Origin of the sequence: Bifidobacterium gallicum DSM 20093 = LMG 11596, assembly GCF_000741205.1 — a bacterium.
Taxonomy (GTDB): Bacteria; Actinomycetota; Actinomycetes; order Actinomycetales; family Bifidobacteriaceae; genus Bifidobacterium; species Bifidobacterium gallicum.
In genome coordinates this window covers 57672-115342 of the sequence record NZ_JGYW01000011.1, presented here as the reverse complement: position 1 = coordinate 115342, position 57671 = coordinate 57672, and the positions used below count along the sequence as shown (strand labels likewise).

39 protein-coding genes, 2 tRNA genes and 1 pseudogene (2 of these 42 cut by a window edge) are annotated in these 57671 nt (G+C 58.7%); 29 read left to right on the top strand and 13 right to left on the bottom strand.

Annotation, left to right across the window (positions count from 1 at the left end; genetic code table 11):
* Together BGLCM_RS07795 and BGLCM_RS07790 are read left to right on the top strand one after the other, a co-directional pair.
* Nucleotides 1-844 carry the 3' portion of an MFS transporter gene (locus BGLCM_RS07795; protein WP_006293882.1) on the top strand. The gene continues 473 nt to the left of window position 1, outside the view, so 844 of the gene's 1317 nt are visible here — the last part of the coding sequence; the start codon falls outside the window, past its left edge; its stop codon occupies nt 842-844.
* Nucleotides 845-881: 37 nt separating this feature from the next.
* Complete coding sequence (locus BGLCM_RS07790) at nt 882-2186, top strand: MFS transporter (protein WP_160268328.1); 1305 nt, start codon at nt 882-884, stop codon at nt 2184-2186.
* 384 nt (nt 2187-2570) lie between these two features.
* Here the strand turns inward: BGLCM_RS07790 and BGLCM_RS07780 are convergent, their stop codons facing one another.
* Nucleotides 2571-3593, bottom strand: coding sequence for a GNAT family N-acetyltransferase (locus BGLCM_RS07780; RefSeq protein WP_148401574.1), 1023 nt, complete (start codon nt 3591-3593; stop codon nt 2571-2573).
* Between the two features lie 168 nt (nt 3594-3761).
* Here BGLCM_RS07780 and BGLCM_RS07775 point away from each other — a divergent pair, with 168 nt between their 5' ends.
* A complete protein-coding gene (locus BGLCM_RS07775; RefSeq protein WP_044085291.1) occupies nt 3762-8696 on the top strand; it encodes a DEAD/DEAH box helicase in 4935 nt (1644 codons plus the stop codon).
* A gap of 84 nt (nt 8697-8780) precedes the next feature.
* Here the strand turns inward: BGLCM_RS07775 and BGLCM_RS07770 are convergent, their stop codons facing one another.
* The gene (locus tag BGLCM_RS07770) at nt 8781-11582 is read right to left on the bottom strand and encodes a DNA gyrase/topoisomerase IV subunit A (protein ID WP_006293891.1); all 2802 of its coding nucleotides are present in this window, start codon (nt 11580-11582) and stop codon (nt 8781-8783) included.
* A gap of 423 nt (nt 11583-12005) precedes the next feature.
* On the opposite strand from BGLCM_RS07770, the gene BGLCM_RS07765 reads away from it, so the two are divergent.
* The 3 genes from BGLCM_RS07765 to BGLCM_RS07755 all read left to right on the top strand — a co-directional run bounded on the left by BGLCM_RS07765 (nt 12006) and on the right by BGLCM_RS07755 (nt 16511).
* The gene (locus BGLCM_RS07765) at nt 12006-13754 is read left to right on the top strand and encodes an ATP-binding cassette domain-containing protein (RefSeq protein ID WP_006293893.1); all 1749 of its coding nucleotides are present in this window, start codon (nt 12006-12008) and stop codon (nt 13752-13754) included.
* Between the two features lie 71 nt (nt 13755-13825).
* Complete coding sequence (locus BGLCM_RS07760) at nt 13826-15133, top strand: ABC transporter permease (RefSeq protein ID WP_006293894.1); 1308 nt, start codon at nt 13826-13828, stop codon at nt 15131-15133.
* A 73-nt stretch (nt 15134-15206) separates the two neighbouring features.
* Nucleotides 15207-16511 carry an alkaline phosphatase family protein gene (locus tag BGLCM_RS07755; protein WP_044085290.1) on the top strand — a complete coding sequence of 435 codons (1305 nt, stop codon included), beginning with the start codon at nt 15207-15209 and terminating at the stop codon, nt 16509-16511.
* A 48-nt stretch (nt 16512-16559) separates the two neighbouring features.
* Here the strand turns inward: BGLCM_RS07755 and sepH are convergent, their stop codons facing one another.
* Nucleotides 16560-17801, bottom strand: a complete 1242-nt coding sequence (gene sepH / locus BGLCM_RS07750; protein WP_006293896.1) for a septation protein SepH — start codon at nt 17799-17801, stop codon at nt 16560-16562.
* Nucleotides 17802-17952: 151 nt separating this feature from the next.
* Here sepH and BGLCM_RS07745 point away from each other — a divergent pair, with 151 nt between their 5' ends.
* The 3 genes from BGLCM_RS07745 (at nt 17953) to BGLCM_RS07735 (ending at nt 21196) form a co-directional block, all read left to right on the top strand.
* The gene (locus tag BGLCM_RS07745; RefSeq protein WP_044085289.1) at nt 17953-18246 is read left to right on the top strand and encodes a DUF4193 domain-containing protein; all 294 of its coding nucleotides are present in this window, start codon (nt 17953-17955) and stop codon (nt 18244-18246) included.
* Nucleotides 18246-18722 (top strand): dUTP diphosphatase, encoded by a 477-nt coding sequence (gene dut / locus BGLCM_RS07740; protein WP_006293898.1) that lies wholly within the window; start codon nt 18246-18248, stop codon nt 18720-18722. Before BGLCM_RS07745 ends, dut begins: the two co-directional genes overlap by 1 nt.
* Before the next feature lie 128 nt (nt 18723-18850).
* Nucleotides 18851-21196, top strand: a complete 2346-nt coding sequence (locus tag BGLCM_RS07735) for a RelA/SpoT family protein (protein ID WP_044085288.1) — start codon at nt 18851-18853, stop codon at nt 21194-21196.
* A gap of 140 nt (nt 21197-21336) precedes the next feature.
* On the opposite strand, the gene BGLCM_RS07730 is transcribed toward BGLCM_RS07735, so the two are convergent.
* Both BGLCM_RS07730 and BGLCM_RS07725 read right to left on the bottom strand, forming a co-directional pair.
* Nucleotides 21337-21873 (bottom strand): peptidylprolyl isomerase, encoded by a 537-nt coding sequence (locus BGLCM_RS07730; protein WP_044085287.1) that lies wholly within the window; start codon nt 21871-21873, stop codon nt 21337-21339.
* Between the two features lie 116 nt (nt 21874-21989).
* On the bottom strand, nt 21990-22805 hold the full coding sequence (locus BGLCM_RS07725) for a Cof-type HAD-IIB family hydrolase (protein WP_052295079.1): 816 nt from the start codon (nt 22803-22805) through the stop codon (nt 21990-21992).
* 649 nt (nt 22806-23454) lie between these two features.
* Between BGLCM_RS07725 and BGLCM_RS07715 the strand changes: the two genes are divergently transcribed.
* The 18 genes and pseudogenes from BGLCM_RS07715 to BGLCM_RS07630 all read left to right on the top strand — a co-directional run bounded on the left by BGLCM_RS07715 (nt 23455) and on the right by BGLCM_RS07630 (nt 44347).
* A complete protein-coding gene (locus BGLCM_RS07715) occupies nt 23455-24450 on the top strand; it encodes a MetQ/NlpA family ABC transporter substrate-binding protein (RefSeq protein ID WP_044085329.1) in 996 nt (331 codons plus the stop codon).
* Nucleotides 24451-24617: 167 nt separating this feature from the next.
* Nucleotides 24618-25871, top strand: a complete 1254-nt coding sequence (locus tag BGLCM_RS07710) for a methionine ABC transporter ATP-binding protein (protein WP_006293906.1) — start codon at nt 24618-24620, stop codon at nt 25869-25871.
* Nucleotides 25871-26581, top strand: coding sequence for a methionine ABC transporter permease (locus BGLCM_RS07705; RefSeq protein WP_006293908.1), 711 nt, complete (start codon nt 25871-25873; stop codon nt 26579-26581). Before BGLCM_RS07710 ends, BGLCM_RS07705 begins: the two co-directional genes overlap by 1 nt.
* 101 nt (nt 26582-26682) lie before the next feature.
* Entirely contained in the window at nt 26683-27834 is a 1152-nt protein-coding gene (locus BGLCM_RS07700) for a M20 metallopeptidase family protein (protein WP_006293909.1), read from the top strand.
* A gap of 115 nt (nt 27835-27949) precedes the next feature.
* Nucleotides 27950-29647 carry an NAD+ synthase gene (locus BGLCM_RS07695; RefSeq protein ID WP_006293910.1) on the top strand — a complete coding sequence of 566 codons (1698 nt, stop codon included), beginning with the start codon at nt 27950-27952 and terminating at the stop codon, nt 29645-29647.
* Nucleotides 29648-29886: 239 nt separating this feature from the next.
* Complete coding sequence (locus BGLCM_RS07690; protein ID WP_044085285.1) at nt 29887-30096, top strand: hypothetical protein; 210 nt, start codon at nt 29887-29889, stop codon at nt 30094-30096.
* A 270-nt stretch (nt 30097-30366) separates the two neighbouring features.
* A complete protein-coding gene (pflB, locus tag BGLCM_RS07685; protein ID WP_006293912.1) occupies nt 30367-32742 on the top strand; it encodes a formate C-acetyltransferase in 2376 nt (791 codons plus the stop codon).
* A 189-nt stretch (nt 32743-32931) separates the two neighbouring features.
* The gene (gene pflA / locus BGLCM_RS07680; RefSeq protein WP_044085283.1) at nt 32932-33813 is read left to right on the top strand and encodes a pyruvate formate-lyase-activating protein; all 882 of its coding nucleotides are present in this window, start codon (nt 32932-32934) and stop codon (nt 33811-33813) included.
* A 213-nt stretch (nt 33814-34026) separates the two neighbouring features.
* Nucleotides 34027-35332, top strand: a pseudogene (locus tag BGLCM_RS07675) (HRDC domain-containing protein).
* Between the two features lie 48 nt (nt 35333-35380).
* Nucleotides 35381-36754, top strand: a complete 1374-nt coding sequence (gene tig, locus BGLCM_RS07670; protein WP_006293916.1) for a trigger factor — start codon at nt 35381-35383, stop codon at nt 36752-36754.
* Nucleotides 36755-36946: 192 nt separating this feature from the next.
* On the top strand, nt 36947-38500 hold the full coding sequence (locus BGLCM_RS07665) for a chloride channel protein (RefSeq protein WP_081450348.1): 1554 nt from the start codon (nt 36947-36949) through the stop codon (nt 38498-38500).
* A gap of 115 nt (nt 38501-38615) precedes the next feature.
* Nucleotides 38616-39236, top strand: a complete 621-nt coding sequence (locus BGLCM_RS07660) for an ATP-dependent Clp protease proteolytic subunit (RefSeq protein WP_148401573.1) — start codon at nt 38616-38618, stop codon at nt 39234-39236.
* Nucleotides 39237-39238: 2 nt separating this feature from the next.
* The gene (locus tag BGLCM_RS07655; protein ID WP_006293919.1) at nt 39239-39943 is read left to right on the top strand and encodes an ATP-dependent Clp protease proteolytic subunit; all 705 of its coding nucleotides are present in this window, start codon (nt 39239-39241) and stop codon (nt 39941-39943) included.
* Between the two features lie 211 nt (nt 39944-40154).
* A complete protein-coding gene (gene clpX, locus BGLCM_RS07650; protein WP_006293922.1) occupies nt 40155-41588 on the top strand; it encodes an ATP-dependent Clp protease ATP-binding subunit ClpX in 1434 nt (477 codons plus the stop codon).
* 86 nt (nt 41589-41674) lie between these two features.
* Nucleotides 41675-41748, top strand: a tRNA-Arg gene (locus BGLCM_RS07645).
* A 54-nt stretch (nt 41749-41802) separates the two neighbouring features.
* A tRNA-Arg gene (locus BGLCM_RS07640) sits at nt 41803-41876 on the top strand.
* Nucleotides 41877-42081: 205 nt separating this feature from the next.
* Nucleotides 42082-43494, top strand: coding sequence for a Na+/H+ antiporter NhaA (gene nhaA / locus BGLCM_RS07635; RefSeq protein WP_006293924.1), 1413 nt, complete (start codon nt 42082-42084; stop codon nt 43492-43494).
* Nucleotides 43454-44347 carry an LOG family protein gene (locus tag BGLCM_RS07630; protein ID WP_420796161.1) on the top strand — a complete coding sequence of 298 codons (894 nt, stop codon included), beginning with the start codon at nt 43454-43456 and terminating at the stop codon, nt 44345-44347. The genes nhaA and BGLCM_RS07630 overlap by 41 nt, the downstream gene beginning before the upstream one ends.
* 134 nt (nt 44348-44481) lie before the next feature.
* Here the strand turns inward: BGLCM_RS07630 and BGLCM_RS07625 are convergent, their stop codons facing one another.
* The 7 genes from BGLCM_RS07625 to BGLCM_RS07595 form a co-directional block, all read right to left on the bottom strand.
* Nucleotides 44482-45153, bottom strand: a complete 672-nt coding sequence (locus tag BGLCM_RS07625; RefSeq protein WP_006293926.1) for an O-methyltransferase — start codon at nt 45151-45153, stop codon at nt 44482-44484.
* A 323-nt stretch (nt 45154-45476) separates the two neighbouring features.
* Nucleotides 45477-46520 carry a succinate dehydrogenase/fumarate reductase iron-sulfur subunit gene (locus tag BGLCM_RS07620; RefSeq protein ID WP_006293928.1) on the bottom strand — a complete coding sequence of 348 codons (1044 nt, stop codon included), beginning with the start codon at nt 46518-46520 and terminating at the stop codon, nt 45477-45479.
* A gap of 159 nt (nt 46521-46679) precedes the next feature.
* Nucleotides 46680-48614, bottom strand: coding sequence for an FAD-binding protein (locus BGLCM_RS07615; RefSeq protein ID WP_006293929.1), 1935 nt, complete (start codon nt 48612-48614; stop codon nt 46680-46682).
* Nucleotides 48615-48744: 130 nt separating this feature from the next.
* Nucleotides 48745-50190 (bottom strand): DNA-processing protein DprA, encoded by a 1446-nt coding sequence (locus BGLCM_RS07610; protein ID WP_006293930.1) that lies wholly within the window; start codon nt 50188-50190, stop codon nt 48745-48747.
* A gap of 3 nt (nt 50191-50193) precedes the next feature.
* Entirely contained in the window at nt 50194-51723 is a 1530-nt protein-coding gene (locus BGLCM_RS07605) for a YifB family Mg chelatase-like AAA ATPase (protein ID WP_044085282.1), read from the bottom strand.
* A 13-nt stretch (nt 51724-51736) separates the two neighbouring features.
* Nucleotides 51737-52228 (bottom strand): YraN family protein, encoded by a 492-nt coding sequence (locus tag BGLCM_RS07600; RefSeq protein ID WP_238548656.1) that lies wholly within the window; start codon nt 52226-52228, stop codon nt 51737-51739.
* 220 nt (nt 52229-52448) lie between these two features.
* Entirely contained in the window at nt 52449-53318 is an 870-nt protein-coding gene (locus BGLCM_RS07595; RefSeq protein ID WP_006293934.1) for a pyridoxamine kinase, read from the bottom strand.
* A gap of 455 nt (nt 53319-53773) precedes the next feature.
* On the opposite strand from BGLCM_RS07595, the gene BGLCM_RS07590 reads away from it, so the two are divergent.
* Together BGLCM_RS07590 and BGLCM_RS07585 are read left to right on the top strand one after the other, a co-directional pair.
* Nucleotides 53774-54514 (top strand): ABC transporter ATP-binding protein, encoded by a 741-nt coding sequence (locus BGLCM_RS07590; RefSeq protein ID WP_420796162.1) that lies wholly within the window; start codon nt 53774-53776, stop codon nt 54512-54514.
* 48 nt (nt 54515-54562) lie between these two features.
* A complete protein-coding gene (locus tag BGLCM_RS07585) occupies nt 54563-57268 on the top strand; it encodes an ABC transporter permease (RefSeq protein ID WP_006293937.1) in 2706 nt (901 codons plus the stop codon).
* Between the two features lie 160 nt (nt 57269-57428).
* Here BGLCM_RS07585 and BGLCM_RS07580 read toward each other — a convergent pair whose 3' ends face one another.
* Nucleotides 57429-57671 carry the end of a response regulator gene (locus BGLCM_RS07580; protein WP_044085317.1) on the bottom strand. It continues 555 nt past the right edge of the window, so 243 of the gene's 798 nt are visible here — the last part of the coding sequence; its start codon lies off the right edge, out of view — the gene reads right to left on this strand; its stop codon occupies nt 57429-57431.

The following is a 57671-nucleotide window of genomic DNA, read 5'->3' as shown; positions in this document are numbered from 1 at the left end:
CCGTTGGATCGGTTTCATCCAGTTCGCAATCGCCGCGCTTCTGCTCGTCAGTCTGCCGTTGTGGGCTGCTGTACGGCGTCACCAACGCAAACAGGACGCGGCACGTCTGGCGCAAGTGGCCAACGCTACTGATGCCGTGTCTGACGCTGTGGAACCTGGTGTTGGCGCAACACCCGGCACAGCATCCTCATCATCCTCAGCATCCGGATCCGCAACGCCAGACGCACAGCCGGACGCCGCCACACCCTTGGGCCTGCGTGCGGCCTTCCGCATCACCGGCGTGCCGGAAATCCTGTGTATGTTTTTCTGCTATTGCTCTCTGGAGCAAACCTGTATGCTCTGGTCGGCCACCTACCTCAACCAGGGCAAAGGCTTGGATGCCGCGTTCGCCGCAGGCATGGCCAGCCTGTTTTTCATTGGTATGACAGCCGGCCGGTTCTTGAGCGGTTTCATCGCGATGCGTTTCAACGATCCCACGATGATCCGGGCCGGACAAGTGCTGATTGTCGTTGGCATTGTGCTGCTCTTACTGCCGATTGACGCGCAGTGGTGTGCGCTTGCCGCATTCATTGTGTTGGGTTTGGGGTGCGCGCCGATTTATCCAAGCGTGATCCATTCGACGCCCGTATATTTTGGCGTGCGCAATTCGCAAGCCATTGTGGGCATGCAAATGGCGTTCGCTTACACGGGTTCCATGCTGTGTCCGGCATTGTTCGGTTTGCTCGCGCAATATGTGAGCGTACTGTTGCTGCCGTGGTATCTCGTGCTGTTCCTTGTGATGATGGTCATTATGCACCGCCGGTTGCGTCGCTTGCATCCTGATGCGTTTGCGCGTTCGCTCTGAGAGCCACGCGGCAGGCTGCACTCGGTACGATAACTCTATGATCACTTCCTCCCAACCGTCGCGTCCGCGGGATGCGCGCATGCATCGCCGGCTTGTGGCGCTCATCGCGTTTTCGTTTGTCGCGCTCGGCTTGCCGATGGCGTTGTTGGGCGCGTCCTGGCCGGCCATGGGTGCCGGGTTGCATGACGGGTTGGCTTGGGTTGGCGGCATCGCCATGACAATCTGCGCGGGTTCCTTGGCTGCGTCGTTATGCTCGCCTTGGTTGCGTCACCGGTTTGGCATCGGACGCGTCGTCGTGTGCGGGGTGCTGTTGTCGGCGTTGGCGTGCGTGGGATTCGCGTGCGCGCGTTCGTTCGTATGGCTGGTGCTGTTCGCCGTGCCCTACGGCTGGGCGGCTGGCATGTTGACGGCTTGTTTGAACGCTTACATCGCGCCGCGTTATGCGGCCCGGTTTGTCAGCTGGTTTCATGCGCTCAAGTCGGCGGGAGCTATGGTCGGGCACACGGTGTTGGGTGTCGTCATTGCGATGGGGGCAGGTTGGCGCGCCGCGTATGGTGATGTAGGTCTCGTATTGGCTGTCTGTGCGCTGCCATGCTGTGCTGTGGGATTGTGGCGTTATGGCCGTCCGGTTGCGCAACTGCCCGCTCAACTGGCCGAACACAATCCGCAGCTTGACTTGCGTGCCGACGTGCATGGATGGTCGCGTTGGGTGGCCGCTTGCCGTTTGCCCAAGGTGGTATTTCTGTGCATCATGGTCGTGGCATACACGACCGTGCAACAGACCACGATGCTGTGGGCGTCCAGCTACATGGTGCATGCCGAAGGCATGAGTGTGACCGGCTCCGGCTGGTATGCGAGCTTGTTCTTTGTCGGGTTGACGATCGGATTGCTCGTTGCGGGTCTTGTGGCCCCACGCGTGGCCGGCCCGCTGCGCATCCGGATCGGGGAGTGCTTGCTGATTGCAGCCATCATCTGGATGCTGCTGCCCATACATGGACAGGCCAAATCGGTGTTGGTGCCGATGCTGCTCGGAGTCGGCGTGGCACCCATCAACCCGGCTGTCATCTCAATGACGCCGCACTGGTACGGTGCACACAGCACACGCACGGTCATCGGCTTGGAAACGGCCATGGTCACGCTCGGCACGTTTGCCACACCGGCCTTGTTTGGCGTCGTCGCCAACGTCACCTCGATGCATGCGTTACCGTGGTATCTGCTGATCTTCACGCTGCTGGCCATCGCCGCCGGCGAAGCGATGATGGCCCGTCACCGCCTCGACCAGGACCTTCCTCAACAAACCAGTCCCGAGCAGAATACCGCTAGTGGCTCGGTACGGCAGTAGCCTGTTGGTTTGACTGGGTCTAGCTTAGTCTGACTTGGCAGCATGCCCGCCATCGCGACGGCCCATGGGTTTACGCTGTTGGTTTGGCTTGGTCTGGCTTGGCAGCATGCGTATTGCGTTTGTACCACCGTGGTACAAACGCAGCACATTGTTGGCTGTTGGCGGCGTATTTGTATCGCGAACGTACCACGGTGGTACAGCGGCGATACGGATTTTGGCCCAAAATGCATGCGTTTGTACCACCGTGGTACAGACGCGTGCAAAACGAGGCGAAATCCGTAGCGTCAACGTACCATCGTGGTACAAACGCGACACATCCAGCCTCCATCTGTACCGCGAACGTTCCACCGTGGTACAACAACACATGTGTTGGTATCCCCGAGGTCACTGTGATGGTGGATGTTCCAGCATGGTTTCCATGCCGTAGCCTGTGTCGGGACCCGACATGACAGCAAACCCGAGTGAACTATAAAACGGTTCCGTCCCCGGCGCCGACCGCAGATCCACGCATGTTTTCCAGGTATCGCGCATGGTGCTGATAATGAAATTCTTGGAAAAACGGTAGAGCAACGTACCAATCAGTTGTCCTTGGTAGGCCGGATTAACTATGCATTCTTTCATGAACCAGTGCATGCCATAGTCGCCAAGCCAATTCATCGTTGCCACAGCATTGCCGTTATGTCTGACGACAAATGACTTGGTACTATGCCGTAATGCGCTTTCCATCTGCTCAGGTGCAGGTAGGCTCCAGGCCACGGATGTGAACAATGAGGCAAATTCCTGTACACTCATATCCTGACTGACGCTATACCAATCCAGTCCGAGGAAAGGCAGCATCGCCAGTTCACGGCGTTTACGTTCCTTGAGACAGGCGATATAGCCGTCGTAGCCTTGAAGGTTGTGGTGTTTGCCATATGCTTGCCCAACATGGTAGTCGATTACGGCGTTGAGCCAACCGTCACCGCGTTCATCAAGCACGCGGTCAATCGTCGTTCGCACATCAGGCTCATCAATATAGACGATAATGGGATTTAACGGCTTGATGATATCGGCCATACCCGCAATATAGGTTTGGGACGCATCGGCATCCATATCGAATCGCATCATGGTTTCGCACATGGGATTTTGTAGCAAGACGCAGTTGAATACGTAGATTGTATCCGCGTCGGCTTGGTCTACAAATGCGCGCCACTTGGTATATATGGCTGTGCGTTCCGCTTCAAAATCAGGAAAATCATAATCGGCGTAATCAGCAGGATGATTCGCATCCCCTTCGTCGACGCACACTACAGTCTTCCCTTTGCGACGTAATTCATCCGCAATCATCTGCGCTGTTGTACTTTTGCCGCTGCCTGGCAGTCCTTCAACAATAATCAAATGTGAATGCACTATTCCTCCGTATTGCATCTCATATGGTTGGTGCGTATGGCAATTGATTCTGGGCATGCCTCATCGCAAGCCCACGGTGGGGGGATGTCCACTGACGGAGAAATCACATTTCCATAGGTCAACATGGTAACAGATGCAGGGACAGCCAGTCTCGAATAGGAGCGGCGAAAGGCTAGAATCGAACATATGAGCGAATTGATGCAGGGGTTTACGCAGCAAACGCAGCGATGGTTCGAACAAACGTTCGGCAAGCCTACGGATGTGCAACGTCAAGCATGGCCGTTGATTCGCTCAGGCGCTGATACGCTCGTCATTGCGCCTACGGGTTCAGGCAAAACGTTGGCCGCGTTCCTGGCTGCGTTGGACACGATCATGTGTGAGCGCGCCCGCAGTGTGTCTGGCGCTGTGCAACCGCGGATTGATCACGTCGACCTGGTTGAAGATGCGCCACAAACCGCAAAACCAGCACGAAGCAAACAACGTGCGAAGACCAAGGGTGTGCGCGTGCTCTACATCTCGCCATTGAAGGCGTTGGGCGTGGATGTGGCCAAAAACCTTGATTTGCCATTACGCGGTATCAGTGATGAATACGCGGCTGAAGGCTTGGAAGTACCTGAGGTGCGTGTGGCCATGCGCAGTGGCGACACGGATGCCAAGGCACGTGCGGCCATCACGCGCCGACCTCCCGACATTTTGGTCACGACACCCGAATCGTTGTATCTGATGCTGACCTCAAAAGCGCGTGAGATCCTACGCCATGTGGACACGGTCATCATTGATGAAGTGCATGCCGTGGCCGGCACGAAACGCGGTTCACATCTGGCGTTGAGCTTGGAACGGCTCGACGCGTTGCTGGAGCATCCCGCACAGCGTATTGGGTTGTCCGCCACCGTGCACCCCATGGAGGAAACAGCCGCATTCCTTGGCGGCTCACGCCCTGTGCAAATTGTCAACGCAGCGGGTGCGCCCAGTGTGGATTTGCGTGTGGTCGATGTGTCTGAACGGGCCGTGACTCGCCGGACGAATCTGATTGCAAGCGAAGGTGAACCCGGCATTGCTCCAACAACCGGCGACGCATCAAGACGCAACTCAGCATTGCATACGCCCACCACATCCATCAGTGGTGTCACGCCAGCCATGCAACGATTGGCAGCCCGCAAAGCCGAGACCGCCGCCGATTCACCAAGTGCGCAAGCATTGCAAGCCGCTCAACGGTTCACAGCCCATGCCGCGATGCCGGCACCCCACCACGGCCTCCCAATGGATGCTTCTGCCACCACGCAGAAGACCTTTTCGATTTGGCCGCAAGTGCAGCGCAGCGTGCTCGACATGATCCTTGAACATCGCACGACACTCGTGTTTGTCAACTCGCGTGGCGTGGCGGAACGCTTGACCGCACAAATCAACGATTTGTATGCGCAGCGCGTCAACGCTGGACGCGGTGACGCCATCGACACGGCCTGGGGCCAGCATGGAGACGGCCCTGATGAACCGATGCATCGACGATCCTCGTATGGATCGACGTCGATGCTCGTGTCATCACCTGAACCTGAAGCGACCTTAGCGATGGCCCACCATGGTTCTGTGTCCAAAGACCGGCGCAAACAGATTGAAGACGATCTCAAGCGTGGCAAGCTGCGCTGCGTCATCGCCACAAGCAGCCTTGAACTCGGTATTGACATGGGGTCGGTCGACCTCGTGATTCAAATCGCGCCACCATTGTCGATTAGTTCGGGATTGCAACGTGTGGGCCGTGCCGACCATACGGTCGGCGGCACATCGCACGCCGTGTTTTATCCATTGACCAGACAGGAAATCGTGGCCACAGGCACAGCCGTGGAACACATGCGGTCTGGTTCGCTTGAACCGACGATGATGGTGCGCAACGCGCTCGATGTGTTGGCCCAGCAGACGGTGGCGGCCGCCAGCGTGGAACCCGTGTCGGTGGATACGTGGTACGCGCTCGTACGTAAGGCGGCGCCATATGCGGGGCTGGGACGCGATGTGTTTGAAACAGTAATCAAACTGTTGACAGGAGCCTACAACAGTGAGGAATTCTCAGCGTTCCGGCCGCCGCTGATGCTCGATGAAGACAGTGGCATGATCAGTGCGCGGCCCGGAGCGCAACGACTGGCCGTGACGAGCGGCGGCACGATTCCCGACCGCGGACTCTACACGGTCGTATTGCCCGAAGCCCAAGCCGGCAAAGGGCCCAAACGCGTCGGTGAACTCGACGAAGAAATGGTCTATGAAACGCGGGTCGGCGACATCATCACGCTCGGCACAAGCACCTGGCAAGTGCAGGAAATCACGAACGACCGCGTCGTCGTGATCCCAGCTCCGGGACGCAGCGCGCGGCTGCCGTTCTGGCACGGCGATCAAGCGGGACGTTCCTATACGTTCGGACTGGCCCAAGCCCAATGGATGCACGACATGAACGCAGGATTCCTCGCAGCCACAAACAATGGCACGGCAACGGAACCTACGTTCAATGACGAGACACTCGAACGACTACACAACGACGGCTTCGACGACAACGCGATCAACGATCTTGCGGGATTCCTGGCCGACCAGCGTGCCGCGACCACAGTGATCCCTGACGCGACACGCATCGTAGTGGAACGCACACGCAGTGAGGAAGGCGACTGGACCGTGCTCATCCACTCGCAACTCGGACGGCGCGTGCACGAACCGTGGGCGCTCGCGATCAACGCGCGCTTGCAGCAACGCTACGGCTTCTCCGGACAGATTTTCGCAGCGGACGACGGCATTGTGATCCGCCTGCCGGACGGGGACGGCACCATCGACGTGATTGGCTCGATACGGTTCGACGTGGACGATTTGAACCGTATTGTGACCGAACAGGTGGGCGGCAGTGTGCTGTTCGCGAGCCGGTTCCGTGAAGTGGCGGCGCGCTCGCTGTTCATGCCGCGCATGAACCCGGGCAAACGCGTGCCGTTATGGCAGCAGCGGCTGCGCGCCTCGCAACTGCTGGCCGCGGCACGACCAATCAAGGATTTTCCATTGATCATGGAAACCACGCGCGAATGTTTGCAGGACGTGTACGATTTGCCTGCGTTGCGTGAGGTGATGGGCCGCATTGGCGCCGGGCAAATCATGATTGATGAAGTGACGACGGATTATCCCTCGCCGATGGCCGAAAACCTGATGTTCGGATTCGTCGGATCAGTCATGTACGAGGGGGACACGCCACTGGCTGAACGTAACACGCAGCTGCTGTCGATGGACCCGGCCATGCTCGAGCAACTGCTGGGTGAAGCCGATTACGCGAGCGTGCTCGACAGCGAATCGATTGACGAAACAGCGCGTGCGCTGGAAGGGCGCACATTCTGGAACGCGTTGGATGAGCAAGACATCACAGGTCGCGTGAGCCGCTACGCGAAAACGCATGCGCCGTTCACGGCCGCGCAGATGATAGCCGACCTGAACATTGACGCTGAAGCCGCTGTGCGCGCGTTGGATGCGCTGAAAGAACGCGGGGAAGTGCTGCAGGGACGGTTTGACGCGCGCATGAGCGAGGACGTGGAGCAGTGGGTGCACCAAAGTGTGTTCCGCATGATCCGATCGCGCTCGTTGCGCAGGGCGCGTGCGGCGATACGGCCCGTCAGCGCGGCTGATTATCAACGATTCCTGCTGGACCTGCAAGGAGTGGGGCCTGTGGGCGGCCAACGGCATGACGACACGGAGGGCGTGCTGCGTGTGCTTGAGCAATGCGAGGGTGTGGAATTGCCGTTGCATGTGTGGGAAGGCTCAGTGTTGCCGGCGCGCGTGCGCAATTACACGCACGCGATGCTCGATGCGCTCGTGCTGGAAGGCACTGTGGTCTGGGTCATGGGGGAGCGCGGCGTGCGTTGGTATCCTGCGGATTCCGTGCAACTCGCCTCATGGGCGGCCAGAGTGCATGAACAAGCTGAGCAGGCCGGCTCTGCGGATACGGATGCGGACTTGAGTAGTGCTCTGGACAGCGTTGTAGCCGGTGAATCGAACGGTGAATGGAACGGTGACGGGGAAACCGAAGTGCAAGCGTGGCTCGCCGATGACACCTGCCGGAGTCTGTGCCGTGCGATTCTTGCCGTGCTTGCGCAGGGAGGCGCCTATGGCGCGTCGCAACTGGCTGATTTGGTCAACGAGCGGTGGATGGATGTGTGTGAGCCGCTGGTTGATGATGGTACGGGTGAACTTGTGATGCCGGCATGGACGATGGAACGATTTGAACAGTCCCTGTGGCGGCTCGTGCGCCAAGGCTTGGTGACGAACAGTGCACTCGAAGCCGTGCGCGCCCATGAAACCGCGGATGCTGGTACGTCCAGCGCAGGTGGTGCGGCGGCAGGGCGTTCCAAGGCTGCTGCGCGTTCAGCACATTCCGTGCGGTCGATGCGTTCTGTGCGTTCGATACGCCATAGGTTGCCTGCCCGCATGCCACAGACAAAGACCTTGGCGGGATTGTGGCGGCTCGTCACGGGAGATCAGGAATTGGCTGCCGAGGTTAGTGCGGAACAGCGCACCATCGACTTGGTGGAAATGCTGCTTGACCGCTATGGGCTCATCGCTCCGGCATTGGTCGACATGGCGGGTGTGCCTGGCGGGTTTTCGTCACTGTACCCTGTACTCACGCGTATGGAGGAGCGTGGATTGTTGGTGCGTGGCATGTTTGTTGAGGGATTTGGCGCAGCCCAATTCGCGGTGCGTGACACGGTGGATGTGCTGCGTGGCATCAGCGCCACTACGCATGCCCATGCGGTGGTGTTGAACGCGATTGATCCGGCCGTGCTGTATGGGGCGGCCGTGCCATGGCCCGCTCTGCCGGATGATGCGGGCAAACCATTGCGCAAAGACGGTTCCTTGGTCGTGTTGCGCGATGGCGTGCCAATCGTGTTTGCAGCGTTGCGTGGCAAACGTTTGATGGCGTTTAGCACCGTCGAATCATTGCTTGAATCGGCATGTGCCGAATTGGCATATCAATGCCATCAAACATTGGGGGCGCCCGTGACGTTTACCGTCTGCAACGCCCAGCCGATTCGTGTGGGACAACCAATATTCCATGCGTTGCGTGCCGCAGGGTTCACACCTACGCCACAAGGCATGAAATTGTATCGATAGATTCCGGCAACATCGCAGCGGCGGTGCACTGCGCGTGCTCGCGTTCGCAGTGCACCGCCGCCTCTCAGCCTTCCGTGGATGCGCTCAGCCTACCAAGGCGAGCGGAGCGTCAAGCGCAGTGCCGCTGCCGTCACGCTTGAGATTGGGTTCAGGCAACGTCACGGGCGCGCCGCTCGCTGTTGCGGCCAGCAGCGGGTACTGGCCCACGTAAGCGAACACGAGCGTGTTCTGGCCTTTCAAGAACCGTTGCGAGCGCACACCACCCGTGGCACGGCCTTTGGTGGGGTAGAGCGACAATGGCGTGATTTTGGCGCTACCATTCTCGGTGCCGGCCAATGCGTCCGCGTCGCCAGCCACCGTGAGCACAACAGCTCCTGTGGCATGGAAGACGGTATCGATGCCATCAGCGGGCTGACTAGTGCCATCTTCCACCGGTTCTTCAGGAATCCATGGAAGTTCTTGCGGCTCGACCACGCTGAACGCAATCGCTTCACAGCCTTCGGCCAGGCGGATGCCGGCCATGCCTCCCGAATTGCGGCCTTGTGGGCGCACATGCTTGGCATCGAACGTGAGCAACGAGGAATCGGAGGAGACGAACACGAGACGGCTGCCATCAGGCGCATCGCGCGCGGCCAGCACTTCATCACCGTCTTTGAGGTCAATGACGCTCCACGAGTCCATCGTCGTGGGCGCTTCACGGTTCCACCGTTTGACCAGGCCGCGGCGCGTGCCCAACGCCAAAGGTGCCAATTGGGCGGGTGTCGTGGGGGCATCAGCAGTGGCGCTGGTATCGCCACTGTCAGCCGCGTTGTCCGTGTCGTTGGTGTTGACGGAACGGGCGGTGGTATTGGCATTGCCCATCGGCACAGCGGCAATCACGCGTTCCCCGTCAATGGGGTCCGTGTGTTGCGTGGCGCCGATCAGTTCTTCGGCATGGATGCCGCCCGTGAGGTCCACATTCGTCACGCCGTCAACCGTAGCGAGTGCCAAGCTGGGCAATTCCACAGCGTGGGCCAGCACGAGACGCCCGGCGGAGGTAATCAGCGCATAGTCGCTGCGCGTCGTGGTGGCAAATGCGCAACGCACCATGTCGTGGGCTGTTCGTGGCATATCGCTGCGTCGCCCTTCTAGCACCGACAACGCTTGCACAGGCACACGCGCAATGAGCCCCGAGGCTGACAATGCGATGACGCAGGGTTCATCCTCGATTTGCAACGCTTGCACCATATTGGCCGCATCGTTGCCTTTGGCTTTGCTGGCTTCATGCACTTCCTGCGCTGTGGCCTGCAATGTTTGCGCTTTGCGGGCCGCACTCAACGCTGAAGCGGACAGCGTGTCGTCACCATGGGCTGATACGGGATGCAACGTGCCATCGTCGGCCGTGTCAAGTAACACGGTGCGACGTGGTGTGTTGTAGGCAGCTACGGCTTCGTCCATTTCACGCACGACCACCTCGTCCAACGCTTGGGCCGAGGCGAGGATGCCTTCCAACTCGGCGATGCTGCGACGCAAATCATCACGTTCGGTTTCCAGTTCGATGCGGCTCATTTTGGTCAGTCGGCGCAGACGCAGATCAAGGATGTATTGCGCCTGGATGTCGTCAAGGTCGAACACTTGCATGAGGCGCGACTTGGCGGTGTCTGCATCCTGTGACGTGCGGATGACTTCGATTACTTCATCAATGTCGATCAACGCCATGAGCAGGCCATCGACCAGATGCAGCCGTTCCAACGCTTTGGCACGACGGTATTCGCTGCGGCGGCGGATCACGTTGCGACGGTGGTCGATCCAGACATCGAGCATGGCGCGAAGGCCCAGCGTGTGCGGACGTCCGTCGACGAGCGCCACATTGTTGATGGTGAAATTCTCTTGCAATGGCGTGTGCTTGAGCAGTTGCACAAGCACGGCGTCGGGATCGTATCCTGTTTTGATTTCAATGACGATTCGTGTGCCGTTATGACGGTCGGTCAAATCGATGGCGCCCGAAATGCCTTCGAGCTTATGGTTCTTCACGCCTTCGGAAATGCGCTCCAACACGCGTTCGGGACCGACCATATAGGGCAGTTCAGTGACGACAATCGCTTTTTTGCGGGCCGTCACGTTTTCCATGTGTGTGGTTGCGCGCGTGGTCACCGTGCCACGGCCATCACGGTAGGCGTCGCGGATGCCGTCACGGCCGATGATGATGCCGCCACCGGGCCAATCGGGACCTGGCACATATTCCATGAGCGTGTCCAATGACGCATCGGGATGTTTCATCACATATTTGGCGGCGGCCACCACTTCGCCGAGATTGTGTGTGGCCATGTTCGTGGCCATGCCCACGGCGATGCCTGAAGCGCCATTGACGAGCAGGTTCGGAATGGCTGCTGGCAGCACGGTGGGTTCTTTGAGTTTGTTGTCGTAATTCGGCGTGAAATCCACGGTGTCTTCGTCAATGTTCGCGTTCATGCCGAGCGCGGCCGGAGCCAAACGCGCCTCGGTGTATCGCGAGGCGGCGGGGCCGTCATCGAGCGAGCCGAAGTTGCCATGACCATCCACCAACGGCAGGCGCATCGCGAACGGCTGGGCCAAGCGCACCATGGCCTCATAAATCGCTGAATCGCCATGCGGATGCAGTTTGCCCATGACTTCACCGACCACACGGGCCGACTTCATATAAGGGCGGTTGGGCAGCAAATGCATTTGGCCCATTTGGTACACAATGCGCCGTTGCACGGGCTTCATGCCATCGCGCGCATCGGGCAACGCGCGCGCATAAATCACCGAATACGCATACTCCAGAAACGACGTGCTCATTTCCTCATTGAGCGGCGTTTCAACAATATGTTCCTTGACTGTGCGCGGATCGTATGCGGCTGGCGATGACTTGCGACGCGAAACCATGGATGCTTTTCCTCCTGCCATATGAACCATGCCATTCTAGCAACTGCGCTTCCAAGCCCGTTTCCTTGAGATGAATGGCATTGTTGAGCACACGATGGGATAGATTGTGCACAGAGAAGATTCCCGGCATGCCGGCATCCTGAAGGGATATGTATGCCGTTGACCGGGTTCGGGACCATGTGACTGCGCAACGAGAGGACTCCTATGGTTGCTGTGCCGCCTAATTCCATGCCGCCTCAAGGCCGTCCATCAAGGCCGACAGCTCCAATACAACGGTCTGCCGGCGTGCAATCATCGAACAGTCCCGTGCCAGCAAGGAATGGTGCAGCTGGAGCAGTCCCTCAACCAGCATCTCACAGTTCAAGGCCTGCCGGCTCTTCCGCAGCGCCCGCAGCAGCCGCTCCAGCGCCTTCAACACCCGTGATGGAAGGCACGCAAACCTATGTGCCCACCGTCCATGTGGGTCCACAAACATTGGTCGTGGTCGAAAACCGTCATGCCAGCATCTATCCGCTCGGCACGCGGCCATCATGGACGTTTGGACGCATCAACGACCACAGCCATCCTGATATCGCCGTCGAATCGGCGATTGTCAGCCGTGAACATGGACGGTTCTTCACACAGGGCGGCCAATGGTTCTATCAAGTGGCATCCACAACGAATCCCACGTTCATCAACGGTCGTCGACTGGCCGGCAATGCGCCACCATGCCAATTGCACAATGGCGACATTATCCGCGTGGATTACTCGATTGAAACGCCGGATGATGATGGCGTGTTCCTGATTTTCACGGTGGACCAGCATCTGGGGCAGTGGACTTCATATCCGTTGACGCAGCGCACCACGTTCATTGGCCGTGCCCCCGCACCCAACACGATCGTGCAGCAAGTGCCCTATGTGTCGCGTCGTCACGCGCGTATCGACCATACGCCGCGCGGCTATGTGATCCGCGACATGGGCAGCCGCATCGGCACGTATTTGAATGATGATCCGGTGCGCGGCGCCATGCTGTTGCGCGAAAAAGACATCATTTCAATTGGCGACTGCCGGTTCTATTACACCGATGGTTGCATCGTCTATGACCGGCGCAACACCACATCAATACCGCAACGCACTGCGCAAACGCGACCGATGCAAGCGGGTCGCCCCGCACCTGTGGGTCAACCGGGTGTCGCGGCCCCGTTGCGCACGCCAATGGCTGTCAATCCGCAGCTCATGATGCCGTCTAAGGCCGCGCGCGTGCAGACCATGCAGACCATGCAGTCGCTGCCAACGCTGCAACCGATGCAGCAGATGCCAGCCATGTCGCCTGTGCAAGAGCATGCCGTAATGATTGATGTCAATGTGGTCGAAAAGCATGTGGGTGGCCGCAAGAAGCTCACCTTGCTCAAAAACATCCATTGCACAATCCGTGAGCACAGCATGGTGGCAATCATCGGCACTTCGGGTGCCGGCAAGACATTGCTGCTCAATTGTTTGTCTGGCAAAGACTACGAGTTCCAAGGCCGCACCTTGTTGCGCGGCCAAGACATCAAGAACAATCATCGCCGTTTGCGCAGCGCCATCGGCTACGTGCGGCAAAGCAATGTGTTCTCACCTCCGTTGACGGTGCAAGAAGAGCTCATGGCGTCGGCACGCCTTCGCTTGCCCGACGATTACAACCGTGAACAGCTTGAACAGAAAGTGTCGTATGTGCTCGATGCACTCAACTTGAGTGAACACCGCAACAAAGCCATCCGCACACTCTCGGGCGGCCAGCAGCGCCGAGTCAGCGTGGCACGTGAGTTCATCGGATTCCCGTCGGTGCTGTTTCTTGACGAACCTGATGCGGGTTTGAGTTATCTCGACAAAAAAGAGCTGTTCACGCAGCTCAACGCAATTGTCAAAAAAGGTGAAACCGGCGACATGGAAGAGGATGCCACCGTGTCGAGCGTGATCATGGTCGTGCACGAGATTGACATGCTCGACATGTTCGACCAGGTCATTGTGGTCGCGGCCCCATCGCGCAAAGATGGCAGCGGCCGTGAACCGGGTCAGCTTGCGTTCGCCGGCCGGCCCCAGGATGCCAAAACCTACTTCAATAACGCGTCGGACTATCGCAAGATGTTCGATGAATTGCAAGCACAGCTTGACAAGCATACGTTCCGCCCATTCGTCGAGCAGCCGCGCTAATTAGCTCTCCACTGAGCCGCCTCACGTCAGCGTCCTCGCTCAAGTCGTCGTAGCACACAAAGGAATTCGCCATGATCCCCATAGCCCATCGTCTGCACATCCTGTTGCGCCAGTTCACGAACTGTCTGGTCGTAAGCTCCAAATTGCTCGTCAAAGCATGGACGAGTTTGCTGATCATGCTCGCATTCCCGCTGGTGGCCGTGGTGTTGACCGTGCAAGTCGCCGGCAAGGACATGTTTGAAACATCCAATGCCACGAGTTCGGGATGCTTCTTCCTTGTATGCGCCTGCATTTGGGGAGGCTTGTTCAATTCCGTGCAGCTGATCGTCAAACAACGAGACACGTTGCAAGCCGACATGGCCGCCGGATTGTATCCGAGCATGTTCATGCTGGCCAACGCCATTGTGCAACTTGTGTTGTGCTCGGTGCAGTCGGCAATCCTGTTGCTGTGTTTCCCTTGGATTGAAGCGCAATACGGCCACCAGCCGCCACCGTATGGCCGCATTATCAACAACACGATGCTCGAATACTATGTCACGTTCCTGCTGTTGTTCTACGCGGCCGACGCTTTGGGCCTTGTCATTTCCACGCTCGTGAAAAAGGCCGAAACGGCCAGCGTGATCACGCCATACATTTTGATTGTGCAACTCATTTTCTCAGGCTTGCTCTTCCCGTTAAGCGGTGTGACCGACACAATCTCGTACGGCATGGAAAGCCGCTGGGGTATGGAAGCGTTGGCCGTGACGAGCGACATCAATTATTATCCCGACAAAGTTAGTCGCCAACAGATCAAAGAGACACGCAAAGTCGAGGAACAGACACGCCGCCAGCAAGAACAAGCCCAGGAGCAGGCGCGCCAGGCCCAAGAACAAGCCGAACAACAAGCCCGGCAGCAAGCGCAACTGCAAAGTCAACAGGCTCCTGCCCCCTCACCCGCAACGAACGGAACCGACGCACAGTCCCAACAGGATTCGAAGCAGGACGCGGCACAAGACACGACGGTTGACTCGTTCAGCGACAAGGAACTCAAGGACCTGCTGGGCCGCGAACCTGCACAGTGGGAGCGTGACGACACGGACGGCAATGACGAGGCCGCGCAATGCCAAGCCGCTTCCGGCGCAGCTTACGATGGCAGTGAGGATGAGAATGGCGAACGCACGCGTGATTATCGCGGCGTGACAGGGTATGACAAAGACGGCCGCCGCATTGAATACGGCAGTTGTTTCAACCCGTCCTCGGCAAGCGCATCCTATGAATATACAGTCAAACATTTATGGCAGGTATGGGGCATTCTTGCCGGTTTCGTAGTGGTGTTCCTCGTGCTGGCCGATATTCTCGTGCACCGTTACAAGAGTACGAAGAACCTGGGCCGTGACTGACATGCTGCCAGTGCGCCACACCGTGCGCAAGGCCTGACAACGCCGCTCAATCCCGTCCAAAACCCGCGCTTGAATGGGCATCATGATTGCATTACCGCCGATTGATCAGCTTGTGGACTTCATACCGACTGTGCATTACGGCGACCACACGCAGGTCAGTCCCAGCAGCACAGCTGAGACGCGGTCTGGTTCAGCCGGTTCAGCCGATTCAGTTCAACGTTCCGCCAGCGGTTCGCCAATCGGCGGCGCATTGCATTTGTCAAGCGTGCTGCCCGCTGTCACTGATGCGCTTGGCGCGCCCGTCACCACGGCCGTGCATCATGACCCGGCGGCGTTACGCCAGGCGTTGGGCATGCCGACCGCTTCCCGTGCGCTCGTGGTGCTCGTGGACGGCATGGGATTTTGGAACCTCGTCGATCGCGTAGGACACGCCCCCTATTTGCGCGGTCTGCTCAAGGACAGTGCCAACGCGCGCCCGATCGCCACGTGCGCTCCGAGCACGACAGTGGCCGCCATGGGCACGTTCGGCACGGGAACCTGCCCGGGGTTGACCGGTATGGCCGGTTACACGCAACTCAATCCGCAGACAGGTCAGATCAGTCAGCTGATCCAGTTCCGCAACGCGCTCAAACCCGACGATTTGCAACGTGAACCCACGGTGTTCGAGCGCCTCGCCGCGCGCGGGGTGCGTGCCACAAGCGTAGGGCTGTCGAAATTCGCGAACTCGCCGCTGACCCAAGCGTCACTACACGGCAGCACCTATGTCAAGGCCGACCGTCCCGCGGCGATCGTGCAGCGCACGCTCGAATCGTTGCGTGAGCCGGGACTGACCTATCTGTACTTGCGTGACGTCGACAAAGTCGGTCATTCGTTGGGTTGGACCGGAGACGAGTGGGGAGGGGCGCTTGAACACGTGGACGACATGCTCGGCCAGATCAGCCGGCAAGCTCCCCGCGGCACGCTGATCGTGATTGTCGCCGACCATGGCATGGTCAACGCGAATCCCGCACAACGCATTGACGTGGCCCAAGAGCCTACGCTCATGCAAGGCGTGCATCTGATCGGTGGGGAGCCGCGTTCGCTGATGCTGTATCTTAACGACGACGCGCATCCCGGCGATGTTGCGGCCCGTTGGCGTGAACGGCTCGGTTCGCATGCGCTCATACGCACGCGTGACGAGGCGCTCGCGCAAGGATTGTACGGTCCCGTCAGCGAGCATGTGCTGCCGATGCTCGGCCAGGTGAGCGTGTGCGTCAACGACGGCTATACGCTCGTCGATTCGTCCACACAAACAGCAGTGGCCATGTCACTGCCCAGCGTGCATGGTTCGCAAACGCGTATGGAAATGGAAATCCCCTGTCTGATTGACGTCGACTGACAGCAATCAGACAGGGGAGAGGCGGACTATTCTGCGCGTTCGGCAGCCTTACTCGCCTTTGCCGAACAGGATTTCATCCCAGCTTGGCATTTGCTTGCGGCCGCCATGACGCGTCGTGCGCTCGCGGTCATCGGTGGGCGGGGCTCCGGCGCTTTCTGGCGTTACTGTGGGTGTCGCCGTGGGCGCGACTGGCAGCGAACCTGTTTCGTTGGCTGGGGCGGGTGCCGGCTGTGCGGGTGCTGGCTGGTTCAGTGCCGGATCGGCGGGAGGCACGCTCGCAGCACCCATCATCGCGCGCACGAATCCCACTGTTTGCGCGTTCTGCCGTGTCGTGGTATTTGATGATGATTGCTGTTTGCCCGCATCGTGGCCGCTGCCAGCCACATGCGCATGCACCTCGGCTACTTCAGCCGTAATCACTTTATCGTTGGCTGACACTTCGGCGCCTTGCGCCATAGCGTCAACCTCCACCACGGTGTCGTCCGTGTCGGCGGTCTGCACATTGGCGGCTGCTGGCGCAAGGGATGAGGGCCGATCGTCGGCTTGGGGTGCCGGAGCCGCATGCTTGGGTTGAGCGGCTTGTTGCGCGGAGGAGACGGCCAGTTCAATGCGCGCCGAGCGTGCCGAGTCGCCAGGCAATGGTGAGGAGGATACGGCCTCTTGCAACGTCAGGTCGTCATCGTCGGATTGGGAGGGCGCCGGCGTGGATTGTTCGCCCAACAACGTGCGCGCGGCCGAGTTGAGGCAGCCGATCGCATTGTCGTGTGTGCTCCACGACCATTGCGCATGGATACGCCGTCCTTCGGCGGTCGTGAACGATGCCGTGATATGCCATGGTTCGATGGCGCGGCGTGTGGCTGACCAGTGCACGTCCGAACGGTTCACGCGCAACGCGGCCAACGTGCGGTCGATGAGTTCCGAAATGGTATGCACCTTGGCTTCCTTGGGCGCCGCGACATTGAGGAATTGCTTGATCGCGTAGTTTTTTTCGCTTTCTACAGACCCTGAGAATCGGCGTACGAGTGTTTCGTCCAGATCGTAGCGTTCAGCCACCGTATGCGGGTCGAGGCCGGCGCGAATCAGTTGTTGAATCTGTGAAATCGGAATCGTGCGCTTATGCTCGACATGTTGTTCACCAATATGGTCGGATTTGATTTGCTTGGCGGACATGATCGCCCGGTCCAATTCCTCGTTGACGTCGACCAGGAACGTTTGCGTGCCCATGGAAAAGGCCAGGTCGCCATCATCAGTGACATGGTCGAACCGTGCTTTGGGAATGCCTGCAACCATTGAATCAGCCCCGCTTTCATGCAATATGTAAAAATTAGTGTACACGCGCGATGCCAGTGGACTTTACGAATGAAAGAAATAGTGTATCCTATGCGGGGAAACGGGCTATTGGAAGATGGCCTTGAACAAAGGTGCGACCGAAAGGACAGCCATGGCACAGGATTATGATTCCCCGCGCAACACCGATGAGGATGAGGAGTCGCTGCAGGCTCTGGGTAAAAGCTCCCAAAACGACGCCGCCAACATGGACGATGACGAGAACGCCATCGCCGAAGATTATGAACTGCCCGGTGCCGACCTGAGTAACGAGGATGCGTCGGTGACTGTCATTCCGATGCAGGGCGACGAGTTCATTTGCTCCGAATGCTTCCTCGTGAAGCATCGCAGCCAGTTGGCGTATACCACTGATGACGGCCAACCCGTGTGCGAGGAGTGCGCCATCTGATGACCGTCGATACGGCATACAACGAGCCTGAAGACACTGAAGTGCTCGTCAAATCATTGGATGCGGCCTACCCTGCGCAATTGCATTACGCGCATGCAGGCGACGCCGGCGCCGATTTGATCACGACGCAAGCGATTGACCTTGCTCCGTTCGAGCGTGCGCTCGTGCCTACCGGCGTGGCCATTGCGCTGCCTGCCGGATACGTGGCGTTCGTGCATCCGCGCTCGGGATTGGCCGTCAAACACGGCGTGACCGTGCTCAACGCGCCCGGCACGATCGACGCGGGCTACCGCGGAGAAATCAAGGTGCCGTTAATCAATCTTGATGCGCATGAAACCGTGCATTTTGAACCGGGTGACCGTATTGCGCAGCTCGTGATTCAGCGCTACGTGCAGGCGAAGTTCATTGAAGCCCAGACGTTGCCGTCCTCGGATCGGGCGGAACGCGGATTCGGATCGACAGGAGTGGCGTCCTGACGAATAGGCCACACGGCGTTGCGACGGGCAAGCGGGTATCAGGGAAATAATAATGTACCGTACCCCCGAACAGGTAGGGTACACTGGACGGCACAACCGGACGGATGGAACTGAATAAAGGAGGGCCCATGGGTGAAGCGGCGGACGAACCGCAGTCGTCAAGCATGCTGGGATGCGAGATCAGCACGAACCCGTTGGACCCGCTGCAGCCCATCATCTCCGCATGTGAAGCGCACCATCCCGGCGAGGACATGTCGATGGTGCGTCGCGCCTATGAACGCGCCGTGCTGCAGCACAGTGACCAGCGTCGAAAATCAGGTGAACCCTACATCATCCATCCGATGGCCGTCGCGCAGATTCTCGCCGACCTTGGCATGGGACCGATTGTTGTGGCCGCGGGATTGCTGCACGACACGGTGGAAGACACGGACTATACGCTCGAAGAATGCCGGGCCGAATTTGGCGACACGGTCACAGGGCTTGTGGACGGCGTGACGAAGCTGACCAAGATGGACGTGGGAGACTCGGCCCAAGCTGAAACGATCCGCAAAATGGTCGTGGCGATGAGCCGTGACGTGCGTGTGCTCGTTGTCAAACTGGCCGACCGCGTGCATAACGCGCGCACCTGGCGCTATGTCAAGCCCACGAGCGCCCAGCGCAAAGCGCGCGAAACGCTCGACGTGTACGCGCCGTTGGCGAACCGGTTGGGCATGAACGCCATCAAAACGGAACTTGAAGAGCTGAGCTTCAAAGTGCTGCACCCCAAGATTTACAACGAAATCGTGGTGCTCGTGCAAAAGCGAGCCGGGCAGCGTGAAGTCTATCTCAAGCAGATTTTGGCTGAAATCAACGAAGATCTGGCCGAACAGCACATCAGCGCCCACGTGACGGGACGGCCCAAAGACTATTTCTCAATCTATCAGAAAATGATCGTGCGCGGCCATGATTTTTCCGATATTTACGATCTGGTGGGCGTGCGCATCATCGTCGACACGATCCAGGACTGTTATGCCGCGCTGGGCGCCGTGCACGCGCGCTGGAATCCTGTGCCGGGACGGTTCAAGGATTACATCGCGATGCCCAAACTCAACATGTACCAGTCGTTGCACACGACGGTCGTGGGCCCGGGCGGCAAACCGGTGGAAATTCAGATTCGCGCGTGGGACATGCATCGGCGCGCCGAATACGGCATCGCCGCCCACTGGAAGTACAAGGCGAACGGTCAGGCCGGACGCGCGCTGAGCACGCCGGACGCTGATGACCGCAAACGCAGCGAAACCCAGGATTTAAGCGAAGGGGACAATCTCAAATGGATCCAGCAGCTCGCCGATTGGACGAGCGAAACGCCGGACTCCAACGAATTCCTGGGCTCACTCAAAGAGGATCTGGGCTCGGCGGAAGTGTATGTGTTCACGCCCAAAGGCAAGATCGTCTCGCTGCCGGCCGATGCCACGCCCGTCGATTTCGCTTACGCCGTGCATACGGAAGTAGGCCATCGCACGATGGGTGCGCGCGTCAATGGACGTCTTGTGCCACTCGACACGAAACTTGAAAACGGCGATACGGTCGAAGTGTTGACGTCGAAATCCGACCAGGCCGGCCCGTCACGCGACTGGATGAGCTTTGTCAAAAGCCAGAAAGCGCGTAACAAGATCCGCCAATGGTTTACGAAGGAACGTCGTGAGGATGCGATTGAGGAAGGCCGCGACGAACTGACGCGCGCCATGCGCAAACGCAACCTGCCGATTTCCGCGTTGATGAGGCCCGAAGCGCTGATTGGCGTGGCCCAGGAATTGAATTTCCCCAATGGTGAGGCTGTGCTGGCCGCCGTGGGAGACGGCCGTATTTCCACACAGAATGTGATTTCGCGCCTCGTCAAGGATGCAGGCGAGGATGAGGTCACGAAAGAAGCTGAGGAGGAAGTGCTGCCGCTGCGCGTGCAGTCCAACCGTCAGCGTTCGGGCGCGAACTCCTCCGGTATCGCCGTCAAAGGCGAGGAAGGTATCTGGGTCAAGCTGGCGCACTGCTGCATGCCGGTGCCGGGTGACGACATCATCGGGTTCATCACGCGCAATGAAGGCGTGTCCGTGCATCGCACGGACTGCGTGAACATTCTCAATCTGGAAAAGAAAGAACCCGAACGCATCATCGAAGTGTCGTGGACGAGCGACAAAGGCTTGTTCATGGTGCGCATCCAGGTCGAAGCGTTGGACCGTCCGCATCTGCTCAGCGATGTGACGCGTGTGCTGTCCGATCACGGCGTCAACATTCTGTCGGGCACGATCCAAACGGGATCCGACCGTGTGGCCACGTCGCAGTTCTCGTTTGAAATGGCTGATCCGCAGCATTTGAACACGGTGCTGGCTGCAGTGCGCAAGATTGAGGGCGTGTTCGACGTCTACCGGTTGACGGGCGCCAAAGATTCCGCCCAGCCGCGCATGCGCCGTATGCGCCATCGTGCAGGCCAGGAGTGAATGTTCAGCGTTGCTCGTGCTGCTGGCAGCGGTAGGGCAATGACGTAACGGCCTGTCACATACGAATGTGGCCCGGATTCACGCGTCAATAGGCGCGGATCCGGGCCACAATGCTACAAAGTTGGGGGAGAGGTGCCGGCTCAGACGAGCTCGATCGACTCGATCATGATCGGCTCGAGCGGACGGTCCTGGCCGTCGGTCGCCGTGGTATCGATATGGTCGACGACCTTCTTCGAGGCTTCATCAGCAACTTCACCGAAGATCGTGTGATGGCCGTTGAGCCACGGCGTCGGCACAGTCGTGATGAAGAACTGCGAACCATTCGTGCCATGGATCTTGCCGTCGGCGCCGCGACGCAGACCCGCGTTGGCCATGGCCAGCAGATAAGGGCGGTCGAACGTGAGCGACGGGTCGATCTCGTCATCGAAGTTGTAACCCGGGCCGCCAGTGCCCGTGCCGAGCGGGCAGCCGCCCTGGATCATGAAATCCTTGATGACGCGGTGGAACGTCAGGCCGTTGTAGAACGCTTCGTTCGACGACTGTCCCGTCATTGGATCGGTCCATGCCTTCTTGCCGCTAGCCAGCCCCAAGAAGTTCTCGACCGTTTCAGGGGCTTTGTCGTCGAATAGGTTGATTGTGATGTCACCTTCAGAGGTGTGCATGATAATAGTGCTCATAGTTCGCAAGACTAGCATCGCAGCCGCCGAAACACTGCAAGAACGCTGGGAATTGTGTGACATGCGCGTGTTGTGCGGCTGCGTGCGTAGGCTGCGAGACCGTTCCCTCGCGCAGGTCAGTCGCCCAGCACGCCCAGTTGCTGGCATGCGTAAGCGATGCCGTCCTGATCCACGCTGCGTGTGACGAAGTCGGCGTGCGTTTTGACGTCATCCGCAGCGTTGCCCATGGCCACGCCAATTCCCGCGGCCTGGAGCATGTCGATATCATTGCCGCCGTCACCAAACGCGATAGCCTCGTCCATCGTCCATCCATGATGGTTCATCACGGCTTGGATGCCGCGATGTTTGCCGCCGTCCGCCGGTATCAGGTCGGCGAACGTGGGTGCCCAGCGCACGCCGCGCACGTTATGGCACAGTTGCGTCAGCGCCTGCTCCTGCTCGGTGCTGATGTATGGGCTGATTTGGAATGTGTCGGTTGTGGCGGTGCGCGTCACCGGGTCGGCAATATGCACAGCCGGTGCTGTTTTGCCCAAGGCTTTCCACGATTGGCGCATCGTGTCGTCCATCTGGTTGAAATACACGTAATCCTTCTCGGCAAAACTCGCCACCACATCGGGATGGTCGGCGAACCACTCCATCATGATATCGATGTCGTCTTGGGCCAGCGGTTGCTCGCGGATCAGCTCGCCACCATCCACACAGTACTGTCCGTTGAGTCCGATGATGCCGTTGAACGTCACGGGAATGCGCTCCAGAACGACGTTGAGGAATGAAGGCGCGCGTCCCGTGCAAATATAGATCGCTATGCCGTGGTCCTGCAGCGCATGCAACGTGCGGACTGTGGACTGGGGCACTTCATGCGTGGTGAAACTCGTCAATGTGCCGTCAATATCGAAAAAAGCTGCTTTGATATTGGCCGCCCGCTGCTGCATGGTTGCCCGCTGATCGTTACTCACGCTCATGTCACCCTCTTCATGGTTCGAGAACATTGATATTCCTGTGGTTGCCGCGTGGCTTCTGCAAGCCGCTTACGCATCCGATACGACCACGGTAGTTCACATAGTGGAATTTGCATCCGAGTTGTTCGAGACCCGTCGCTATGTTGACTCGTATCGGTAGCCAAACTGGCGAGTCCATCGCCGAACCGATAGCGGCTCACACGGCTTCATGTGTCTTGCAGTGTTGTATCACTGGCATGAAACGTTGAGCACCCTGACAGCGGATAGGAGCGTTGAGATGTCGGACAAGCAGCATGACGTGATTGCCGTCGTGCAGCTGTGCGCATCGTGCTCCATGTGTAGCGCACGCTGAATTCAGGTCATTCTCACCAATCGCCATTTGACATGTGGCGAACTTGGTTTCTTTTCCACGCGTTGACCTTCAACAATCCTAAGCAACCCGTACGTTCCCGTATGCCGTGATCAACGGTGGTGGACGGTGTGCGGTTGCCATGATGGACCAACTAGGCTTGACGCGAAATCACACACCAACGGTTTGGCGACATATCAGCGTCATACCATCAAGGAATCGGCATGGTCCAACCGTGCATGATTCACCATGAAGAAGGAAGAACAACCCCTCATGACACAAAACCAGCCCAACGGCGCACAGCCGTCAGTGCCAGAAGAACCGGTGCGCGTCAACCACACGGCGCGTAACATCATCATCGCCGTGCTTGTGGTCGCGGCGATTGCGCTCGCCATTTTCTTTGGCACGCGTGCCGTCAACCATCAAAACGACTCCGCCAAGGGTTCCAAAGACAATCCCGTCGTGATTGGCGTCGTTGGAGCCACCGACCCGCAGTGGGTGGAGTTCACGAAGCAGGCCGAAGCCCAAGGCATTTACGTGGACATCAAGGATTTCCAGGATTACACGAGTGAAAATCCTGCTCTGGACGCGGGCGACCTTGACATGAACGAATTCCAGCATCTGCTGTATCTGGCCAACTACAACGTGCAGAACCACAAGAACCTGCAGCCGTTGGGTGGCGTGGCCATCTACCCGTTGGGCCTGTATGCCGCATTTGACAACGGCAAGCCCAAGTACACCGATATTTCGCAGATTCCAGCCGGTTCCACTGTGGCCATCCCGAATGATGAAACCAACCAGGCCCGTGCAATCGGCGTGCTCAAGGCCGCAGGCCTCGTCACGCTCAAGGGCGATTGGACGGCGTTCACAATTCCGCAAGACATCGACGACGCCAACTCCAAGATCAAGGTGGTGCCAATGAAGGCCGAGCAGATCGCCAACACGCTCAAGAGCGGGTCGGACGACTTGTCTGCCGGCATCATCAACAACGATTACGTGGCTGACGCGGGTCTCAAGCCCACGGACGCGCTCTACCAGGACAACGCCGAGGCTGAGGAATCACGTCCATACATCAACATTTTCGCTGTGCGTGCCGATGACGTGAACAATGAGGTCTACAACAAGTGCGTGGAAATCTTCCAGACGAAGCCCGTGCTTGACAAGCTCCAGGAAAACGCTGGCGGTACGGCCGTGTTGGCGGACAAGTTCAGCGCCAAGGAACTGCAAGGCTTCCTCAACGACATCGAGCAGGACGCACGCGACAAGTGATGCGTCATCGGTGGTGGGGTGAGCGGTAGATGCCACGCTACAATGACGCAACAGTGAGAACAAGTGAAGATCCAAGTGTCCGCGCTCGCCACATTGACGCCAACCAATCGTCGATGTGGCGAGCGCGGACGCGCATGACGGCTTGACAGCCAAGCAAAGGCAACACCATGGTCCAAACTCCCGAACCCATCATCGTGTTCGACCACGTGGTAAAAACATTCCAGCAGCGCGATTCAAAACAGGTCGCCCGCGCCGTGGACGATGTGAGTATCACAATCAACCAAGGTGACATTTTTGGTGTCATCGGCTATTCCGGTGCCGGCAAATCCACGCTGGTGCGCATGATCAACGCGTTGGAAAAACCCACGTCAGGCTCCGTGAGCGTCATGGGACATGCCGTGTCGGCGATGAGTGAATCGCAATTGCGGCCTGTGCGCCAGAAAATCGGCATGATTTTCCAGCAGTTCAATCTGTTCTCACAAAAAACCGTGGCGCAAAACATCGCCTATCCGCTGCAGCTGGACCATTGGCGCAAGGATTACCAAGATCGCCGCGTCAAGGAACTGCTCGAATTTGTGGGATTGAGCGATCACGCCAACAAATATCCATCGCAATTGTCGGGTGGCCAAAAGCAGCGCGTCGGCATTGCCCGCGCACTAGCCACCAATCCGCAGATTCTGTTGGCCGATGAAGCGACAAGCGCGCTTGACCCGGAAACCACAACTGAAGTGCTGGAACTGCTCAAACGCGTCAATGAACAGTTCGGCATCACGATTGTGCTCATTACGCATCAGATGAATGTGGTGCAGCAGATTGCGAACCGTGTAGCCGTGATGAGCGCGGGCCGCGTGGTCGAGCAAGGTACCACCTATTCGGTATTCGCCGCACCGCAACAAGATGTGACACGACGCTTTATCGCCACGGCCATGGACGGTTTGCCGGATGAAGCGCGCGTGAACGTGATGCGTGAGCAATGGCCAGGCCGCCTAGTGACGGTGGTCGTGCGCCAACATCCGATCCTTGACGCCGACGGCAACACACTGATTGCCGCTTCCGGACAGAACATTTCCGACCTGATCGCCAAGCATGGCGTGCATAGCGGATTGCTCTATGGCGGCATTGACACGGTGCAAGGCGTGGCAATTGGCGCGATGACCTATGAATTCACTGGTCCCGTCGAACAAATTGACGCGTTCCTGACCGAACTGGCACAACACAGTGACATTGTGGACTTTGGTACCAAGGACAATCCTGTGGCCTATGACGAAGCCGTCAGCCGCGCCCATATCGCCGCCGCTCCCGCGTCCAAACCGCAGATGCAGGACACGGTGGATGCCGGCATTGAACAATTTGAACAAGTCGATGATGTGGAAACCATCGTTCCCACCGCCGACGCCAAACGAGCCAAGGAGCGTGACTGATGCCACCGATAGCTGTAACCGCACTCGCGGCCCAGACCACATTGGCCAGCCGTAGCGATTGGACCGTGTTGCGTCCACTGTTGATGCAATCGATTGCGCAGACGCTGCAAATGGTGTTGATCACGATTGTTATTGGCGGCGCACTGGGCTTGGTGCTCGGCGTAATCCTCTATGGCACGCGTCCGGGCAACCTGTTTGAGAACGCTGTCGTATACCGCATTCTCGACATCATCGTCAATATTGTGCGACCCATCCCGTTCATCATTTTCCTGGCCGCCATGCAACCCGTCACGGTCAAGGTGGTCGGCACGTCGATTGGCACGGCGGCAGCCATTTTCCCAATGGTCGTCATGTGCACGTTCGCCACGTCGCGACTCGTGGAACAAAACCTCGTGTCCGTGGACCATGGTGTGATTGAGGCCGCACGCTCCATGGGCGCCTCGCGGTTCACGATCATCCGTACCGTGCTGATTCCTGAAGCGTTGGCTCCGCTGATTTTGGCGTATGCGTTCCTGTTCATCGGCGTGCTTGACATGTCGGCCATGGCCGGATACATCGGCGGCGGTGGCTTGGGCAATTTCGCGATCGCGTATGGCTACCAGAAGTTTGACCAAATGGTCACGTGGACAGCCGTCATCATCATGATTGTGCTGGTGCAAGTCGTGCAGGCCATTGCGAACGCGATTGCCAAACGTCTGCTTCGCCGATAATCCAATACTTCAAGCCGTGCGCATCGCGCACGGCTTTTGCATAACTGTTCGCATTCATGTGACCAACCATTCCGATTTCGATTTTTAAGGAGCACACCCGCATGACGATTCAATATGAGGTACCTGAGGAACTGTTGACGCTGCGCCATGATTTGCATGCGCATCCGGAACGCTCATTTGCTGAATACCACACGAGCGAGGTCGTGACACAGCAGCTGCGTCAGCATGGCATCAGCGTGCTGCCCAATCCGATGCCCACCGGAGTATGCGCACAAATCGACGGCACCGCACCAGGCCCGCTGATCGCGTTGCGCGCCGACATTGACGGATTGCCAATCCAAGAGCACACGGGATTGCCGTTCGCTTCAGTCAACGAAGGTGTCATGCATGGCTGCGGCCATGACCTGCATATGGCGTCCCTCATGGCAGCCGCATGGTGGCTGGCGGACCATCGCGACCGTTTTGCAGGCAGCATCCGGTTGATCTTCCAACCTGCTGAAGAACTCGGGGAGGGCGCTCGCGCCGTGATTGACGCGGGACTGATTGACGGGGTGGAAGCGATTATTGGCACACACAACAATCCTGACTATGCGCCGGGTGTCATAGCGGCAGGCCCTGAACCCATGATGGCCGGTTGCGTGAAGTTCAAGGTCACATTGCATGCCGAAGGAACACATGCGGGATACCCGAATCGAGGAACAGGCCCGTTGGAAGCCATGTCGTCAATCGTGCTCGCGTTGCAAACCATTGTGAGCCGCAATGCCACACCGTTCCATCCGCTCGTCGTATCGGTGACGCAAATGGAGGGCGGCGACGTGTGGAACGTCGTGCCTGCACAAGCCTCGTTTCAAGGCACGGCTCGCTATTTTCACCGTGAAGACGGTGACATGATGGCACGCCGGTTCCGCATGATTGTGGAACAGACAGCGGCGGCTTATGGCATTCGCGCCGACGTGGATTGGGATGATTTCCAATCGCCTTTGGTCTGTGATGCCGGGTTGATTGAGGCTGTGGCGGCCGACGTGCCCGATTACGCGAAGCTGGCGCCAATCATCCCGTCCATGGCGGGGGAGGACTTCGCCGAATACGCGACACGCACACGATTGGTGTTCGCGTTCATCGGCTCGAACGGCCAGCCGGGTTGCGCCGGTTGGCATAGTCCCGAATTCGTAGGGCTCGATGAAGCTATGCGCACAGGCGCCGAATTCTACGTCAACGCCGCGCTGCGCGTGCTTGGCCAATTGAGCCAGTAAGCGACTCGCCACTTCATCAGGCGGCCCATAGTGCGTATGCCACGCTGTATGCCGCATGAGCGTTGGGCTTGCATGAAACGTGCAACGCTCATGCACCCGTGTATTGTATGGACGCATGAGCACACTTCGCATCGCCTTAGCCCAAATTGACACGTGCGTGGGCAATCTCGTCACCAACGCTTCGACCGTCCTGGCCTACGCCAAGCGAGCCGCAGCCGACCACGCCCGCATTGTGGCGTTTCCTGAAATGACACTGACGGGATACCCGATTGAGGATTTGGCGTTACGCGCCACATTCCGCCAAGCCGCATGGGACACAGCCGCCGACCTTGCACAAACCCTGCAGCAGGAAGGCCTGGGAGACCTGTATGTGGTCGTTGGCACGATTGGCACCGACCATGACAACGGCAAACCACGCAACCGGCTCGTCGTGTTGCATGAAGGCCAAGTTGTGGCTGGCTACGACAAGCATTTCCTGCCCAATTACGGTGTGTTCGACGAATTCCGCATCTTCTCGGCCGGTGAGCGTTCCACTGTCTTGACGATTGACGGCGTGCGCGTGGGCGTCGCGATTTGCGAAGACATTTGGCAGGAAGGTGGCCCTGTCGCCGATCTGGCAGGCCAAGGCATCGACTTGCTGTTGACGATCAACGGTTCGCCGTATGAGGAAGGCAAAGGGCATATACGCCAGGAACTCGCCGCACGTCGCGCCGCCGAAGTCAACGCGCCGATCATCTATCTCAACCAGGTAGGCGGCCAGGACGACCTCGTGTTTGACGGCGGCAGTTTTGTGCTCGACACCGATGGCACGCTGCTTGAGCGTTCCCCAATGTTCATGGAGAACTTGAGCTTCTTCACGCTGGATACCAACCAAACCCGTCAGACACCAACTACAATCGCCGCATTGCCGGACCCCGATGAAGAGGTGTATACGGCTTGTGTGCTCGGCCTGAAAGACTATATGGCAAAGAACGGGTTCACCGGAGTGACCTTGGGTTTGTCGGGCGGCATTGATTCGGCGCTTGTGGCCGCCATGGCTGCCGACGCTTGCGGCGGCGAGAATGTATGGGGCATTTCGATGCCGAGCATGTATTCCTCGGATGGCAGCAAGGATGACGCGGCCGACCTGGCGCACAACCTGGGTGCGCATTACGAGGTGCAACCGATTGAGCCATTGTTCATGGCGTTCCAAGACCAGTTGCATCTCGAAGGCGTATCGGCCGAGAACTTGCAGGCACGTATCCGTGGCGTGATTGTTATGGCCACATCGAACTCGAAGAACGTGCTGGCATTGGCTACGGGCAACAAATCCGAATTGGCATGCGGCTATTCGACGATTTACGGCGATGCCGTGGGCGGATACGCACCAATCAAGGATCTGTTCAAAACGAAAGTCTGGCAGATCGCACGGTGGCGCAACAAGGCCCTGACCCAAGGCATGGGCATCGGGGGGCTGAACGTCGTGGGCAACGAAGACGGCGCATCAGGCATCATGCCGGCATCAGGTGTAATCATCCCGGTCAACTCGATTGAGAAAGCGCCAAGCGCCGAATTGCGTCCAGGCCAAAAGGATTCCGACTCGCTACCCGAATATGCGCTGCTCGACCAAGTGTTGGCCGCCTACATCGAGCATGCCCATGGACGTGCCGACCTGATTGCAGACGGCTTTGACGAGCAGACGGTGGACACGGTCATGCGCCTGGTTGACCGTGCTGAATGGAAGCGTCGCCAGTATCCGTTGGGACCCAAAGTCAGTGCGCTCGCATTCGGCCGGGACCGCCGACTGCCCGTGACCAACGCGTTCCGCGAATAAGCGGAAATAATAGAAATTCCAGCCCACCCAACAGTCCCTTGCCCACCATCGTGAGTCAAGGGACTGTCGTTTACAGTGCGGGCAGTGCATGGATCTTGCACTGGCGCGAGGTTTGCCGTCGCGCTGAACTGGGCGGCAGCACGCACGATGCCTCCTTACAATGGCACCAGAACCAATGACGACGCAACGCGCCATACATGCATGACATTCATGCGCGTAGAAACAGGAAGGAACCCACGATGAGCGATCCGTTGAAGGAAGAATGGTATTACAACACAGCCACGGGCAACGTGGAGCTGGGTCCTCAGTCGCCGATGCAGCATCGTATGGGCCCATACGCCACACGCAAGGATGCCGAACAGGCGCTGAAAATAGCGCAGCAACGCAACAAACATTGGGATGACCAGGACCATGAATGGAGCAATTGGGGCCACGGCATCGATGAGTGAATCCCATGAGTACATTCCGTAAGTAAATCCCGGGCATGTCATGCTCAACATGGCCGCCGATAACTAGGCAACCGTGCGGTCGCTATGCATCGCGAACGCACCGCCCACGCACCTGTGGTACTGCCAGAATCCAGTGATGGCACTGATTGCGGTCAAATGTGACCAAGGTCACGCTGGAACGGGAACATTTTCCCGTTTCCAGCGGTTAGACTATTGAATCAGTCGACGGCACGAAGAAGCGTCGTCAATCAGCCCATCTAAGGAGTGGACATGGCAGCTGTGGAAGAAACCACACTTTCCCCAGAGCAGATCAAGGCCGAGGCTTGGGAAGGTTTCGTCCCCGGCCATTGGCAGGAAGATATTGACGTCCGCGATTTCATTCAGAAGAACTACACGCCGTATGAGGGCGATGAGTCATTCCTGGCGGACGCTACCGACAAGACCAAGCATTTGTGGCAGTACCTCGACGACAACTATCTGGCCGTCGAGCGCAAGCAGCGCGTGTACGACGTTGATACGCACACGCCGGCTGACGTGGACGCGTTCCCGGCAGGTTATATCGATTCTCCCGAAGTCGACAACGTGATTGTTGGCGTGCAGACCGATGAACCATGCAAGCGCGCCATGATGCCGAACGGCGGTTGGCGTATGGTCGAGCAGGCCATCCGCGAAGCCGGCAAGGAACCCGATCCGGAAGTCAAGAAGATCTTCACGAAGTACCGCAAGACGCACAATGATGGTGTGTTCGGCGTGTACACGCGCAACATCAAGGTCGCCCGCCACAACAAGATCCTCACGGGTCTGCCGGACGCTTACGGCCGTGGCCGCATCATCGGCGATTACCGCCGTGTGGCCCTGTACGGTGTGGACATGCTGATCAAGTTCAAGCAGCGTGACAAGGACGCCGTGCCGTACCGCAACGATTTCACCGAGACTGAGATCGAGCACTGGATCCGCTACCGTGAAGAGCATGACGAGCAGATCAAGGCGCTCAAGAAGCTGATCAACCTCGGCAAGGAATACGGCCTTGACCTGGCCCGTCCGGCCATGAACGCGAAGGAAGCCGTGCAGTGGACCTACATGGGCTACCTCGCTTCGATCAAGAGCCAGGATGGCGCCGCCATGAGCTTCGGCCGCGTGTCCACGTTCTTCGACTGCTACTTCGAGCGTGATTTCAAGCGCGGTGTGCTCACTGAGACCGACGCGCAGGAGATCATCGACAACCTCGTCATGAAGCTGCGCATCGTGCGCTTCCTGCGTACCAAGGATTACGACGCGATCTTCTCGGGCGACCCGTACTGGGCGACCTGGTCGGACGCCGGTTTCGGCGATGACGGCCGCACGCTCGTGACGAAGACCTCGTTCCGTCTGCTCAACACGCTCACGCTCGAGCACCTGGGACCGGGACCTGAGCCGAACATCACGATTTTCTGGGATCCGAAGCTGCCTGAGGCTTACAAGCGTTTCTGCGCCCGCACCTCGATTGACACCTCGGCCATCCAGTACGAGTCCGACAAGGACATCCGCGGCCACTGGGGCGACGACGCGGCCATCGCATGCTGCGTGTCCCCGATGCGCGTGGGTAAGCAGATGCAGTTCTTCGCAGCCCGCGTAAACTCGGCCAAGGCGCTGTTGTACGCGATCAACGGCGGCCGTGACGAAATGACGGGCCAGCAGGTCATCGACAAGGGCATCATCGAACCGATCACGCCCGAGGCCGACGGCACGCTGAGCTTCGACAAGGTCAAGGCCAACTACGAGAAGGCTCTCGAGTGGCTGTCGGAAACCTACGTTGAGGCGCTGAACATCATCCACTACATGCACGATAAGTACGCGTACGAAGCCATCGAAATGGCTTTGCACGACCGTGAGGTTTACCGTACGCTCGGTTGCGGCATGTCGGGCCTGTCGATTGCTGCCGACTCGCTGTCGGCCTGCAAGTACGCCAAGGTGTATCCGATTTACAACAAGGACGCCAAGGACATGCCGGGTCACGAAGCCGAGTATGTTGAGGGCGCCGATGACGATCTGATTGTCGGCTACCGCACGGTCGGCGAGTTCCCGGTCTACGGCAACGATGATGACCGTGCCGATGATCTGGCCAAGTGGGTCGTGTCCACCGTGATGGGCCAGGTCAAGCGCTTGCCCGTCTACCGTGGCGCTGTGCCGACGCAGTCGATCCTGACAATCACGTCGAACGTCGAGTATGGCAAGAACACGGGTTCGTTCCCGTCGGGCCACGAAAAGGGCACGCCGTACGCTCCGGGCGCCAACCCTGAGAACGGCATGGATTCGCACGGCATGCTGCCGTCCATGTTCTCGGTGGGCAAGATCGATTACGATGACGCGCTCGACGGCATCTCGCTGACGAACACGATCACGCCTGACGGTCTGGGCCGCGACGAGGATGAGCGCATCTCGAACCTCGTGGGCATCCTGGACGCCGGCAACGGTCACGGCCTCTACCACGCGAACATCAACGTGCTGCGCAAGGAACAGCTCGAGGATGCCGTGGAGAACCCCGAGAAGTACCCGCACCTGACCGTGCGCGTGTCGGGCTACGCGGTGAACTTCGTCAAGTTGACCAAGGAGCAGCAGCTCGACGTCATCTCGCGTACGTTCCACCAGGGAGCGGTCACGGACTGATTGGACGTGTCCCCGCGCAGGTGAACTAGGGTACTTGCGCGCCACTACGCTTCGAAGCTGTGAAGGCGACGTGTTGACAGGCCTGTGGTCTGCCGGCACGCCGCCTTCAAGCATTTCAACAGTTTTTAAGGCATACACTGGCTTCAACATCGATGTTGACCTGCCAGTCAAGCAAAGGAGATACGGCCCATGGTCGAAAGTACGGGATTCCGTTCCACGCGTCAGCACATGTTGCGTGAGAACAAGGAATATGTCAGCCAAACGCTGATGGGAGGCCTGTCGGGTTTCGAATCGCCAGTCGGCTTGGACCGCCGCGACCGGTTGCGCGCGTTGAAAACGGGTGACATCGGTTTCGTGCATTCCTGGGACATCAACACTTCCGTTGACGGCCCGGGCACGCGCATGACCGTGTTCCTGTCTGGCTGTCCGTTGCGCTGCCAGTACTGCCAGAACCCCGACACGTGGAAGATGCGTGACGGCAAGCCCGTCACGTTGGATGCGATGATCAAGAAAATCGAGCGGTACAAGGACTTGTTCAAGGCCACGAACGGCGGCATCACGTTCTCGGGTGGCGAGTCGATGATGCAGCCCGCGTTCGTCTCACGCTCATTCCGTGCGGCCAAGGAGATGGGCGTGCACACCTGTTTGGACACGTCCGGGTTCTTGGGCGCCAATTATACCGACGAGATGATTGACGACATCGACCTGTGCTTGCTTGACGTCAAGTCCGGCGATGAGCAAACCTATAAGAAAGTCACGGGCGGCGTGCTGCAGCCGACGATTGATTTCGGTCAGCGGCTCGCCAAAGCCGGCAAGAAAATTTGGGTGCGGTTCGTGCTCGTTCCGGGTTTGACAAGCAGTGAAGAGAACGTTGAGAACGTCGCGCGCATCTGCGAAACGTTCGGTGACGCTGTGGAACACATCGACGTGCTCGGCTTCCACCAGTTGGGCCGCCCCAAGTGGCATGAGATGCGTCTCGACTATCCGCTTGAGGATCAGAAAGGACCGTCCGCTGAACTCAAGGCCCGGGTCAAAGCCCAGTTCGAATCGCACGGCTTCAAGGTCTACTGACCGGCCGGCACGTGGTGTGCACAGCTGGTAACAGTTTTTCATTATTTCCGCCAACCTTCGCCTGTCCGCTGTCAATCCCATACGAGCGCGTCGCTATGGGACTGTAGTGGCCATGAGGGTTGGCGGAAATACCATATAGGGAACACTGTCGGCCGAACGCGCGAAACTGGCGCATAGCAAACGTACACAACGAGTGAAATCCGGGATGGTGTCGTGAACAACGAGCCCAAGCTGTTAGCCGAACCAAAACAAGGCGTGCCGCAAGTGATTGAAACGGCGCAAGCGTTTGAAGACATGTGCGAACGGTTCGCCTACGCGAGCGGTCCTGTGGCCGCCGATGCTGAACGGGCTGCAGGATTTCGCTACACCCACGACGATTACCTCGTGCAATTCAAGCGGGAAGGGGCCGGCATTGCGCTCGTGGACCCGCAAGCCGTCGCGGCAGACGGCGCCGACTGGGCTGAATTCATGCAAGCGGTGGGGGATGCCGAATTCATTTTGCACGACTCGGCGCAAGACCTGCCAGGATTCGCCGACTTGGGAATCCGGCCACACGCGTTGTTCGACACGGAACTGGCCGCACGACTGTTAGGCCTCGAACGGTTCGGACTGGCCTACGTGACCGAACGCTATCTGGGGCTGACGCTGGCCAAAGAACATTCGGCGGCCGATTGGTCTCATCGTCCGCTGCCACGCGACTGGCGCAACTACGCGGCATTGGATGTGGAACTGCTGATTGAACTGCGTGAAGCGATGATGCGCGACCTCAAAGCCGCGGGCAAAGAGGAGTGGGCGCGCCAGGAGTTCGCCTATGCGCTGGAACACGGCATGCAGCCGCGCAAACCCAAGACCCAACCATGGCGCCATATTTCCCATATCACGGAACTGCAACGTGACGGACAGGGACTGGCCATCGCGCGCGCTGTGGGAAAAACGAGACACACTGGCCCGCGCCTACGACATCGCGCCAACATTGCTATTGTCCGACCACGCGATTATTGAAGCGGCACAGCGCAAGCCGCATAACAACCGCGAATTCCGGGCCATACGGTCATTGAATGAACGCGTGCGCATGCGCATGGGCGGTGAACAAAGCAAAATGTACGAACGCTACGCGCCAATCCAACGCATGGTCAAACCCGGCGTATGGAAAGAAACAATCCTGGACGCGCTGCAACTCAAACCCACACAATGGCCCTCACGCGACACGACCAAACGCGGTGACGACCGCAGCCTCGTCGACGGCGGAGCCACGCATGCGCCCAAACAGATGAAAGCCTGGAAAACGCACCATCCCAAACGCTACGAACGGCTGCAACAGGCGCGCGCGATCATCAACCAGATTTCACAAGACACGCATACGCCGTCCGAAATCGTGCTCAAGCCGCAGATTGTGCGCGACCTGTGTTGGACCGATCATCCCGGGCGTGTGGACGTGGCCGAGTTTCTGCGCCGGGAAGGCGCTCGCGACTGGCAAATCGGGCTCGTGAGCGCGTCGTTGAGTCGCGTTACTATGTAACGGTTGCCATAGGGCAGATAAGAATTAACCGTATTCAGGAGCGCAAGCGTGAAGATTAGCGTTAGGAACCTTGAGCCTACGAAGGCCAAGCTCACCATCACCGTTGATAACGAAGAGTTTGAACCGTACCTGCAGGAAGCTCGCGAAGAGATTGCCAAGCAGATCAACGTGCCAGGCTTCCGTAAGGGCCACGTGCCGGCCAAGATTGTCGACCAGCGCGTCGGCTTCGGCGCCGTTGCCGGCGAAGCCATCAACAAGGCTGTCCCGGAGTTCTATTCGCAGGCTCTGGAAACCAAGGAAATCCGCCCGATGGCTCAGCCCGAGATCGAGGTGACCGAGGTTCCCGAGTCCGCTGATTCCGATGTCAAGCTCAAGTTCACGGCCACTGTGGAACGCCGTCCGCAGTTCGACCTGCCTGAACTCGACGAGATGACGATTGAAGTCGAGCCCGTTGAGGTTGAGGATGCCGACGTGGACAAGCGCCTCGAGGCTCTGCGCCAGCGTTTCGGCACGCTCGTGGGCGTGGACCGTCCGGCTCAGGAAGGTGATTACGTCAACATCGACCTCGACGCCCAGATTGACGGCGAGTCCGTTGATACGCAGGAAGGCGTGAGCTACGAAATCGGTTCGGGCACGATGCTCGACGGCATTGACGAGGCTCTGGAAGGCCTGTCGGCTGACGAAGAGACGACGTTCGAGTCCACGCTCACGGGTGGCGATCACGCTGGCGAGAAGGCCACCGTCAAGGTCAAGGTCAACTCGGTGAAGACTGAGGAACTGCCTGAGCTCGATGACGATTTCGCCCAGGAAGCTTCCGAGTTCGACACGCTCGATGAGCTCAAGGAAGAGATCCGCAAGGCCGCCGCCATGGACGCCAAGGGCCGCCAGGCCACGGCCGCCCGTGACGCGTTCATCGCTAAGATCGAAGAAGGCCTCGAGATTCCGGTGCCGAAGGGTGTGCTCGAGCAGACTGTGGAAGAGCAGCTCAAGAGCCAGCCGAACGCGGACGACGAGACGAAGAAGCAGGTCGAGGAGGATGCCGAGAAGGCCCTGCGCGATCAGATGGTGCTCGACGCCCTGGCTGAGAAGCTCGACGTGGAAGTCTCGCAGTCCGATGTGTTCAACTTCCTGGCTTCGATTGCCCAGCAGTACGGCATGGATCCGAACCAGTTCATCCAGGCTATCCTGAGCAACGGCCAGATCGGTTCGGCCGTGCAGGAAGTCGCCCGCTCGAAGGGCATGCTCGGTGGCATGCGCAAGGTCACGTTCACCTCGAACGGTGAGACGCTCGACCTGTCCGACTTCCTGGGTTCCGACGACGAAGCTGATGCTGAAGTCGCCGCTGTGGAAGAGGACGAGACCGTGGCCGCTGCTGCCGCTGCTGCCGCTGTGGCCGACGACTTGGCCAAGGATGCCGAGTGAATCGGTATGAGACGCTGATTCGAGTGTGAGGGTGGGCTTGGCCTGCTGATCATTCGAGTGTCTGTGGGGATCGCACGCGTAGCGTGCGGTCCCTTTTTCATGTGATACTGCATGCGACGGCAAAAGTCGCGTGAATCGACAACAGTGGCATGCAGTGGCAAAAGCAAAGACCAGCATCGTGAGGGAGGATGCATGCGTGAACACGGCAACGGGCCGGATGTGAATCCGGATGTGATTGCGGGCGACAATCCAGACGTGAATCCAAACCCGGATCCAAACCCGGATCCAAACGTCGACCTGGATGCGTGCAATGCGCCAGCGCAGACCCACGATGAGCCACGCAACGCGCCACAGGGACCTGCTGCAGCCGGCCATTTCGATAATGATTTCGCGGATTTCTCGCCAAGTCCTTCATCAAAGCCTGCCGGGGAGTCAACACAGGGCAGCTCCCGAACCGTGGCATGTTCGGGGCACGAGCAGTCAATCGGTAGCCGCCTTGGCTTGATGGCAGCCGCTGTCGTGTTGCTTGGCGCACTGATTGGCGCTTGTGGCGGTCTGCTCACGCTCATGCTTTATGGCATTGAGCATTTGGCGTTGGGATTTGTGGAGTCGCCTGAATTGCCAGGCCCGTTTGAAACGGATTGGCGCCGACGTGCGCTGTCCGTACTGATTGGCGCGACTGTGGCTGCTGTCGCTTGGTTTGTGCTGCGGACGTATGCGCGGCGTGTGCCGTCCGTGCGGCAGGCTGTGGATGGCGAGTCGATGCCCTGGTGGCAGACCGTGGTGCATGTGCTGCTGCAGATTGGTATTGTGGGCATGGGGCTGTCGGTGGGTCGAGAGGTTGCGCCGCGTGAATTGGGTGCGATGCTTGCGCAACGGGTGGCGCGTGTGTTGCATGTGCATGATGTGGATTTGCGCCGGCTCGTTGCAATCAGTGCCGGCGCGGGTTTGGCCGCGGTGTATAACGCGCCGTTGGCCGGAGCGTTCTTCACGATTGAAATTTTGCTCGTGGATGTGTCGGCCATGACCGTGGTGCTGTCGTTTTTGTGTTCGGCGTTGGCGGCATGGGTGGCCACGCTCGTCAAAGGCGCGCATGTGTTCTATCTGCTTGACGGTGTGCATGCGCAGTTCAGTCCCGACCTGATGGCGTTCGCGCTGGTCGCGGGCGTCGTGTGTGGGGTGTGCGGCGCGTTGTTCCGTCGCGGTTCGTCATGGGCGGAATCACACAAGTCTTCCGGGGCTTCGATTTTGTGGACGCTGCCTGCTGCGGGTCTCGTTACGGGCGTTGTGGCCATTTGGGTGCCGCAAGTCATGGGCAACGGTCGCGCGACGGCCCAACTGGGATTCACAGGCCGTCCTGAACTTGCGTTTGCCGGGTTGTTGTTGATTTCATTTCTGGCCAAGGCGATCGTGACATTGTTGACGATCCGTTGCGGCGCCTCAGGTGGTGTGCTCACGCCAGGCATTGCACTTGGCGCGTCAATGGGCTGCGTGCTGGGCATGTGCTGGGCGCACATAACGGGTGCACAGGATATGAGTGTGTTTGCGCTGTTGGGGGCGGCCGCGTTGCTGTCCGCGTCGCAAAACGCGCCAATCATGGCCATGTGCTTGGTCATGGAATTGACGCAGGCGCCGATGACATGGTTCGTGCCCGTGGCGTTCATTGCGATGATTGCCGTGATGACGGCCCGATGGTTCACCACACATGTGATGGACCGGGCACATGTGCAGGAGATGCGAGTCTAGGACTGGCTGGCATCTGGATTGGCGCAGCCAATATTGAAGTCGCGGGAATAAATAGCGTGCGCCGTCGTTTGAACGGGGTAGTGTTAATGTCCATTGGCATAGCAAAGGAGACAAGGTGAGCAATATTCTTGCGTCTTCACCGGTCATGGCCGACGGCGACATGCCCGCAGGGCCGAGCGACCCGATTTTCAACCGACTGCTTCAAGACCGCATCATTTGGATGGGTGAGGAAGTCAAAGACGAGATGGCGAACCGTATCTGCGCGCAGATGCTGATGCTCGCCGCTGAAGATCCTGACAAAGACATTTGGCTGTATATCAATTCGCCAGGCGGCTCGATTACGGCCGGCATGGCCATTTACGACACGATGCAGCTGATCAAGCCCGACGTGGCCACGGTCGGCATTGGCATGTGCGCGTCGATGGGCCAGTTCCTGTTGAGCTCGGGTACCAAGGGCAAGCGTTTCCTGACGAGCCATGCGCGTGTGCTGATGCACCAGCCTTCGGGCGGTATTGGTGGCACGACGACGGATGTGCGCATCAATGCGGAACTGATCATGAACATGAAGAAGACGCTGGCTGAGCTGACCGCCGAACAGACGGGCCACACGGTTGAGGAAATCTACCGTGACAACGAATACGACCATTGGTTCACGGCGCAGGAAGCGTTGGAGTACGGCTTTGTTGACAAGCTCGTGTCCACGCCCGACACGATGCATTCCAAGGAAGGGAAGTGAGCATGGCATCACCAGAAGCACAGTTCATTGCGCGTGCCGAACGTTTGGCCGGACCGGCCGGCGTCGCCGGATTCCAGCGTGCCGCCGACCATGATCACATGGTCATGAGCCCACAGAACCGTTATGTGCTGCCTCAGTTCGAGGAAAAGACGCCCTACGGGTTCAAGCGCCAGGATCCTTATACGCGCCTGTTTGAAGACCGCATCATCTGGATGGGTGTGCAGGTGGACGACACATCGGCTGACGACATTATGGCGCAGCTGCTCGTGCTGGAAAGCTTGGATCCGAGCCGCGATGTGATGATGTATATCAATTCGCCAGGCGGTTCGATGACGGCCATGACGGCCATCTACGACACGATGCAATACATCAAGCCCGATGTGCAGACCGTCTGCCTTGGCCAGGCCGCATCGGCAGCCGCCATTTTGCTGGCCGCCGGCACCAAAGGCAAGCGTCTGATCCTGCCGAACGCTCGCGTGCTGATCCACCAGCCCGCGATCGATCAGGGTTTCGGCAAGGCCACGGAAATCGAAATCCAGGCCAAGGAGATGCTGCGCATGCGTGAATGGCTGGAGAACACGTTGGCCAAGCATACGGGCCAGCCCATTGAACGCATCCGCAAAGACATTGAAGTCGATACGTTCTTGACGGCTCAGGAAGCCAAGGAGTACGGCATTGTCGATGAAGTGCTCGAGCATCGCGCCTAAGTCTTTGCGGTAATACGAGCCATTGTTGAGGCGGTCCATCGTGATGATGGGCCGCCTCAATGTATGGAATGCTGGAACATGGTTGACCGATGTTGCCGCAACGTCATGCTCATAGAGGAATACCGTGAAAACATTGGCATCTGTTCTGGTGTAGTGTAAGGGGTACCGTGCATGATGGCCGAACTGCAGCACAATCAGGGATGAGGTACCAATGGGACGCGTGATCAGCTATAGTGATGGCGTACAACATTGTGCCTTCTGTGGAAAATCCGAACATGATGTGCAGCGTCTCGTTGCCGGTGCCGGCGTGGCCATTTGCGAAGAATGCATCGCGCTCTGCCAGCAGATCATCAGCGACGAACGCAAGCAGGAAATCGCGCAGGCTGATCTGGCGGTGCCGACGCCCGCTTCAATCAACGCCAAGCTCAACGACACCGTGGTAGGCCAGGCGGCGGCCAAACGCACGTTGTCGGTGGCTGTGCACAACCATTACAAGCGTGTGCTGATGGAAGAGCGTGAAGCATTGGGCGCTGCAGATGGTTCACACCATCACGCGATGCCGCAAGCCTTGGTTGATGTGCGCGTCAGCAAATCCAACATTTTGCTGATCGGACCCACTGGCGTGGGCAAGACCTATCTGGCGCAAACCTTGGCCGACGCGATGGACGTGCCGTTCATTATCGCCGACGCCACATCACTGACCGAAGCCGGCTATGTGGGCGACGACGTGGAAACGTTGCTCAGCCGTCTGCTCGACGCTGCCGATGGTGATGCCGACCGCGCATGCCATGGCATTGTCTACATTGACGAAATTGACAAAATCGCCCGTAAAAGCGGCGACAACACATCGTTGACGCGTGATGTTTCAGGCGAAGGCGTGCAGCAAGCATTGCTCAAACTCATGGAAGGCACAATCGTTGATGTGCCGATAGAACATGCGCGCAAAGGCAAGGAAGCGCAGACCGTGCGCATTGATACGCGCAATGTGCTGTTCATTTGCGCGGGCGCGTTCGTGGGGCTTAACGATATTGTGGAACGCCGCTTGGGACGGCATGAAAGCGGATTCGGATCAGCGTTACGCACCGCGCCACTGGACCATGTCACGCTCGAGAACGCCGTTAGCGCCGACGATTTGGCTGATTTTGGACTGTTGCCTGAATTCATTGGCCGCGTACCCGTGGTCAGTGTGCTCAAGCAGCTCGATGAACATGATTTGCAAGCCGTATTGACGCAACCGCGTGATGCGTTGACCAAACAATATGCCAAACTGTTTGCCACGGACGGCGTGGACCTGCGATTCACGCAGGACGCGATTGAAGAAATCGCACACCAAGCCATCGCGTCACATACGGGCGCTCGCGGATTGCGAGCAATCATGGAACGCGCGTTGGAGTCCACGATGTTCGAGCTGCCTTCCCATGACGACGTGGTGGCAGTGATTGTGGACGCGCCATCCATCCGCGGTGAACATGAGCCGCAATTCGTCTATGCGGGCCAGCAGGGGCCGTTGTATGCGATCAACGGCGGCAATCGAGCCGAAGGGGCGCCGCGTTCCTCGGTGCGCATCATGCCCGACCATGATGATGACACGACGCAGGCCAAGCGTAAGACACGGGTCATGCCATACCGCATCAATTTGCGGTAATTGGGGCCGAAGTCAACCCCCGACACACCGTAAGATGCAAATGTCTTGAAAAAGAGCTAACTTATACGAGTTGCCTCAAGCAGCATGCGCGAGTAGCCCAGCGGATTAGAGCAGCTGACTACGGATCAGCAGGTCGCAGGTTCGAATCCTGTCTCGCGCACTGGCCATGGTTTGCCGGACCATGGGGTCCCATGATTTCGGCGGATATGGCGTTGCGCGAGTAGCCCAGCGGATTAGAGCAGCTGACTACGGATCAGCAGGTCGCAGGTTCGAATCCTGTCTCGCGCACTATAAAGCCTTTGGCGCGCATGCGTCAAAGGCTTTTCCAATATTGCCCATGATTCCCTCACGCACAGTTGTCACAGTTGTAGTGAACTCGTGTGGTTTGCATGCAGGGAACGGTGACGCACTTCCATATTGGTGGTGCAATACGGCATAATGGAATGCTGTATGAGCCTATGTGCCAACGGTATATGTCAACGAATGGGGCGATATGAGCGCAAGTCGAAGCGGAGTGTGGAGCAAGATCAAATATGTGGCGGCGTCGGATCGTATTTCCGGCCTGATCATGTTGGGCTTTGCGCTCTTAGGCTTGGTGCTGGCCAACATTCCCGCCACAGCGGCCGGTTTTGAACACCTGTCTCATTTCCATCTGGGCATTCCAGGCACCAACATTGACATGGGGCTCAGTCATTGGGCCCAAGACGGTTTGCTGACGATTTTCTTCCTCGTGGTCGGTCTTGACTTGCGTCAGGAATTGACGACCGGATCCTTGGCCAATCCCAAAGCCGCCGCTGTGCCGATGCTATGCGCCGTGGGCGGTATGATTGTGCCACCGATTTTGTTCATCGCTGTTATTGCGCTGTTCAGCAACTTCGGCGCAGGAGACCCCGGTAGCCTGATCATCGCGTCGGGCGAGGTGTTCCCGTTTGCCCAAACCGCCCATGGTTGGGCCATTCCCACGGCGACTGACATCGCGTTTTCGCTGGCGGTGCTGGCCTTGTTCGCCAAAGCGTTACCGGGCTCGATCCGCGCGTTCCTGATGACGTTGGCCACTGTTGACGATTTGCTGGCCATCATTTTGATTGCCGTGTTCTTCTCATCACTCAACGCCTGGTATTGGTTCGTTGGCATCGCCATTTGCGCCGTAGCCTGGTATTTCCTGGTGCGCATGGAGAAAGTGCCGTGGATCGCTGTGGTCGTCATTGGCGTTCTGGCATGGGCCATGATGTATGAAGCCGGTGTACACCCCACGCTGGCCGGTGTGCTCGTCGGCCTGCTCACGCCGGCCCGCGCCATGTACAAGGAGCGTTCGCCGCGTGCTGAGCGCTACGCTGAGAAATTGCAGCCGTTCTCGGCGCTCGTGGCGCTGCCGATCTTCGCATTCTTTGCCACCGGCGTGCATTTTGATTCGATCACACCGATGCTGCTCGTCTCTCCTGTGGTCATCGGCATCATTGTGGCGTTGGTCGTGGGCAAGCCGTTGGGCATCATGATTGTGGCCTGGCTTTCGACGCATGTCGGTTCGTTGCGCATGCCCAAGGGTTTGCGTGTACGCGACATGCTGCCCGCTTCGGTGGCGTGTGGCATTGGTTTCACCGTCTCGTTCCTGATTGCTTCGCTGGCCTATGCGAGTGAGGAATTGTCAGCGGAAGCCCGTTTCGGCGTGCTGCTCGCATCATTGCTCGCCGCCGCTATTTCAGGTGTGTTGCTTTCACGCCAGTCGCGTCGCTTCGCCATTGCCGACCGTGCAGTAGAACGCCAAGAAGCGCAAGCATTGCAGCAGGAAGCGAAGGATGTGGAAACTACGCTTATCGATGGTACTGTGATGGTGACGCAGACGTTTGACAAGGGAGCTCGCCATCATGACACATCAGACACCGACGCACACGCCACAGGACGATGATTGCGCTTCAGGGCAACCACAGGAATCAATAGTGAATACTGCCCACGCACAGACGCAGAATGGTGCAGCACAACGCACGCCAGCCGACGAGCAGCGCGTGCATGGCCTGAGTGAACCGGGCACGCCGTTTGGTGAGACCTACCACCGCGGTTCTGTGCTGCTCAGAGGGCCGATGCTGCCCCAGGAAAGCTCCACAGCCAACCTGCTGCGGCAGGAAAGCTCCACGGACTGGCTGCATCACGACCCATGGCGCGTCTTGCGGATCCAGTCTGAATTCGTGGACGGATTCGGCGCGTTGGCGGAAATCGGGCCGGCTGTCAGCATTTTCGGATCGGCACGTGTCAAACCTGACGATCCGGTCTATAAGTCGGCGCGCACGATGGGCACGATGATTGCGCAACGCAACATCGCCGTCATCACCGGAGGTGGCCCTGGCACGATGGAAGCCGCAAACCGTGGCGCCAGTGAAGCGGGCGGCGTGAGCGTGGGACTCGGCATTGAACTGCCGCACGAGCAAGGCATCAACCAGTGGGTGAACTTGGGACTGAACTTCCGGTATTTCTTTGTGCGTAAAACAATGTTTGTCAAATATTCGAGCGGATTCATCATCTGCCCGGGCGGATTCGGCACGCTCGATGAAATGTTTGAACTGCTCACGCTCGTGCAGACGCACAAGGTGCGCTACATGCCCGTCGCGTTGTTCGGCAGCCAATATTGGGAAGGCCTGATTGAATGGTTGCGCGGTCCCGTCCAGGACCACGGCATGATTTCCCAGATTGACCCGTCGTTGTTTATCGTTACCGACGATCCTGAAGAGGCCGTCAGTGTGGCTACGAGCGAGATCCGGCAATAGAACGGAATCTGCCACACGCTATGACAAGGCCCGCTCTGCACCGGCATATAAGTGCATAGCGGGCCTTACGAATGTCCGGGAGTGGCGCGCAGGACGCGCAGCAGACGTCATACAGTTGACTTGAGTCGTGCTTCCTAACGTTTGACAGCGATCAGCAGTCCTGTGCCCGTGGGCGTTAAGGAGCTGACAAACTGGTCGTCTTCTTGTACGGCTTCAATCAGTTCACGTAACGCGACGGCTTTGGGGGAGCGGTCGGCGGCGTTGGTCAAGCCACCCGACGAGTCGGCGTTGTCGAGCGCGAGCGCGTCGGTGAACACGATCGCGCCGCCGCGATGCAGCAGGGAAGCGGCCTGGCGGAACGTGCCCGCGTAGTTGGCGGGTTCTCCCGACACGACAATCAGATCGTAATCATCGGGGTTCAATCGTTGCAGGAATGTGCCAGCATCAGCGTTGACGGCGCGCATCGTGGTTTGCGAACGGTCGGCAAGATCGGCGATGAATTCACGGATGACGCGGATGCCGTCGGCAGAGGAGTCCACGACCGTAATTTTGCCGTGGTTTTCCAAGCCTTCAACGAGTTGTGCCGTTTCGACGAGCGCTCCTGTGCCTACCACGATGACCGAGTCGGCATGTAGCATGCGTACGAGCATGTTCAGCAGGTTGCCTTGAGCGGCTGAACTTTGTGGCAGTTCATTGAGCTGGGCCAGCGCACGCACTTCACGTACTCCATCAGGCTCGCGCGAGTATTCAAAATCCTCTACGAACTGCCATGCTTTGGAGTGGTTGGTGAAAGCGTTCATGTCCATGAGTGCATCCTCGGTTTATGCCCACAGCTGGGTGTGTGGGCGGCATCATTGGGTTGGGTGGCCCGTTCTGCCGTCAGCGGCGGCCTGGTGAGCCGGCTGCTGACGGTGCAGTGGTGGCGGCACCTACTATAGCCTATGTGGCCGTGCGGAAGTGCTGGATACCGTAACTTGTGCACGATTCCTGCGTTTGGTTGGCGTGGGACTGCGTTGCAGGATGCTGGAAGTTGCGGTGTAGCGAACCGTGTGCGTGACGTGCGAACGTGGAGGAGGGGACCGCACAGTCCCACGTCACGCTGCGTGCTGCAATGCGCTATAGCTGTGGTTCAGCGTTCTTTGACTTGGGCGATGAGCTGCCAGACTTCCTCGCCCACGTCGATGCCCTTGGGGCATGGTCTGGAGCAGGCGCGCACGGATTGGCAGGCGTTGATGCCGTCGGCTGTATCAATCGTCTCGAGGCGTTCCTGCGTGGCCAGGTCACGGTCGTCACGCACGAACCGTGCCTGGTTGATCAGCGCTGCCGGGCCGACGAATGCTTCACCTCCCGAATACACGGGGCATGCGCCTTCACACACGCCGCACAGGATGCAGTTCGTCAGGATCTCATATTTGGCGAGCGCTTCAGGTTTTTGCAGGAACTCGAACACATCGACTTTGCCGTCGTTCGTGGTGGCGAGTACGCCGTCACTGATCAGATACGGCTTGAGTCGTTTGATTTGTTCGAGCATCTGGTCAATATCGACAATCAGGTCGCGCTGGACAGGAAATCCTGGCAGTGGCGCGAGTTCAATCACACCCAGATGCTGTGGGGTGGCCGTGGAAGTGGGCTGGGTTGATGCCGGTGGTGCGGGTATTTCGGGACCGGTTTTGCGGAATCCTTCCTCATCCGTGTCCGCGGCCAACGGGCGTTCGGGGCGCGCAATGTCACGCACGATCGCCGTACACAGCAACGCTGGCGTGCCGTTGATTGACACGGCGTCCGATCCGCACATACCGTGGCCGCACGAGTAGCGGAAGGCCAGTGTGGGGTCAATCTCGCGTTTGATGCGCAGCAGCGTTTCGAGCAGTGTGTCGTCGGGGGAGACGGTCAGTGCATAGTCCTGCACCCAGTTTTTGCCGCGCGTGCGTTTGGCTGATCCGAACGGCGAGCTGGAATGTTTGCCGAACGGGCTGGATCCGCGTTCGCGTTTGCGTTCGGCTTTGGGAGCGAACCGGTGCACGCGTATCGTCACTTGGGCTTGGGTGCGTTGTTCGTCCGCGTCGCCGTTCCTGTCTTGAATCGGCTGGATTGGCTGTGATTGTGGTGTGGCATCGTGCGCGCGGTGCGCATCATGCTGGTGCTGTTTGAGTTCGTTCAATGAAAGCGTCATCAATGCCCTCTCGGTTGGTCAGTGTCACATCCGCTTGGCTGGGTGGGTTTTTGGGTCCGCAACGATATTGGTAGTACTGTGGTGCGCTCCGTGGCTGTTGATTGGCCCCATAACCCAACGTTGCGTTGTGACGGTGGTGCATGCAGTGCAGATGCTAGGTCAGTAGGATCGTGCGCCCGGTTCAATGTCGATGATGTGTACGGGTTGCCATTGCACGTCCCCGTCGTTCGTCGTCATCGAATGGGCCAGGTATTCGGCGTCGTTGCGTTCGGGGAAGTCAAGTCGCTTGAGTGAGCCGCGCGATTCATGACGCGCATCGGATGCCGTGAGCACGGCTTGTGCGAGCGTCATCAGATTGCGAATTTCCCAAATGGCTGTGATTTCCTGGTTGAACGATGCATAGGAGGCGTGCGGATGCAGTCGCATGGCGCGCGGCAACAAATCAGTGGCAATGGCCTCTTGGGCGCGTGCGATTGTGTCGGCGTTGCACAACACGGCGATTGACGCGTCCATGAGCTGGCCAAGTTCAGCTTGCATAAGGTAAGGATTGTCTTGCGTTGACGCTGCCAGGTCCAGCGTTTCGGCCTGTGCCGCCTCGTTATCCGTGTCGCCACTGTCCGAGTCGCTGGTGTCTGCGGCGGTTTGCGCCCCATCAGCTTGCTTGAGCATCATCTGCAATGATTGCTGGCGTGTCTGGGCCAAATCCTCGATCAGGGCATGGTCTTCCTGATCCACGTCAAGCGGATCGAGCGCGGCGACAGGATCGTTCGCAATACGGTGCGCAATCGATTGGCCTACGCGCGTGCCGAACAGGCAGGCGTCGAGCAGCGAGTTGCCACCTAACCGGTTCGCGCCATGCACCGACACGCATGAGCATTCGCCAGCCGCATACAAGCCTTCCACCGTATGGCGCTCGCCATCTTTCCACACGTAGACTTCACCTTCAGTGGTCACGGGAATGCCACCCATCGTGTAATGCGCCGTAGGTTTGACAGGAATCCAATCGCGCGTGGGATCAAGACCCGCATACTGTTCAATCGTTTCGACCACTTGCGGCAGCACGGCATGCATATGTTCGGGATCAATGCCTGTCATGTCAAGCCAGACGCAATCCTTGGGACCTTGCGGGTCGCGCGGGTCGGCAACACCACGGCCCGCATCGACTTCCGAACGGATGGCACGACTGACCACATCACGCGCGGCCAAATCGCCATGTCCAGGCGCATAGTGTTCCATAAAGCGTTCACCATTGGCATTGCGCAACGTACCACCTTCAGCACGGGAGGCTTCCGACAGCAAAATGCCCGTATGCGCCAAGCCCGTGGGATGGAACTGGATGAATTCAGCGTCTTCACATGGCACTCCCGCATTGAGCATGAGCGCCATGCCGTCACCCGTCAAATCCCATGAATTGGAAGTCGTATGGAACAAACGGCCTGCGCCGCCCGTCGCCATAATCACATTGCGTGCACGCAACGTATGGATGGCACCCGTATGCGTATCAAACGCGACCACACCCTCAACACGCATCTCATCATGGTTGACCGCCACATCGGTCACATACCATTCTTCAGCGAATTGCACGCCATGGCCAATGCACTGCTGCCAGAGCGTATGCAAAATCTGGTGGCCCACACGGTCCGCCGCGTATGCGGCACGCTCCACCGGGTCCTTGCCATAATCCTTCGTATGGCCGCCAAAACGGCGTTGGGCAATATGGCCGTCCGGTGTGCGCGAGAACGCGACACCCGAACGTTCCAGATTGATGACGGTCATTGGCGCGTCTTTGGCCAAAATCATGGCGGCATCCTGGTCGACGAGCCAATCGCCGCCTTTGACCGTGTCAAAATAATGCCATTGCCAGCAGTCGGGTTCCTCATTGCCCAAACTTGCGGCAATGCCACCCTCCGCGGAACCGGTATGTGAACGCAACGACTGCAGTTTGGAAATCACCAACACCTGGGGTTCGAGACCCTGCGCTTGCAACTCGGCCGCTTGATCACTGCGCGTGAACGCCAATGCGGCAGACAAGCCGGCAGCCCCGGCACCCACGATGATTGCGTCATACATCTGTTCAACTTGCTTGGGACTCATAGATGCCAAGTGTAATGGTCGTAATGGATTGCTTACAAGCATTATCGCCATGCGGCAGGCAACGTGCTGACAGCATCCGTTCGCTAATGACCGGATGCGAGCCTGCACGCTGAGCGATGCCGTTGACATGTCATAGTATTGCGAAAGCCCCGTTGTTATTGGCAATCAGTCCGCGCATTTCCAGCGCCCCAAGCGCGGCGAACACGACAGGCATCGCTACACTGGCCTCACAATACTGGCCAATCGCGCTCGCCGTGGCCACGACGCGTTGCCTATGGCATTGGCGTACTGCGTCGAGCACGATGCGTTCGTTGTCGCTCAAATCGGCTGGCTGCATGGTGTCGGCAGTGGTGTCGGCCGTCGGCTCCGCTACGGATGGCCAATGGGGCGCATGCCGCTCATGGCATATGTCGTCGATATGCTCGCATGATTGCAGGATGCGTGCTGCCTGCTCGTCAATGAGCGTATGGCATCCCGTATGGTCGGCTCTCGTGATCAAGCCTGGCGTGGCATAGAGTTCACGGTTCAATTCTTGCGCCCAATGCGCCGTGTTCAACGCGCCTGAACGCACACGCGCCTGGGCTACGCAAATGACAGACGACAACGCCGCAATGATGCGATTGCGCATGAGGAAGCGCCGGGCCACGGGCGCGCAGTCGGGTGGCATTTCACTGATCAGCGCCCCATGCCAGGTTTGTATGTGCTCAAACAGCCGCGCATTCGTGGACGGGCCGATATGGTTGAGTCCTCCTGCGAACACGGCGATGGTCGGGCCACATGGCATCGATGCGCTGTCGAGCAGGCTTGCCTGGCCATCACAGGCGGCGGCCAACGCGTCCACCGCGCCCCAATGTGCACAGGCATCAATGCCCATGGCTCCTCCAGACACCACGGCATGGCCTGCGCGCACGGCTTGCCCAGCCAGCGTTTGGGCCACATGCGCGCCATAGTCACTGACCGCGCGTGAGCCGATGATGGCCAATGGTGCCGGGCATGCGGTCAATGCGCGCACGTCGCCACGTCCCCACAAGCACAATGGTGGCGCCCATGAGGCATGCAGACGCAAATCCTCGAGCTGGGCAGGCCACAACGGGTCGCTAGCCGTCACAACCCAGGCAGTGCCGGATACGGTGATCCATTCGTGCCAATCCTGTGCCGTGCGTTCGGGGAATGCGGCGCGTCGGCGTAACCAACCCTTCAACGCACGCTGGAACGAGGCATGACGTTTGACGGCATCCGGTGAGGTGCCATCCGTAGTCTGGTCGTCTGGTCCCATACAGCGATACCAGCCTTGATCGAAGCGTTCCACCGCTTCATCCATCAGCAGGCTGACGCCAAATGCCTGCTGGCATTGGGCGGCATGAATGCGTTCAATCAGGTCCAATGCGGCCAGCGTGCCGCCGCAGCCATGCACGAACACCGACATGGCCGCATCAGCGCCATCAGTGCATGCCGTCAACACGGCCGCCGCCGCGGCATCCACGGAAGGCGGTGGCACGGATGCGGCCACACGTGCGTCAGCCGTCATGGCTGGCGCACCATAATGCGTCATCAACACATCAACCAAAGCGCTCATGATTCATGCCGTCCTTGTTCGCATGGCGATGGCCTGGTGCATGTGTTCGATGCGGGGAGCGCCAACGCCTTCCAAATCCGCAATCGTCCATGCCAGTCGTAGCGCACGGTCGGCACCGCGCAAGCTCATCAGATGGCTGTCGAGCGCCTTGTTGACGAGTGCGATGGTGTCTGCTGGCGTATGCTCATGCAACCATGCGCCGCTCATTTGCGCGTTGCACGTCCAGCCTTGATCGTTTAACCGTTCGCGTGCCATGTGCCGTGCGGCGATGACTTGTTCGCGCATCTGCGCGCTCGTAGGACCCGTTTGACGCGTTGCGGCACCGATATGGCCCGTGGGCAACACGTCGACCTGGATATCAATGCGATCCAAAATCGGGCCCGACAGCCTCGAAAAATACCGGATGCGATCGCGTTCACGGCAGGTGCAGCGTTCTGCGGAACCATAACCGAATCCGCATGGGCATGGATTGGCCGCCATGACCAGCTGGAAGCGTGCGGGAAACACCATTGTGCCTTTGGCACGCGCCACCGCCACAGTGCCCGATTCCAACGGTTCACGCAATGTTTGCAACACGCGTGGCGCAAATTCAGGGCCTTCATCCATGAACAGCACACCGCGATGCGCCATCGTGACCGCACCGGGCAATGCGATGCCCGAGCCTCCTCCCACAATGGCCGCCACCGACGCCGTATGATGCGGCGCTTGGAACGGTGGAATATCACTGATGCCATAGGCTGCCAACGTGCCCATGATCGAACGGATTGAGGCGACCTCGAATTGTTCGCTTTCCTCCAACGGACACATGATGCTGGGCAGTCGTGAAGCAAGCATGGTTTTGCCCGTACCAGGAGGGCCCACCATGAGCAGATGGTGGCCGCCGGCAGCCGCGATTTGCAACGCCCATTTCGCTTGGGTTTGGTCCACAACTTCAGCCATGTCGGCATTCAGGTCATGTTGCGCGGCAATCGAGCTTGACGGTGCCGATGGGGTGGCGGGCGGTATGTCAGGCAATGTGGCGTTGCCGCCAAGCAGCGTGATCAGCTCGGCCACATGCGAAACGAACATCAGGTCGATACCACCGACCAGCATGGCTTCTTCCTGATTGCCGCGCGGCACAATCGCCGTGGTCACGCCACGTTCATGCGCATGCAACAATATGGGCAGAATGCCCGACACGGGCAATACGGACCCGTCCAGATTCAATTCGCCTATCACGATTGTGTGCGCCACTCGTTCCGGTTCGATCACATGGGCTGCGCACAGCACGCTGGCCGCAATTGCCAAATCATGCGATGAGCCGCGTTTGGGCAGAGAAGCGGGCGACATATTCACGGTCACCCGTGTTTGGGGCCACTGGAATCCCGCAGCCGTGCAAGCCGAACGCACCCGTTCGCGCGCTTCAGTCAACGAAGCATCGGGCAGTCCGATAATCGAGAAGAACGGCAGTCCAGGGGAGACAAACGCTTGAATCTGGATGATGAACGCTTGCAATCCAATCAACCCCACTGACAATGTTGAACCGATAGCCATGATGCCTCCTTGGCTAAAACGCATGTGGCACATGCGTAAACCGGATGCGCCCTGCATGCACAAGCACGCCGATCACATCGAAGCGGATGCCGACATGGTTGATATGATGATCGGCTTCGAGCATCCACAACATTGCGGCACGGCGCAGATTCGTCTGTTTGGTCACGCCCACGGCTTCAATCGGAGTGCCGAATTGGCATCCTCGACGTGTTTTGATTTCGACGAATGCCAACTCGTCCGTGGCACTCAACGCAATGAGATCCAATTCACCATAGCGGCAATGCCAGTTATGGCCCACAATGCGCCAACCATGCGTGCGCAACCAGCAAGCGCTGGCGGCCTCACCCCAACTGCCCAAATCGCGTGCGCTCAACCGGCAGGAGGCGAGCTGGCGGCGGCATTGCTCAAACGTCGCATCAAATGGTGAAGACGGAATCGTGTCCGCCATATGTCGCCCTTCCGTCGTCGTTGACGGGGATGTCATCGGTACTCGTGGCTGTGTCATGCCTTCAGTTCAACAACTTCACCACCATTATTCAAATCACCGGGGTGAATGTGGAGAACCAAGTCGCCGGGCACGGCTCTATGTGGATAACTGGCAACGCCCGACACGACCCAACCACAATCACATGGGCCACATCGGGCGTTGCCAATCAGAGCGGTCCAACCAGTGTCTCCACCCATGATGGAGACAAGATGGAGTCGCTAGTGCCACCAGTTAGCGGTCAGTCGACAAGCGCTGCAAGTTCACCAAGGTTGAGTTCAAAACTCACACCACGGCGCTCAAAATCAGGCTGATGCTGCGTGTTGATCATCGCATGGCGCACGAATTCACCGGCAATGCGGGCCGATGCAGCCAAATCACGGCCGGCCATCACACCGGCGATCAGTGCTGAAGCGAACGCGTCACCAGTGCCATGAATCATGAACGGCAGCTTCTCATGCACGCATTCTTCCTTGTGGGCCACGCCGTCTTGTGCATTGACGACATAGTTGCGCAGACGGTTGTCGCCATGGTCGATGCCTTTGAGCACCACGTTCTTTGCGCCCAAATCGAGCAACGCCTGCAACATGCTGTCAATCTGCGCGTCATCAATATCCTGACCCGGGTACTCGCGTCCCGTCAGGATTGACGCTTCGGTCAGGTTCGGCATCAGCACATCGGCGCCGTCAGCCAGCTGACCCATCGCATCGCACAATTCCTGCGTATACGTGGGATACATTTTGCCGCCATCGCCCATCACGGGGTCGACCAAGCGCAACGCGTTCGGATATTCACGGTACAAGCGTTGAATCAGCGCCACTTGTTCAGCGGAACCGAGGAACCCCGAATACACGCCGTCCAACTCCACGCCTTCCTGCTGCCACGCATCCAAATAGCCGTCAAGAATGGGCGTCGTGTCATGCATCGTGAACACGGGATAATTCGTATGCGCCGAGAACAAGGCCGTGGGTACCGGGCACACGTCGCAACCGGCAGCCGACAGAATCGGAATGGCCGCAGTCAGCGAGCACTTGCCATATCCGCACATGTCATGCACAGCGGCGATACGAGGAATATATCGAGGATTACGGTCGTACAAGGTAACGCTCATGAGCTTCCTTCCGTTGCATCATGCATGGTCGTGGCGCCGCCACGGCCCAACTGGGTACGCCTTCATGGATACCCGCATTGATTGACGGGCACCCATACGGGGGTCGGGCGACCAGTCGAACAATCAGACTGCATCACCCGTGCCCATCGTAACGACGGGGGAAGTCACCACACAGTTGCAAGTGCATGGCGCGCATCATTCGCAAGGATGATGCGCGCCATTGGTTTCATACCCCCGACCGATATCAAGCACCACGCCGTTTTCATACCGTTGGCAGTATCAACGCACAGCAAGCCATTGAGGCGTGTGCGGAAATGACAATGCTGCAACCCGCATACCGTGAGGTTGCCCAAGACGGGAGCGAAACCATGACGATGCCACAGCCAGCCGCGCCAGTCACGCCGGCCAACACCACCCAAACCGCGCTGGCGGCGGCGGCCAACGCCACGCAAATTGTGCCGCAACCGCGACCGCAAGCGGCCATCCAGGCGATTGACCTGACCAAAACTTACGGCACGGGAGAAAGTGCCGTGCATGCGCTCAACCATGTCAATGTCACATTCGACAGCGGACGGTTTACCGCGATCATGGGACCGAGCGGATCGGGCAAATCCACGCTCATGCACATGATGAGCGGCCTTGACAAAGTCAGTGGCGGCCATGTGCTGTTCCACGGACTCGACTTGACGACGATGAACGATGACGCACTGACGAAACTGCGTCGCGACCGTATCGGCTTCATTTTCCAAAGCTTCAACCTGCTGCCGATGTTCACGGCCGAACAGAACATCCTGATGCCGTTGACCCTGTCGGGGCGCAAAGTCGATTCCGCATGGTTCACGCAACTGGTCGAAACGCTGGGATTGGGCACGCGGCTCAAGCATCGTCCCACGGAATTGTCGGGCGGCCAGCAGCAGCGCGTGGCCATCGCACGCGCGCTCGTGACGAAACCCGACCTGGTGTTCGCCGACGAACCTACGGGCGCGCTCGATTCGGCATCCAGCAAGGAAGTGCTGGAATTCCTGCGCCGGTCAGTCGACGAACTCGGACGCACGGTCGTCATGGTGACGCATGACGCGAACGCGGCCGCCTGGACGGACCGTGCGCTGCTCGTGGCCGACGGACGCATCGTGGACGACGTGCAGCATCCAGACGCGCCAACCATGAGCCAACGCATCATGGGCCTGGGACGCTAAAGCGCGCAAGCCGACGAGATTGACCAACGCAAGAGAAGGACGAGAACCATGTGGCGCTTGACGCTGACCATGATGAAGAAAAACCTGCGTATGCTGATTCCTGCAGGTATCGCCGTGATCATCAGCACAATGTTTATCACTTGCTCACTGATTTTTGGCGACGCGATGACGGCATCGATCCGCGACCAAGTGACGGCTGGATTCGGCAACGCGAATTGGGTGGTTTCACCCGGGCAGCCCGACGATAGCGCGACGACAATCCATACTCAAGACGATGACGTGACTGATGATGGCACGCAGGAACCCGTGGACGAATGGGAGCCGACAGTCGGTTCGTTCCAGGTTGAACAAGCGCGCCGCATCATCGACAGCACCACGAAAGCCGACAGTACGGCGAAACTCGTGGGCACGCGCGCAGACGTGCAAATCAGCGCGCGACTTGTGGTGGGCGACGACAACACGAACGGTCTGGCCATCGCGCCCGGCTCGGACACGGCGTTGCTACCGCTGACCATCAGCAAAGGGCACCAGCCTTCGGGCGCCAATGAAGTGGCGATTCCTGAAAAACTGGCCCAACGGCTGGGGCTGAACCTTGGTGACACGGTGACGCTCGTGCATACCTCGCCAATGCCCGACGAACACAACCAGATGCGCGAATATCGGTGCACGCCCACGATTGTGGGATTCACAACGGACCCGAGCGGAACGTTCTCCTATTACGGCGGCGCCATGGTACTGTCCGAGCATGATATCGCGACATTGCTTGGCAAAGCTTCATTCAATGATGTGCCTTGCTACCGCATGCTGTTCACGATGACGGGCTCCGCGGCCGTGCAAAGTGCAGCTGTACAACGGTTGAACCATGAAATGACTGTGCAAGTGGATTCACGTGAAGTGATCGCGCAAACCGCAATCAAAGCCATGACCGGAGACTCGGGTATCACGAAGACGTTCCTGCTATGCTTTGGTGGCCTGGCATTGATTGTGGCGGCGCTCGTGATTGCCAACACGTTCCAGGTGCTCGTGGCACAACGACGCAGGACGCTCGCGTTGCTGCGCATCATTGGTGCACGCCAAGGCCAGGTATACCGCTCGGTTGTGCTCGAATCAGTGCTGCTTGGCCTGGTCAGTTCCGCATTGGGTGTGGGAGCTGGCATTGGTGTGATGCAGATGGTAGCCAACTCGCATGTGTTGGAAAGCATGGTGCCGTTGCATGTGGTGCTGACGGTATGGACGTTTGTGGTGCCGATCGTGTTCGGCACGATCGCCACGATGCTGGCGTCGCTCGGAGCCGCCCGCATGGCTATGCGCGTCACACCGCTTGAAGCGATGCGACCCGTGGAAATCAGCGAACAGGCGCAAACGCGCCGGTTGCGCGGCGTCCTCGGGTTGTTGATGATCCTGGTGGGCATCGGCTGCTGCATGCTGGGTGTGTGGAAAGCTGATGATGACAGAGCGTTGTTCGCCGCGATGCTGGGCTGCGCGATGACATTTGTCGGTATTGCCGTGACGGCACGGTTCTGGCTGCCTTGGCTGATGAAGGGTCTTGGCACATTGGCCAGCCATTGCGGACCATCGGCCACGTTGGCCAGCGCCAACATCGCCAAGAACCCGCGTCGCGTGGCGGCCACTGGTACGGCATTGCTCATTGGCGTGACGTTGGTGGCCACGATGGGCACGGGCGCGGCATGCGCCAAGCAGACGATGAACACCGCATTGGCCACGCGATATAGCGTCGACATTGTGATCGCCGATGTGCCGAGCGACCAGGCGGCCGCATTGACTGCGCGCGTGTCCAAGCATACGGGTGTGCGCGATGTGCTCAACGCGCCGCTGGTGACCACCACAGTCACCGGCAATGTGCCCGATGCCATGCGCCAACAAGGAGCCGGACCGGATTTGACGTTGTTGGGCGTGCCCAATGTTGAAGCGCTCTCGAAAGTGCTCAACGTGGATTGCTCCCATCTGCAATGGAACGATCATACGGTGATTGTGCCCAAATACCTGCCATCCACCGGCAAGGAGCTCAATGCCGGTCCTCAGTTGACCGTGACTACAGATGGTGACCATAAGAGTTCTGCAGCTGCGGATGTCACATTGCAGACACAAACGCTGGATTTCCGCGGCGTGATGCCCCGATCGTTGGCCATCGGGTTTGTGCCGGACTCACTGTTTGACAATGGCGAGCTGCAAGCGTCTTCCTCCACGCTGCTTGTGGCTGTGGACTCGCATAATGACACGTCGTTGGCGAATCTGATGGATGCGTTGAGCAAAGACATCGCTTCGGTGCCGCAAGCACAGCTGACCGGTCCGGTGGCCGAGAAACAACAGTGGGACCAAATGGTCGACATGATGTTGATGATGCTCGTGGTGCTGCTGGCTGTGGCCGTGATCATCGCGTTGATTGGTGTGGCCAACACGTTGAGCCTGTCGGTTATTGAACGCACACGTGAATCAGCGACATTGCGCGCCATCGGCATGACCAAGCGTCAGCTACGCAGGTCGCTCGGCATTGAGGCGTGCCTGATCACCGTGGTGTCGAGCGTCGTGGGTCTCGTGCTCGGCACGGCGTTTGGCGCCCTAGGCACCTATATGGTCATGAAATCCGCGATTGGCGATTTCAGTTTCGCCATTGACTGGCGTGTGGACATCGCAATCATTGTGATTGCCATTCTGGCCGCATTGGTGGCCAGTATCGGCCCGGCTCGTCGAGCCAACAGCGTGCCACCCGTGGAAGCGTTGGCTGAAGCGTGAGAATGCTCGGCAACGCGGATGCCGACGAGGCGCCGTGACAGGAAGTACTCAATCGAGATATGGTGAAGGCCGGAACATGTGCAGTGGCGGTGTTCCGGCCTTCACGATGCCTGGATGCGGGAGATGTCAACGTGCTGGATCGGTCAAGGTTGGGCAAACATCACACCAAATGGTTTTCGTAGGCGAATACTACGGCTTGGACGCGGTCGCGCGCATGGATTTTGGACAGGATGTGCGCCACATGTGTTTTGACGGTCGGCAATGAAATGAACAGTTTGCTGGCAATCACCTGATTCGACAACCCGTGGGCCACTTCAATCAGCACTTCGCGCTCGCGGTCGGTCAACAACGCCAGCTCAGGATCGGTGTACGGGGTGTCGGTAGCAGCGGTACCGGTTTGGGG

Excerpts from the sequence above, each read along its gene's own strand:
- BGLCM_RS07765 (WP_006293893.1), top strand. The coding sequence starts at position 12,006 with ATGGAAGGCACGCAAACCTATGTGCCCACCGTCCATGTGGGTCCACAA.
- BGLCM_RS07620 (WP_006293928.1), bottom strand. The coding sequence starts at position 46,520 with ATGACGCTTTCATTGAACGAACTCAAACAGCACCAGCATGATGCGCAC.
- BGLCM_RS07705 (WP_006293908.1), top strand. The coding sequence starts at position 25,871 with ATGCCACCGATAGCTGTAACCGCACTCGCGGCCCAGACCACATTGGCC.
- BGLCM_RS07760 (WP_006293894.1), top strand. The coding sequence starts at position 13,826 with ATGATCCCCATAGCCCATCGTCTGCACATCCTGTTGCGCCAGTTCACG.
- BGLCM_RS07665 (WP_081450348.1), top strand. The coding sequence starts at position 36,947 with ATGCGTGAACACGGCAACGGGCCGGATGTGAATCCGGATGTGATTGCG.
- clpX (WP_006293922.1), top strand. The coding sequence starts at position 40,155 with ATGGGACGCGTGATCAGCTATAGTGATGGCGTACAACATTGTGCCTTC.
- BGLCM_RS07735 (WP_044085288.1), top strand. The coding sequence starts at position 18,851 with ATGGGTGAAGCGGCGGACGAACCGCAGTCGTCAAGCATGCTGGGATGC.
- BGLCM_RS07615 (WP_006293929.1), bottom strand. The coding sequence starts at position 48,614 with ATGAGTCCCAAGCAAGTTGAACAGATGTATGACGCAATCATCGTGGGT.
- BGLCM_RS07725 (WP_052295079.1), bottom strand. The coding sequence starts at position 22,805 with ATGCAGCAGCGGGCGGCCAATATCAAAGCAGCTTTTTTCGATATTGAC.
- BGLCM_RS07745 (WP_044085289.1), top strand. The coding sequence starts at position 17,953 with ATGGCACAGGATTATGATTCCCCGCGCAACACCGATGAGGATGAGGAG.
- pflA (WP_044085283.1), top strand. The coding sequence starts at position 32,932 with ATGGTCGAAAGTACGGGATTCCGTTCCACGCGTCAGCACATGTTGCGT.
- BGLCM_RS07690 (WP_044085285.1), top strand. The coding sequence starts at position 29,887 with ATGAGCGATCCGTTGAAGGAAGAATGGTATTACAACACAGCCACGGGC.
- BGLCM_RS07715 (WP_044085329.1), top strand. The coding sequence starts at position 23,455 with ATGACACAAAACCAGCCCAACGGCGCACAGCCGTCAGTGCCAGAAGAA.
- BGLCM_RS07695 (WP_006293910.1), top strand. The coding sequence starts at position 27,950 with ATGAGCACACTTCGCATCGCCTTAGCCCAAATTGACACGTGCGTGGGC.
- BGLCM_RS07655 (WP_006293919.1), top strand. The coding sequence starts at position 39,239 with ATGGCATCACCAGAAGCACAGTTCATTGCGCGTGCCGAACGTTTGGCC.
- BGLCM_RS07625 (WP_006293926.1), bottom strand. The coding sequence starts at position 45,153 with ATGGACATGAACGCTTTCACCAACCACTCCAAAGCATGGCAGTTCGTA.
- BGLCM_RS07770 (WP_006293891.1), bottom strand. The coding sequence starts at position 11,582 with ATGGTTTCGCGTCGCAAGTCATCGCCAGCCGCATACGATCCGCGCACA.
- BGLCM_RS07595 (WP_006293934.1), bottom strand. The coding sequence starts at position 53,318 with ATGAGCGTTACCTTGTACGACCGTAATCCTCGATATATTCCTCGTATC.
- BGLCM_RS07600 (WP_238548656.1), bottom strand. The coding sequence starts at position 52,228 with ATGACACAGCCACGAGTACCGATGACATCCCCGTCAACGACGACGGAA.
- nhaA (WP_006293924.1), top strand. The coding sequence starts at position 42,082 with ATGAGCGCAAGTCGAAGCGGAGTGTGGAGCAAGATCAAATATGTGGCG.
- BGLCM_RS07790 (WP_160268328.1), top strand. The coding sequence starts at position 882 with ATGATCACTTCCTCCCAACCGTCGCGTCCGCGGGATGCGCGCATGCAT.
- BGLCM_RS07755 (WP_044085290.1), top strand. The coding sequence starts at position 15,207 with ATGGGCATCATGATTGCATTACCGCCGATTGATCAGCTTGTGGACTTC.
- BGLCM_RS07780 (WP_148401574.1), bottom strand. The coding sequence starts at position 3,593 with ATGCAATACGGAGGAATAGTGCATTCACATTTGATTATTGTTGAAGGA.
- BGLCM_RS07605 (WP_044085282.1), bottom strand. The coding sequence starts at position 51,723 with ATGGCTATCGGTTCAACATTGTCAGTGGGGTTGATTGGATTGCAAGCG.
- BGLCM_RS07610 (WP_006293930.1), bottom strand. The coding sequence starts at position 50,190 with ATGAGCGCTTTGGTTGATGTGTTGATGACGCATTATGGTGCGCCAGCC.
- pflB (WP_006293912.1), top strand. The coding sequence starts at position 30,367 with ATGGCAGCTGTGGAAGAAACCACACTTTCCCCAGAGCAGATCAAGGCC.
- dut (WP_006293898.1), top strand. The coding sequence starts at position 18,246 with ATGACCGTCGATACGGCATACAACGAGCCTGAAGACACTGAAGTGCTC.
- BGLCM_RS07585 (WP_006293937.1), top strand. The coding sequence starts at position 54,563 with ATGTGGCGCTTGACGCTGACCATGATGAAGAAAAACCTGCGTATGCTG.
- BGLCM_RS07700 (WP_006293909.1), top strand. The coding sequence starts at position 26,683 with ATGACGATTCAATATGAGGTACCTGAGGAACTGTTGACGCTGCGCCAT.
- BGLCM_RS07630 (WP_420796161.1), top strand. The coding sequence starts at position 43,454 with ATGACACATCAGACACCGACGCACACGCCACAGGACGATGATTGCGCT.
- BGLCM_RS07730 (WP_044085287.1), bottom strand. The coding sequence starts at position 21,873 with ATGAGCACTATTATCATGCACACCTCTGAAGGTGACATCACAATCAAC.
- sepH (WP_006293896.1), bottom strand. The coding sequence starts at position 17,801 with ATGGTTGCAGGCATTCCCAAAGCACGGTTCGACCATGTCACTGATGAT.
- BGLCM_RS07775 (WP_044085291.1), top strand. The coding sequence starts at position 3,762 with ATGAGCGAATTGATGCAGGGGTTTACGCAGCAAACGCAGCGATGGTTC.
- BGLCM_RS07710 (WP_006293906.1), top strand. The coding sequence starts at position 24,618 with ATGGTCCAAACTCCCGAACCCATCATCGTGTTCGACCACGTGGTAAAA.